The following is a 46469-nucleotide window of genomic DNA, read 5'->3' as shown; positions in this document are numbered from 1 at the left end:
TTTTTATAATACACAGGGACATTGGCTGGACGAACACAAACTTTCCACTGGGGGGTGGGTATACACAATCTTAATGGAGCGGCAATGGTGGTGGTGGGGGGCGACCCCGCCCCGGCCGCGGGGGGGGGGGGGGCTCGCCCTGCTCGGGATTGCTCCGCTCAGTCGTCCAGATGCTTCACCCAGCGGCTCCACTGCGGCTCGGGCGCGTAGCCCGCCGCGCGCCACGCATGCTGCGCCAGTTCATTGCGGTCCAGCACCATCGCGTCGCCGCGCCGGCCGCCCAGCGCCCGGAACCGCTCCTCGGCGGCCGTCAGCAGCGCCCCGCCGATGCCCTGCCTGCGGTGCCCGGGATGTACGGCCAGCCGGTAGAGATGGCAGCGCCAGCCGTCGAAGCCGGCGATCACCGTGCCCACCAGCTCGCCATGCCGCTCGGCCAGCAGCAGCGACTCGGGATCGCGGGCCACCAGCCGCGCCACGCCGTCGGTGTCATCGCTGATGCTGGTGCCTTCAGCGGCACCCTTCCAAAAGGCGAGGACGGCATCGAGATCGGCCGGTGTCGCGGCCCGGACCTGGAAATCACTCATGACCGGATCCCATCACCGGGCCGAACGCCGTGTCGAACCCTTTGCGCGATGCGGACCCCGCGGGCGGGCCATGGCCGCGGCCCGTCGGCTCCTCCGGCACCGGCGCTATCGGCCCGGTCCGCCCTTGCGCCGATCGCCCTGGGGCCGGGCGCGCATGCGCTGCGTCAGATACCCGGCGACGGCGACCACGAGCAGCAGGACGACGGTGCCGAGGGTGAACGTCTCGAAGGTGAGCCGGGAGACGCCCCAGGTCGCCCGGAAGTCGTACGGGATCCCGAAGAGCGGCTCCAGGGTGCCGGGAAACAGCGCCACCCACGACCCGAGCAGGATCCAGGCGTAGACGAGCAGCGTGGCGACGGTGAAGCCGCGGGCGCCGAACGGGACCCGGTAGGGCCGGGGCACCTCGCGGTGGCGCAGCCGCAGCGCCAGCAGTGCGGGGACCACGGCGAGATAGGACAGCAGCAGTGTGGTGATCGCGACGGCCAGCACCACGCCGAAGATGGCCGACGCGTCCCCGTTCGCCAGGTTCATCGCGGCGACCATGAAGACGGTGGCGGCGACACCGGAGAGCAGATTCATCCGCACCGGTGTGCCCAGCCGCGGATGGAAGACGCCCAGGTACGGGCTGAAGAACCCGCCGTCGGCGGCCACCATGGCCTGCATCCGGTCGGCGACGATCATCCAGGCGCTGCCCTGGGTCAGCAGCGCCACCACGAACAACACGGCGACACAGGTCAGCAGCGGCTCGCGCCAGCTCCCGTAGATCCCGAAGACCAGCCGGGCGGCATCCATGAAGCCGCCGACGCCGGTGACCCGGCCGGCCGGTGCCGCGGAGAGAATGGCCAGCACCGGCAGCAGATAGCAGCAGGTGGCGATGGCTCCCGACACCCCGATCGCGACCGGTACATCGCGCTGCGGGTCCAGCATCTCGTCCCCCGCCGCGTTGGGCGCCTCGAACCCGACGAAGGCGAAGAGCAACACCGGCACCAGCGCCAGAAACCCGGCTCCGGTGGGGGAGAGGCCGGCGCCTTCCAGACCGCGGAAGCCGTGCCGGATCCCGTACGCCACCGCCGTCCCGGTGAAGAAGGCCAGCGCCAGGACCTTGGCCCCGGCGCCGGCCGTGGTGATCCATTTGCCGCGGCGCAGCGAGACCACCGCGGTGAGAATGGCCGCCCAGATGAAGACCAGCTTGAACGCGTGGTCCGCCACCGTGCCCGAGCCGAGCGGGAAGACGAAGCCGTCCCATGCCTGCGCGGCCACGAAGACCAGGGAACCGCCCAGCCAGACGGGATTGGTGACCCAATAGAACATGGTGGTCAGCGCGGCAGCCAGCCGGCCGAAGGCCACCTCCACCCAGACATAGGGCCCGCCTTCCTGCGGGAACGCGGCTCCGGTCTCGGCGAAGACCAGGGCGTAGGGCAGCAGAAACGCCACCGCGATCACGGCGATCCAGGTGACGGCCTCACCCCCGCCGGCCGCGATCTGCCCGATCACATCGAACGAGATCACTGCGGCGACGCCCATCGCCATGATGTCGAAGCGCCGCAGACTGCGCTGCAGATGCGGGACGGGGGCTGGGACGGACACTGCGTGGTCCTCCTGAGGGCCGAGCGGTCGTGACCGGTCCGGTCGCTCGCCGATCCCGCCGGTGGGCCCCGGTCTCACGACGGATCACATCGTGCGCCATCCGCTTCGGTGACGGTGGCAGCGGCACGCGGGGTGTCGTGGCCGGCGGTTCGGCTCGGCCGTCAGCTCCCGGCCTGCCGGGAGGACTTCCCGCCGGCCCGCCTCTCCGGCACCCCGCCGCCGACGGCCGCCCGCGAAGTCCCGTCGCATGACCGGAGGTTGCCCCGCGCCGCCTCGGCCGTCGCCGCGCCCGCCCCGCCGCTGACTTCGGCGACAAGTAAAAACCCGGCCCGCGGGGCGCCGCCCGACCGGTGACCGCACTGCGCGGCATCCGGGCGGGCGGCGCCGTGTGCGCGGCCGGGTGGCGATGGCGCCCGCCTCGATGGCGATGGCGATGGCGATGGCCGCCGCCCCGGTGGCCATGGCACCCGCCCGGTGACCACGGCATCCGCCCGGTCCTCTCGTCCCCGACCGCGGATCCTCGGGATCCTCGGGTACGCCGCCGGTCAGCGGCAGCCCCCCGTCGCGGTCCCTGCGTTCCCGGCCGGCGCTTGCCGCTGCTAGCGGATGCGCGCTAGCTTGGAGGGGTGGCGAAGACACAGCTGAACGTCCGCGTGGATGAGGCCACCGCCGAAGCGGCGCGGGAGCGCGCCCTGCAGCGGGGAGTGAGCATGAACCGCTATATCGAGGAGCTCGTCCTCAAGGACGCCGGCGAGGTCGGCCAGACCTTCGTCGAGGCCGCCTCCGACTTCATGAAGCAGTACGAACGTGTTTTCGCCGAGGAATTCGGCCTGGAACCGGGCGGTGCCGAAGGCGCCGCGACCGCCACCCACCACGAAGGACTGCCGGGCACCACGTGACGCTGCGCATCGACCTCGCCTGGCTCCTCCTCATCGCCGAACAGCACACACCCGGAGACCCTGAGGTCACCGACTGGGGTGCCCTGGTGGCCGCCGTCAGCCGCCATGAAGCCGAGATATTCGGCGTGCTGGTCTACACCGACCCCCAGGACCGTGCCGCCTCACTCCTTCAACTGCTGCTCCAGGTACCGGCGTTGGAGTGCTCGAATGCCATGTTCGCGACCGCCGTCGCCTATGGCTATCTCGTCGCCAGCGGACTGAAGATCACCATCTCTCCCGAGCAGGTCCGCGATCTCGCCCGCCTCGTCAAGGAGGGCACGGCCGACGTCCGCACCATCGCGGACGAACTGCGCACCTGGACGGTGTGACGCCGGGCCAGGACGGTGTGACGGCAGCAGGACAGGACAGGTCAGCCGGCCGGCCGCCGTGCCGCGCCCAGCACCACCGGTGATGCCGGCAGCGTCGGCCCGCGCTCCGGCACCTTCAGCCGGCGCACCCGCAGCACCTCGAACCCGGCCGTCCGGATCTCGCCCAGCGGATCCCGGCCGGTGTGACAGCCGCCCATCAGCAACGGCCAGACCGTCCGGTCCAGCGTCCACTGCACCGCCGCCAGCCCCCGCCCCGCGGCCCGTTCGTGCTCAAAGAACCGCAGCTCACCGCCCGGACGCAGCACCCGCCGCAGCTCCACCAGCGCCCGCTGCACCTCGCGCACGGAACACAGCACCAGCGACGCCACCGCCGTGTCGAACGCCTCACTCTTGACCGGCAGGGCCTCCGCCACTCCGGGCACCAGATCCACCGGCACCTCCGCATGCGCCGCCGCCGATCTGGCCGCCTCCCGGAGCGTGGGCTCCGGCTCGATCGCCACCACTTCCGAGACCGTGCCCGGATAGTGCGCAAAATTCAGCCCGGTCCCCGCGCCGACCTCGATCACCCGGCCGCCGGCGCCCGTCAGCAGCTCCTTCCGGAGCGCGCTCACCCCCGCCCGCGCGTCCGCGGCCGGACCGCAGCAGCTGGCGTAGAAGCGGGCGAACACCGGGTGATGGACGCTGCCTTGCGGAACTCTCCTGCGCTGCCACATGACGGACCTTTCGCCGACGGTGCCCGCTCCTGCTGTCAGTCTCCCCACTGGGCGGACCGGGACCCGTAAGGAGCTGCCTCATCCGCCGTTCGGAAATCCGTACGGGCCGACGGCCGCCGCGCGTCAGGAGGGAATACGGAACGCGCCCGACCCGCCGAGTACCGGCGCCAGCCAGTCCGGGGCCGCGGCGCGGAAGGCATGTGGCGGCAGCCCGCCGGAGCCCTCCGGGATCAGGCCGAGGAGCGGCGCACCCGCGGCTTCCGGGAGATCCGTGAGATTGCAGCGGGATGCCAGGTCGGGCTCGGCCGGCCAGCTGCCGACGACGACACCCGGGGAGTCGAGCCCGTACGAACGCAGCGCCAGCGCGGTCAGTGCGGTGGCGTTGAGGGTGCCCAGGCCCGCCTGGGCGACCACCAGGACGGGGGCGTCCGCCAGCCGCGCGGCGTCGGCGAGCGTATGGCCGTCGGCGTCGAAGCGGACCAGCAGCCCGCCCGCGCCCTCGACCAGGACCAGATCGTGCGAGGCGTCCAGTTTGGCGGCGGCCTCGGCGATCTCGTGGGGGAGCACCGGCGGCAGGCCGGCCCGCAGCGCGGCCGTCGACGGCGCCAATGGGTCGGGGAAGCGCGCGAGTTCGGCGGTGGTGACCGGGCCGGCCAGCCGTTCGACCTCCGCCGCATCGCCGGTCTCGTGTGCCGTGACACCGGTCTGGGCCGGCTTGAGTACGGCCACCGAACGCCCCCGGGCGAGCGCCGCAGCGGCGATCGCGGCCGTGGTCACGGTCTTGCCGATCTCCGTGCCCGTGCCCGTCACGAACAGCACCGACATGGTCTGCCTCCGACTCTGCGCGGCCGATCCCGCGCGGGATACGGCGAATGGTTCCTGGCTGTCCGGCTCGTGTATGAGCGGTCTCTGCGGAGGGGCGGCGGCGGCCGGCCGAGACGGACTCGACCGGCCGCCGCCGGTGCGTTCAGCCCTCGCGGGCCGCCGCGCACACGGCGGCGCAGATGCGCGCCACATCGTCGTCACCGGTGATGTACGGCGGCATGGTGTAGATCAGATCCCGGAACGGGCGCAGCCATACACCCTCCCGGACCGCCGCCCGGGTCGCGGCCGCCATGTCCACCTCGTGGTCGAGCTGGACGACACCGATCGCGCCGAGTACACGTACCTCGCGCACCCCGTCGATGCCCGCGGCCGGTGCCAGACCGTCCCGCAGCCCCGCCTCGATCCGCTTGACCTCCTGCCCCCAGTCCTGGGAGAGCAGCAGTGCGATCGAGGCATCGGCGACGGCGGCGGCCAGTGGATTGCCCATGAAGGTGGGGCCGTGCGCCAGCACCGGCAGCGCGCCGCGGGAGATGCCGTCCGCGACGGCCGTCGTGCACAGGGTCGCCGCCAGGGTCAGATAACCACCGGTCAACGCCTTGCCGAGACACATCACATCGGGTGCGACCCCCGCGTGCTCGGCGGCGAAGAGCGTGCCCGTCCGTCCGAAGCCGGTGGCGATCTCGTCGAGGACGAGCAGTACGCCGTGCTCATCGCAGGCCTCGCGCAGCACCCGCAGATACCCGGGGGAGTGGAACGACATCCCGCCCGCCCCCTGCACCACGGGCTCCACGATCACCGCCGCCAGCTCCTCGGCGTGCCGGCCGATGAGCTCACGCAGATGTGCCGCATACGCCTCGTCGGGATCGGCGTCGAAGCCGGCCGGCGGCGCGTCCGCGAAGATCTGCTGTGGCAGCACCCCCTGCCACAGCTCATGCATGCCGCCTTCCGGATCGCACACCGACATCGGCTGCCAGGTGTCGCCGTGATAGCCGCCCCGCCAGGTCAGCAGCCGCTGTTTGCGCGGCTTCCCGAGCGAGCGCCAGTACTGCAGGCACATCTTGACGGCGACCTCGACCGACACCGAACCGGAGTCGGCGAGGAAGACGTGCTGCAGCGGCTCCGGGCTGATGTCGACCAGCCGCTTCGCCAGCCGCACGGCGGGCTCATGGGTGAGCCCGCCGAACATCACATGACTCATCCGCTCCAGCTGGCCCCGCGCGGCGTCATTGAGCACCGGGTGGTTGTAGCCGTGCACCGCCGACCACCAGGAGGACATACCGTCCACCAACTCGTCCTGGCCCTCGACCGGTTCGGCCAGCCGGAGCCGGACGCCGGACGCCGACTCCACCAGCAGCGGTGCGATCCGGCCGGGCATCGGCCCGTACGGATGCCACACATGCTGCCGGTCGAGCGCGAGCAGTGCGTCGGGGGTGAGTGGCTCAGGCATTGGGCGGAAGGTCGGTACCGGCGCCGCGGCGGCGCACCGAGACCAGGTCGCGGCGGGTCTCGTCGGACGGTGCCGGGACGGTGACAGCCTCGGCCTCCGCGTCGTCGGCGACGGCTTCGGCGGCCACCTCGTCGCCGTCCTGCCTGCGGTGCTCGGGCAGTGTCGTGGTGTCCGTGCCCTCGACCTCGAAGCCGGCGTCCTCGATCATTGCGAGGTCGTCCTTGCCGGCCTGTCCCTCGCTGGTCAGATAGTCGCCGAGGAAGATGGAGTTGACCAGGTGCAGCGCGAGCGGCTGCATGCTGCGCAGATGCACCTCACGGCCGCCGGCCAGCCGTACCTCGACGTCCGGGCAGACGAACCGCACCATCGCCAGGATGCGCAGCGCGCGCTGCGGGGTGAGGTTCCATTCCTTGGCGAGCGGGGTGCCCTCGAAGGGGATCAGAAAGTTCACCGGTACGGAGTCCGGGTCCAGCTCGCGCAGCGCGAAGACCACATCGACGAGATCGGCGTCGCTCTCCCCCATACCGGCGATCAGCCCGGAGCAGGCGGACATGCCGGCCGCCTGGGCCTGCTGGACGGTGGAGACCCGGTCCGAGAAGTCGTGTGTGGTGCAGATGTCGCCATATGTGGCTTCCGAGGTGTTGAGGTTGTGGTTGTAGGCGTCGGCGCCCGCCGAGCGCAGCCGCCCGGCCTGGCCGTCGGAGAGCAGACCGAGGCAGGCGCACACCTCCACACCCTCGTTCTGCTCCTTGATGGCGGAGATGGTGTCCGAGACGCGGTCCACGTCCTTGTCCGTCGGGCCGCGGCCACTGGCCACCAGACAGACCCGCTTGGCGCCGCCGGCCACCCCGGCGGCGGCCGCCTTGGAGGCGTCGTCGGGCTTGAGCCAGGTGTACTTGAGGATCTCGGCCTTCGACCCCAGCCGCTGGGAGCAGTACGAGCAGTCCTCGGGGCACAGGCCCGACTTGAGGTTGACGAGATAGTTCAGTTTGACCCGCCGACCGAACCACTGGCGGCGGACCTTTCCGGCCGCGGCCACGACATCGAGCAATGCGTCATCGGAGGTGGCCAGTACGGCCAGCGCCTCTTCACGGGTCGGCAACTCGCGCCGCAGTCCCTTGTCCACCAGTGTGTTCAGCAGGTCCATGGCGTTGATCCTGACGTACGCCACCGTCCCCGGCCAAGGAGGATTCCCACAACGAGCCGCGATCGAGGTGTGTGTATCGCCACACCGTGGGCGCACGGAACGACCGCTAACGTCTATCGACAGCCCACAATCGAGGCCGACAGACGAAGGACGCCGATGCCGCAGGACTCCGCCCCGCCGCTGCTTCGCGACACCTCCCCGGCGAGGCCCGCCGAGCCCACCGCCGAGCCCGCCCGCCCGGCGTACGACGCGGCCTTCGACTGGCTCGATGCGGTCGGCGCGGAGCGCCGTCACGCCGGACTCGTGCGCACCCTGCGCCCCCGCCCGGCCGACTCCCCGCTGCTCGATCTGGCCGGCAACGACTATCTCGGACTCGCCCGGCACCCCGAGGTCACCCGCGGTGGGGGCGCGGGCGCACACCGCTGGGGCGCCGGCGCCACCGGCTCCCGGCTGGTCACCGGCAGCACCGAGCTGCACGCCCGGCTGGAGGCGGAACTCGCCGCATTCTGCGGCTTCGAGGCCGCTTTGGTGCTCTCCTCCGGCTATGCCGCAAATCTCGCCGCGGTCACCTCGCTCACCGCCCCCGGCACCCTGATCGTCTCCGACGCCGGCAACCACGCCTCCCTCATCGACGGCTGCCGGCTCTCCCGGGCCCGCACCGAAGTGACCCCGCACGCCGATCCGGAGGCCGTACGCGCCGCGCTGACCGGCCACGACGGCCAGGCGCTCGCCGTGACCGACTCGGTGTTCTCGGTCGACGGGGACGCCGCGCCGCTCTCCGCGCTGGCCGAGGTCTGCCGGACACGGGGCGCCGGACTTCTCGTCGACGACGCACACGGCCTGGGAGTGCTGGGCGAGGGGGGCCGTGGCGCCCTGTGGGCGGCCGGACTCGCCGGTGACGGTGACGTGGTGACCACCGTGACGCTCTCCAAGTCGCTCGGCTCCCAGGGCGGTGTGGTGCTCGGCCCGGCCCGGGTCATCGAGCATCTGGTCAACACCGCACGGTCGTTCATCTTCGACACCGGTCTCGCCCCGGCGGCGGTCGGCGGCGCCCTCGCCGCGCTACGACTGCTGCGCCGCGAACCGCAGCGCGCCGCCCGAGCCGTTGCGGTCGCACGGGGGCTGCACGACCGGCTCACCGCGGCGGGCCTGGCGGCGGTACGCCCGGACGCGGCGGTGGTCTCCGTCCGTGCCCCCTCGCCGGAAGCCGCGCTGCGCTGGGCCGCCGACTGCCGCGGGGCCGGACTCGCGGTCGGCTGCTTCCGGCCGCCGTCCGTGCCCGACGGGATCTCCCGGCTGCGGCTCACCGCCCGCGCGGACCTGACGGACGCCCAGCTCGACACGGCGGTCGGCACGATCGTGGCCACCGCGCCGGCGGTCTGAAACCCGACGACCGTCCGCACCCCGGTACGGCGGCGGCCCCGGTGGCGGCCCGCCGTCCGCGCAGCTGTCGTCCGCCGTGGCCGTCCGTCGTCACGGCGTGGGGGAGTGGCGGGTGAAGGCCCCGCGCAACAGGGCCCGCAGGGTGTCCGCGGCCGGGGTGCCGCCGCCGGGGCGGTAGGCCACCGAGATCCTGCGGTGCAGCTCTGGTGGGTCCAGCCGACGGACCCCCAGCGGTGTCATCGACCCCTCCGCCACCATCTCCGGGACCACCGCCACCCCGAGCCCCGCGCTCACCAGCGCACACACCACCGCATAGCTCGGCGACTCACAGCGCACCGCCTCACTCGCCCCGGCGGCCGCCAGCGCGGCCTCCACCTCGCGTCGGTTCGGGTTGGCCGGCGCCATGCTGACGAGCGGCTGGCCGGCCAGCTCGGCAAGGGGCAGTCGTCCGGCGCCCGCCGACAGGGCATGACCGGGCGCCGTGACCAGCACCAGCTCCTCGGTCAGCAGCGGCTCCAGCCGCACCCCCTCCGGCGCCGGCATCGCCTCACCCGGCACATACTCGTGCGTCAGCGCCAGATCGACCTCGCCCAGCGCCACCGCCGCGGCGGCCTGCGGCGGTACGTACTCCGTCACGCTCAGCTCGACATCGGGGTGAGCCCGCCGGAACGCGCTGAGTGCAGGCGGCAGCAGATGCGTACCGGCGGTCATGAACGTGCCGACCCGCAGCCGGCCGCCCGACAGCCCTGCCAGCCGGGACAGCTCGTGCCGTGCCTGGTCCAGCTCGTCGAGGACCCGCCGGGCCCGTACGAGCAGCAGCTCACCGGCCGCCGTCAGCCGAGCCCCGCGATGGTGGCGCACCAGCAGGGCCGCCCCGGTCTCCCGCTCCAGTTTGGCGAGCTGCTGGGAGAGCGCGGGAGCGGTGTAGCCCAGCCGGGCGGCGGCCCGGGTGATCGAACCGGCCTCCGCCACCGCTACCAGGGCGGCCAGTCGTGTGGGGTCGTACATAAGAACCTCTTTAGGCTCTCCAAGAACATTGCCAATACCCATTAAAGGCTCTGACCAGCCAAACTGCTCCTATGGACGGACAGCTGATCGCCTTCACCGGAGTCGCCGCGGGCATGGTCGCCATGCCGGGCGCGGACTTCGCGGTCGTGGTGCGCAATGCGCTCGACTCGCGCCGGGCGGGGGTGGCGACCGCCGTCGGAGTCGCGGGCGGGCTGCTGGTGCACACGGCCCTGGCGGTGGCCGGGCTCGCGGCGGTGCTGGTCGCCGTGCCCGCACTCTTCGGTGCCGTCCAACTCCTCGGCGGCGTCTACCTCTTGTACCTCGGTACCCGCGCCCTGACCGCGGCCCTCCGCCGCCCGCCGGGCGCCGCGGACCGCACATCCGGCCCCGCTGTCGGCACACCGGCCGACGGCCGGCCCGCCGCTCTCCTGGGCACTGTGCAGAGTCTGCGCCAGGGCTTTTTGACCAATGCGCTCAACCCCAAAGCCCCCGTCCTCTTCCTCAGCCTGCTGCCGCAGTTCGTCCCGGCAGGACAGCCCGCGCTGCCCCGTACGCTGCTGCTCGCGACGATGGTCGTCGCCATGGCACTGGTGTGGTTCCCCGCCGTCGCGCTGCTCGTCGACCGGCTGGGCGTCTGGTTGCGCCGCCCATCGGTGGCCCGCGCCCTGGAAGCCACCACCGGAGCGCTCCTGACGGCGCTGGGAGGCATCCTGCTCGTCGAGGTGGCGCTGGCCTGAGGCGGGGCATGCCACGGGCGCCATGGCGCGGACACCAGGGCACGGCAGGTGAAGGACACCGCCCCTGCGTCGCGCGGTGCGGGCCGGGGCAGCACCGTGACCGGTCCGTCCGCGGGCGGGAAACTCCCGCGGACGGACGAGAGCCGGCCGCTCCGTTGCGAAGTCACCCGGTCAAATTGCCCAAGCCCACCGACAATTGACCGGGCGTGAGATGACGTCGCAGGTCAGCCCACACGCCCGTACCAGACCGAACGGCTCCAGATCCGTTCCAGCCGCACCACGCTCCCGGCCTTGGGGGCGTGCCACATCCGGCCCCGGCCCGCGTAGATACCGACGTGGTAAATGCCGCTGCGCGAATGGAAGAAGACCAGATCGCCGCGGCGGCGCGAGCTGGCCGCGACATGCCGGGTGCGGCCGTACTGCGCGGCGGCGGTGCGTGGCAGGGCCCGGCCGGCGCGCTTGAACGAGTACAGCATCAGCCCCGAACAGTCGAAGGCGTGCGGCCCCTGGGCGCCGTACCGGTAAGGAGCTCCGCTCTTGGAAGCAGCGACCCGCAGCGCGTGAACGGACACGGATGCGGCTTCGGCATTCCCGGCCGCTCCCGGCGCGACGCTGGTCCCGCCGAGCGTGACCAGCGTCAGAGCGGTGACGGTGCCGGCGCGTGCCAGCAGATTCGGCGTATGCATGCGCACGGTCATGCGCAAACCCTTCGTCAGCCGCCTGCGAAGGAAGACCTGTCGGGTTCGGGCAGGCGAAGATGCCCGGCCGTCTGTACGGCTTCACCCCAAGGAGCCCTCGGCCGTGAAGGCCGGGACCCCGTCCTGCTCGGGTCCTCCGCTCCCGCCGGTCCACATCGTCGACCGGACGTCCGGCACGGCGGCGGGATTAGGCGCCCGTCCGGACCGCCCCGTCGCTGTGGCGGGGTCTTGTCGTCGAAGGGATCGTCACGCACCTGGGACCCGAATTCCGAGCTGAAAATGCCGTATGTGAGATGGGTCACAATTGACCCGAATGGTTAGTTTTGTTCCCTCAGGTGCCACGGCGCGGGGTGTTGCACCCCTCGGACCAGGGGCGAAACATCCGAAGTCCAAGGAATTAGGTCTATTCCGCGCAATTCGTCGCCTCCTCACATCGGGCGCGGACGCTACGCCGTATGCGCAGCCTCGGTGCGTGTGTCGGGTCAGACCTCCTCGGGTGGCGGCACCGTCACGAGCCCGGCCCGCCGCTCGCCGTCCAGCACCCGCAGCGCCCGGGTCAGCGTCGCGCGGTGCAGTTCGCTCTCGCCCCGGCTGTGCATGAGCGTCAGGGCGTCCCGTAGCCGGGTGGCCTTGCCGACCAGCGCCTGGGCGGCGCGCAGCCCGGTGTAGGTGCCTTCGCAGCGGGTCGGGTTGATCCGGCCGAGCAGGTCGATCACCTCCAGATAGCTGTCGATGAGTTCGCCCTCGGCGCGGGTCAGCGCGGGCAGCGGCGGCGGTTCGGGCGGCAGCATCGGGTTCACCGCGCCACGGGCTGGAGCGCCGACTGCTTGCGGTTGCGGGTGATCCCGTCGATCAGGCCGTACTCCTGGGCGGCGCGGGCGTCGAAGATCTTGTCGCGCTCGATATCGGTGGCGATCCGCTCACGGGGCTGTCCGGTGTGCCGCGCCAGCATCTCCTCCAGCAGGTCGCGGGTGCGCAGCATCTCCTTCGCCTGGATCTGCAGGTCGCTGGCCTGCCCCTGAATGGGCTCGCTGAACGACGGCTGATGGATCAGGATCCGGGCCCCGGGCAGCGCCAGCCGCTTTCCGGGCGCGCCGGCGGCCAGCAGTACCGCGGCGGAGGAGGCGGCCTGCCCCAGGCAGACGGTCTCCACGTCGCACGACACGAAGTGCATCGTGTCGTAAATGGCGGTCATCGCGGTGAAGGAGCCGCCGGGGGAGTTGATGTAGAGCGAGATGTCCTGCTCGGGCGCGGCGTGTTCGAGGTGGATGAACTGCGCCATCACGTCGTTGGCGGAGGCGTCGTCGATCGGGGTGCCCAGGAAGATGATGCGCTCGCTGAGCAGCTTGGAATACGGGTCCATGGAGCGCGTCCCCTGCGAGGTGCGCTCGGTGAACTCCGGAAGGACATAGCGGGCCATCGGTCGCAGCATGTCTGCTCCTCTCCTCCGTAAGAAATGTACAGGACGTACATCCCGTTAGAATGGGAGCATGGCCTACGAAATTCCGGTGACGCAAGCTCGTGCGGAGCTGGCAGATCTGATCAACCGTGTCGTCTACGGCGGTGAGCGGGTGGTCGTCACCCGCCACGGCAAGCCGCTGGTGGCGCTGGTGTCCGCCGCTGACCTGCAGCTACTTGAAGAGCTGGGGCGGCGCGAAGAGGGCGCGGAGGACGAGCAGGTGATCCGCACGGTCTCTTCCGTGCGACAGCTCCCGTCCGCTCCGGGCGAACGGCGGCGCTTCGGTATCGCCGCAGAACACCGCGACCCGGCTGCCGGGGACCGGCGGCCGGGTCGCGAGCGCTGACGGTCAGCGGGTGCTGACCGTGCGGTGGGGCGGGTGGTTCAGGAGCTGAGCTCCCACATCGCGTTGGCGATGGCGTCCGTGTTGGTGTCCAGCGACTTGTCGTCGATGTTCTTCGAGGTGTCGCAGGACTGGTGGTAGCAGGCGTCGAACGCCTTGCCCGCCTCACCGCCCCAGTTCTTCGCCTGCTCCTCGGTCTTGATGTAGTCCGCGCCGGAGAAGAGGCCGCCGACGGGGATGCCCGCGTCCTTGAAGGAGGCGTGGTCCGAGCGGCCGTCGCCCTCGGTCTCCTTCTCGGTGGCGATGTTCTTCTTGGCGTACCAGTCCTTGAAGACCTTCTCCAGGCGGGCGTCGTCGTCGTAGACGAAGTAGCCCGGGTTCGGCGAACCGATCATGTCGAAGTTGAGGTACGAGTCGATCTTCGACTTGTCGGCGCCGAGCTTGTCGACATAGGCCTGCGAACCGACCATGCCGTCCTCTTCGTCGCCCCACCAGCCGAAGCGCAGGTGCTTGGTGGGCTTGAGGCCCGACTTGGCGACGGCGAGCGCCACCTCGAGGATGCCGGCCGAGCCGGAGCCGTTGTCGTTGATGCCGGGGCCCGCGCTGACCGAGTCCAGGTGGGCGCCGGCCATCACGGTCTTGCCCTCGTCGCCGCCCGGCCAGTCGGCGACGAGGTTGTAGCCCTTGGCGCCGCTGCCGTCGAACTCCTGGATCTTCGTGGTGAATCCGGCCTTGTCCAGCTTCTCCTTGAGGAAGTCGACGGACGCCTTGTAGCCCGGCTTTCCGTTGGCGCGGTTGCCGCCGTTGGCGTCGGCGATCGACTGGAGCTGGTCGAGGTCGGCCTTGACGGCCTTGACGTCGATGTCCGGGGCGGCCTTCGGCGCGGGATCGGCGTAGGCGCCGGCCGCCGTGAAGAGGGTGGCGGCCAGGGCGGTGACGGCGCCCGAGGCCAGCGCGGCCCGGCGTATTCGAGTGGAACGAGTCACGATGTGGCTCCTGGTGTGGGGGGTTGGTCGGAGCTGATTTGACGCGCACATGAGAATCGCGATCACTTCGGAAACCGTCAAGAGCGCATACCGGACAGTCGCGTTCGCGGAGCGGGATGCGTCTGTTTTGCGTCGATCGCACTGATTGATGGCGCATAGGAGGCCTCTGCTCCCCGGGTTCCGCCGGCCCTCGGGGTGCGGATTTCGCCATCGGATTCCGCGCACTCCCGGGGGATGGGCGGGTGGGGCCGCTTCGGGAACCGGTTGCCGCGCCGTAACGGGCGGATGACACCGCGTTACATCAGGCGTAAGAGGGGACGCCGATGTGTCCCTGGCTGTAACGCCGACGAAATCCCGCCGAACTAGTCTCCGGGTGTGGGGCTCTTGATGGCCAAGTGCTGGAAGTCGGTTTGCTCCTCCTTTAATTACTGCGTGGTACATCTATCGTCACGGGTGTGTCCACGCCTGTGACCTGGGTGAATGCGTCCGGGCGGGAAGACTGTGAGGTGGAACGTATGCAACTGACCCCGCATGAACAAGAACGCTTGATGATTCATGTGGCAGCAGACGTGGCCGAAAAACGCCGTTCCCGGGGGGTGAAGCTGAACCATCCGGAATCGATTGCCCTACTGACCGTGCACATCCTCGAAGGCGCACGGGACGGCCGGACCGTCGCCGAGCTCATGTCCTCCGGCCGCAAGGTGCTCACCCGAGACGAGGTCATGGACGGCATCCCCGAGATGATCCACGACGTACAGGTCGAGGCCACCTTCCCCGACGGCACCAAGCTCGTCACCGTTCACGAACCCATCAACTGACCACGGGGGAGCAGACGATGATCCCGGGACAGATCCTCCACGCCGACGAGCCGGTGCGCCTCAACGAAGGCCTGCCCGTCACGCGCATGACCGTCCTCAACGCCGCCGACCGCCCCGTCCAGGTCGGCTCCCACTATCACTTCGCCGAGGCCAATCCCGGCCTCGACTTCGACCGAGCGGCCGCGCACGGCAAGCGGCTGAACGTCCCGGCAGGCTCCGCCGTGCGCTTCGAGCCCGGCATCCCCACCGAGGTCGCACTCGTCCCCATCGGGGGCAAGCGCATCGTCATGGGCCTGCGGGGCGAGACCGGAGGCACTCTCGATGGCTGAGCTGACGCGCCAGGCGTACGCCGATCTCTTCGGCCCGACCGCCGGCGACCGGATCCGGCTCGCCGACACCGACCTGGTCATCGAGATCTCCGAGGACCGCTCGGGCGGGCCCGGCCGGGCCGGAGACGAGGCGGTCTTCGGCGGCGGCAAGGTGATCCGCGAGTCGATGGGCCAGTCCCGCGCCACCCGCGCCGAGGGCACCCCCGACACCGTGATCACCGGCGCGGTCGTGCTGGACCACTGGGGCATCGTCAAGGCCGACGTCGGCATCCGCGACGGCAGGATCACCGCCCTGGGCAAGGCGGGCAACCCCGACACGATGGACGGTGTCCACCCCGACCTGGTCATCGGCCCCGAGACCGAGATCATCGCCGGCAACGGCAAGATCCTCACGGCCGGCGCCATCGACACCCACGTCCACTTCATCTGCCCCCAGCAGGCGGACGAGGCGCTGGCCTCCGGTGTCACCACGATGATCGGCGGCGGCACCGGACCGGCCGAGGGCAGCAAGGCCACCACCATCACCCCCGGCGCCTGGCACATTGCCCGGATGTTCGAGTCGATGGACTCGCTGCCGGTCAACGTCGGTCTGCTCGGCAAGGGCAACACCACCTCCCTCGCGTCGATGCGCGACCAGCTGAGGGCCGGCATCCTCGGCTTCAAGATCCATGAGGACTGGGGCGCCACGCCCGCCGTCCTCGACGCCTGCCTGACGGTCTGCGAGGAGAGCGGCGCCCAGCTCGCGATCCACACCGACACCCTCAACGAGGCCGGCTTCCTCGGTGACACCCTCGCGGCCATCGCCGGCCGCTCCATCCATGCGTTCCATGTCGAAGGCGCCGGCGGCGGCCACGCCCCCGACATGATCGCGATGGTCTCCGAGCCGAATGTGCTGCCCGCGTCCACCAACCCCACGCGGCCGCACACCGTCAACACCGTCGAGGAGCACCTCGACATGCTGATGGTCTGTCATCACCTCAACCCCGCCGTCCCCGAGGACCTGGCCTTCGCCGAGTCCCGGATCAGGCCCTCCACCATCGCGGCCGAGGACATCCTGCACGACCTCGGCGCCATCTCGATCATGTCCTCCGACGCCCAGGCCATGGGGCGGATCGGAGAGGTCGTGCTGCGGACCTGGCAGACCGCCCATGTCATGAAGCGGCGCCGCGGCACCCTCCCCGGCGACGGCGGCGCGGACAACCACCGGGCCCGCCGCTATGTCGCCAAGTACACCGTCAACGCGGCCATCGCCCAGGGCATCGACCATGTCGTCGGCTCCGTCGAGGACGGCAAGCTCGCCGATCTCGTGCTGTGGGACCCGGCGTTCTTCGGCGTCAAGCCGCAGCTGGTCATCAAGGGCGGCCAGATCGCCTATGCGCAGATGGGCGACGCCAACGCGTCCATCCCCACTCCGCAGCCGGTGCTGCCCCGTCCGATGTTCGGTGCCACCGGCAAGGCTCCGGGCAGCAACTCGGTCAACTTCGTCTCCCGGCAGGCCCTGGAGGACGCGCTTCCCGAGCGGCTCGTGCTGGCCAAGCCCTTCGAGGCGATCCACAGCACCCGCGGCCGCACCAAGGCCGATATGCGCAACAACGATGCCCTGCCCCGTGTCCAGGTCGACCCCGACACCTTCACCGTGACCATCGACGGCGAGGTGGTCGAGCCGCAGCCCGCCGCCGAGCTCCCCATGGCCCAGCGGTACTTCCTCTTCTGAGGACTCGCCGATGAACATCCCGATGAACACCCCGGACCACCGATGAGCCGCGCCGCGCTGCTCGTCCTCGCCGACGGCCGGTTCCCCGCCGGCGGGCACGCCCACTCGGGCGGCGCCGAACCGGCCGTCACCGCGGGCCGCATCAAGGACGCCACCACCCTGGAGAGCTTCTGCCGGGGCCGGCTGCACACCGTGGGCCTGGTCGCCGCGGCGCTCGCCGCCGCGGCCGCGGCCGGCCACGACCCGCTCCTCCTGGACGACGCCGCCGATGCCCGTACGCCCGTACCCGCGCTACGGCAGGTCGCCCGGCGGCTCGGCCGGCAGATGATGCGGGCCGCCCGTGCGACCTGGCCGAGCGAGGCACTCGACGCGCTCGCCGCGGCCCGTCCCCGCGGCGCCCACCAGCCCGTCGTCCTGGGCCTGGCCGCCCGGTCCGCGGGCCTGCCACCGCTCGATGCCGCCTACGCCGTGGCCTACGAGAACATCAGCGGCCCGGCCACCGCGGCCGTCCGGCTGCTGAGCCTGGACCCCTTCGACGCCACCGCCGTGCTCGCCCGTCTCACCGCCGAGCTCGACCAGGTCGCGCAACAGGCCACCGAAGCCGCCCTGCGCATCGCGGCCGAAGGGACCGGCGCACTGCCCGCGGCCTCCGCACCGCTCCTCGACATCACCGCCCAACAGCACGCCGCCTGGCCGGTACGGCTCTTCGCGTCCTGACCCTGCCGACCCGCCGGACGGACCCGCGCCGCCCGCCGCGTCCCCCACCACCGGAGTGACCATGCACCTCGACCACCAGGACACCTTCCCCCAGCGCCACACCTACAGCGCCGCCGACCCGGTACGCCCCGACGGCGCCCGCCGCGCCCTGCGCATCGGCCTCGGCGGCCCGGTCGGCACCGGCAAGACCGCCACCGTCGCCGCACTGTGCCGCGCGCTGCGCGACGAGCTGTCCATCGCCGTGGTCACCAACGACATCTACACCCGCGAGGACGCCGAATTCCTGCTCCGTGAGGCCGTGCTGCCCGCCGAGCGGATCGCCGCAGTCGAGACCGGGGCCTGCCCGCACACCGCCATCCGCGACGACATCTCCGCCAATCTCGAAGCCGTCGAGGACCTGGAGGAGGCGGTCGGCCCGCTCGATCTCGTCCTGGTCGAATCCGGCGGTGACAACCTCACCGCGACCTTCTCCAAGGGCCTGGTCGACGCCCAGATCTTTGTGATCGACGTCGCCGGCGGAGACGACATCCCGCGCAAGGGCGGCCCCGGTGTCACCACCTCCGACCTGCTCGTCATCAACAAGACCGACCTCGCGCCCCACGTCGGCGTCGATCTGGAAGGCATGGCCCGCGACGCCAAGGCACAGCGCGGCGAGCTGCCGGTCGCCTTCACCGCCCTGAAGTCGGAGTACGGCGTCCGCCCGGTGACGGACTGGGTCCGCGGACGGCTGGCCGACTGGACCGCGGGCCCGGCATGACCCTCGCGCCCCCCACACCGGCGACGGCCCGCGCCGCCGCCGGGCTGTGCGCCACCGCCCGCATCGTCGCGCGGGCCGACGCACCGCACGGCACCACCCGGCTGCCCGTCCTCGACGGCGACGGCCCGTTCGCGCTGCGCCGTATCCGCGGGCACGGCAATCAGGCCCGGGTCTGTGTCGTGGGCGCCATGAGTGCCCCGCTCGGCGGCGACCGGCTGGCCATCGAAGCCACCGCCGAGGCGGGCAGCGCGCTGCACCTCACGGCCGCCGCCGCGACCGTCGCGCTGCCCGGCCGTACGGGGGAACACGCCCGCTACGACGTGTGGTTGACGGTGGGCGACGGCGCGCGGCTCGACTGGCTGCCCGAACCGCTGATCTCCGCGGCGGGCAGTGACCTGCGGATGACCACCACCGTCGAACTGGCCCCCACCGCACGCCTGGTACTCCGCGAGGAACAGGTTCTTGGACGCAGCGGTGAGGGGACCGGAGCCCTGCGCAGCCGGCTCACCGTGCGCCGGGCCGGGCGGACCCTGCTCGACCAGGAGACGGCGTACGGGCCCGGCGCCCCCGGCTGGGACACCTCCGCCGTCCTGGACGGGCACCGCGCCCTCGGCCAACTCCTCGTCGTGGGGCCCGAGTTCGACGAGCGGCCGGCCGAGGTGCGGCTGCTCGGCGGTGCGGCGGCCGAGCGGTCCGACGACGGCGCGGGACGGGGCGTCCTGGCACCGCTTGCGGGTCCCGGGGCCCTGGCCACGGCCGTGGCCCCGGACGCGCTCCGGCTGCGGCGCCTCCTGGACGAGGCCGCCCTGAGCGCGGCCGCCGAGTGACGGCGGCCGCGCCGCCTCATACCTCCAGATCGCCCTCCAACCGGGCGAGGCGCAGGCGCGCCAGCGCAAGATTGGCGCGCTTGCGGTCCAGCACCAGATAGAGGAAAAGGCCGCTGCCGTTCTTGCCCGTCACCGGACGGATGATGTGGTATTGCGAGGTCAGGGTGATGAGCATGTCCTCGATGGCGCCCTGGAGTTCCAGCATCTCCATAGTGCGCATCTTCGCGCGTACGACATCGGTATTGCCGGCCGCCGCGACATTGAGGTCCAGAGCCTGCTTGTCGCCCAGGGTGGCCAGGGCCATACCGCTGGTGTAGTCGACCAGGGCGACGCCGACCGCGCCCTCGATGGTCGACATCGCGTCGGCGAGAGCGGTTTCCAGTTGAGCCATGAGGGGTTCAGACCTTTCGATTCCTTGACGGTATTTCCGGGTTTCCGGTTTCGGGCTTCCGGGTTTCCGGCTTTTGGGGTGGTGCGTTCTTGCGGGTGCGTGGGGGGAGTTCCCCTACCGGTGGGGCGGTGTGTCCACGAGGGCGCCGATCCGCGCCGCGGCCCTTCTGGCCTGCAGGTGAAGCCGTCCCACATTGGTGTCCGGGCTTGCCACGGCGGTCAGGACCGCCCGGCGTCCGGCCGAATAGGCCGCGATATAGCCCTCCGCGCCGCGCGTCAGGGATTCCTCGAAGGCACCCTGACCGGTCGCATCGGTGAGTCGTTTGGCGACACCGATCGCCGCGGCGGTGAGGGCGGCCAGCCCGTCCGGCTCGATATCCGGCAGATCATGGGCGATCACCATGCCGTCCACGCTCGCCACCATCCCGCCCTGGAGGTGGCGCACTTGATCGCGCAGCGTATGCAATTCCTCCCGTATCCGGGGTTCGATCGTCATCAGTCTCCTTTTCACGGCGTGCCTTCTGATGACGCGCCTCATGGGATGCACGGTCTTCGTGCGCAGGGGCTCACAGGGTTTCCTCCAACGCCGTACGCAGTCGGACAAGGAGGGCAATATCCGGATCGGCGGTATCGAGGACCTCCGGTACCGGTAGTTGCCAGATCGCGGCGGGGCCTCCTTCGGCGACGGGGGCGGGACCGGTCAGACAGGCGCCGGGCCGCCGCCGGGGGAGGGGTGCCGGCGCCCGGGGGAGGGGTGCCGGCGCCCGGGGGAGATGGACGAGGCCGGCGGCGGCGAGGCGGCGGATGTCGAGCAGCGTGCCGAACGCGGACTGGCCCAGCGCCCGGGCCAGTTCATGAGGCGTGTGCCGGCCGTCGGCGCGGTCGAGCAGCCGCCGTTGGCGGCTCGTGGTGGGAGCCGGGGTGCGCGGGCGGACGGGAACGACGGGGGAGGAGTCGACCGCCGCCCAGGGGCGCAGCCGGTCGAGCTGCAGCCGGCGACGGGCCGTCGCCTGTTGGAGGGCGGTGGCGCTGACGGGGCGTATGACCCCGAGCCAGTGCCCGGTCCCGGGTGTGAAGGACGTGGTCTCGGGTGTCAGCGGCAGGGCGAAGAACGCGGCGTCGAGCAGCGCGGCGAGATGGCATATCTCCAGTTCGCTCTGCGTCAACCACCCCTTGCTGACCAGGAATTGCCCGCCGCTTCTCCCCGGTCCCGCCGTTTCGGCGGCGTACTGCCAGCCCTGCGGTGGCACTTTCCCGGACGCCGTGAGACGCAGGTCGAGCCCGGGGGCGGCGGTGCCCTCGATGCAGTAGACCGCACCGTCGAGAAGGTAGAAGCAGCCGTGCGGTCCGCTGAGGGTGCCGGTGACGCGTTCGGCGGCGCACCGGTCGAGCAGGTCGGCCGGGGCGGGCGGGGGCGGAGATATGGGCAGGCCCATGGCTGGTTCCCTTACCGTTCGTGCGGTGTGGCGGAGGCGGCCGTCAGGACGCGACCAGCTCCGCCGTCAGATCGCGCAGCCGTAGCCGGGCGACGGCGAGATTGGCCTGCGTGCGGTCCAGCCAGAGGTGGAGATAGGTCTGGCTGTCGAAGGCCGTGTGCACAAAACGGATGAGGTGGTAGCTGCCCGCAGCCGTGATGATGAGGTCTTCGAGGTCCGAGCCGGCGGCGCCGGCGGTGTCGAAGGTGGCGTTGCGCGCCACGGCCTGCACCACGTCGGCGGTGTCCGCGGCGGCCGCGTCGTGATCGCCGTGCGGCGCCTGCCCCGCCGTGCCGAGCGTCAGACCACTGGTCCAGTCGATCAGTCCGGCGCACCGAACGCCGGGAATCCCCATCGCTTGGGACAACACCTGATCGATACCCGGCACTTCGGATCTCCTTCGCGACGGCTCGGACGCGGCGTGAAAACGCCGAAGCCCTCCCGTGTGGCGGTGAGTGGGAGAGCCTTCACGGAAGGTTACTGAAGGTGTGCGGCTGGCACATGCCCGATGGGCAGGTCTACGGCAATTGACGTATTCTCGCCCCTGCGCGCCCCTCCGGGAGCCATTGCGCCGCGCCGCACTCCAGCAGGTCACCCGGGGTGGACAACTCCCCGCTGAACGGCCCGACCTGGCAAGAGCAGTTCGGTTGGCCGGCCAACTGTGCTCCATGGGGCCCAAGTTGAGGGTCCCATGGGTGTGGTGGGTGCGACGTGGGATCGCGTACCACTGGCCGATGGCATTGGCCGGAATGGTGAGGTTCCGCTGCGCTCTCCGGCCGTTCGACGGCGGTGCAGCGGTGCAGCGGTGCAGCGGTGCAGCGGCGGTGCGACGGGGCCTGCGTACGCGCCGCCGATCTGCCCGCGAGGCAACCGCCGAACTCCACGGCGAAGCCCCCCGCACTCCACGGCTGAGCGGACTTCCGCACTTCGACGGGCCGAAGCCGGCGCGGCCGGAAACCTACAGGTTGGTAAAGAAGTGTGGGTCAAACCTGTTCAAGCGGCGACGCCACCCGTCAGGATCCCTCCGTAAGCCCGTGATCAACGCCGCCACGAGTGGCACACACCATGCAGGGGGAATCAACCACGTGAGAAAAACAGCAGCGCTCGGCGCCGCAGGCACTCTGGTGACCGGTGCGCTCCTCGCCGGAGCGATATCCGCCACGCCCGCCAGTGCGGGCGAAAAGCATCAGGGCGGATCAGCCGAAGCACGCGGTGTGGCGACCGCCGCCGCGCGTGCGGCCAAGAAGGGCATCGACTGGCAGGACTGTCCCGCCGACTGGGGCTTCAAGTCGCCCATCCAGTGCGGCTATGTCACCGTCCCGGTCAACTACGCCCGGCCCAACGGCCGTACGATCAAGATCGCCGTGGACCGGGCCGTCAGCACCGGCAGCAAGAAGGAGCGCCAGGGCGCCCTCGTCTACAACCCCGGCGGCCCCGGCGGTTCGGGCATGAAGTTCCCGGCCCGCATCACCACCAAGAGCCCCCTGTGGGCCAAGACCGCGAAGGCGTACGACTTCGTCGGTTTTGACCCCCGGGGCGTGGGCCACTCCGCGCCGATCTCCTGCATGAACCCGCAGGAGTTCGTCAAGGCGCCCAAGGCCGACCCGGTGCCGGGCAGCGAGGCCGACAAGCTCGCCCAGCGCAAGCTCGCCAAGGAGTACGCCGACGGCTGCGCCGAGCGCAGCGGCGGCCTCCTGCCGTACATGACGACCAAGAACACCGTGCGCGACCTCGACGTGATCCGTGCCGCGCTCGGTGAGAAGAAGCTCAACTACCTGGGCGTTTCCTACGGCACCTACCTGGGCGCCGTCTACGGGACGCTCTTCCCGAACCACGTCCGCCGGATGCTCGTCGACAGCGTCGTCGACCCGGCCCGGGAGAAGATCTGGTACCAGGCCAACCTCGACCAGGACATCGCCTTCGAGACCCGTTGGGGCGACTGGAAGAAGTGGGTCGCCAAGAACGACGCCACGTACCACATCGGCGCCACCCCCGAGAAGGTGCAGGCGGCGTGGGAGAAGCTGCGGGCGACCGCCAAGAAGAACCCCATCAGCGGCGTCGTCGGCCCCGCTGAGCTCACCGGCTTCTTCCAGAACGCGCCGTACTACGACTCCATGTGGGCCCCGGTCGCCGAGGTCTGGAGTGCGTACCTCTCCGGTAACACCAAACCGCTGGTGGAGAACGCCGGTCCGAACCTCCTGGACCTGGCCGGCAACATCTCCGCGGAGAACGGCAACGCCGTCTACACGGCCGTCGAGTGCACCGACGCCAAGTGGCCCACCAGCTGGAAGAAGTGGGACCGCGACAACACCCGCATCCACCAGCAGGCACCGTTCATGACCTGGTCCAACGCCTGGATGAACCTGCCCTGCGCCACCTGGCCGGTCAAGCAGCAGCGACCGGTCGACGTCAAGACCGGCAAGGGTCTGCCGAACGTCCTGATCGTGCAGAGCACCCGGGACGCGGCCACGCCGTACGGCGGCGCGGTCGAGCTGCACCACCGCTTCAAGGGCTCGCGTCTGATCACCGAGCGGGACGCCGGATCGCACGGCGTCACCGGTCTGGTCAACCCCTGCATCAACGACCGGGTCGACGCGTACTTCCTGGAAGGGAAGACCGACGCCAAGGACGTGACCTGCGCTCCGCACGCCACGCCCCAGCCGAGCAAGTCGACGGCGAAGGCCGCCGCCAAGGGTGCCTCCGACCTTCCGGGCGCCCCCTAGTGACGGCAGGAAAAGCGCCGGCATGACATGACGGCACGCAGGGGCGGCCGGGAATCCTCCCGGCCGCCCCTGTCGTCGTCAGCCCGCGATCGCCTCGACCCGCGGCTCCGCGATCGCCACATAATCCGCCGTGACCAGCGCCAGCGAGCGATCCAGCCGGGCCGCATTGAAGAAGATCTCCGGCTGCTCCAGCAGCGCCGGATCGACGACCAAGGCCAGCTCCTCGTCGAAGGAGAACGGCAGGATCGTCCCGCTGACACTGCCCGCCAGCCGTTCCGCGACCTCTGGCGTGGCGAACCCGGCGTACGAGCCGCCCAGCAGGGCCTTCACCGCCCCCAGATCCACCCGCCGGTCACCCGGCACGACCGCCAGCACATAGCGCTTGGTCTTCTTGCCCAGCTTGACCATCACCACGATGCACTTGGCGGCCTGCTCGACGGCGTTCCCGCGCAGCGCGCTGACCGCCTCCGTCGCCCCCTCCTCGGCATGCTCATGGATCCGGTAGCGCGCCCCGCGCTCGTCCAGCAGGCCGATCAGCTTGGTGTATGTCTCGTGTTCGGTCATCGTGATCCGCACTCCCGCTCTTGCTGCTCAGGCCGGAAACGCCTCGGAGAAAGCGGCCCTGGTGGGGGAGTCCGCCCGACGGTCCAGCACGGCGAACACAATACGGTCGAACCAGCCGGTGAAACGGCCGCCGTCCCGCAGCGCGGACGCGAACGCCCCTGCCACCTGGGCCGGTTCATTACGGAACACCCCGCAGCCCCATGCGCCGAGCACCAGCTGACGGTGCCCGCCGGCCGCCGCGACCTCCAGCACCCGTTCCGCACGCACCACCAGTGCCGCCGCCACCCGGCCCGTCTCGGCCGGCCGCTGCCGCGCGATCACCCCCGCATTCGGCGCGGCGGCCGTCAGAAAGCCCGCCTCGTACGGCATGTCGAGCAAAGTGCCACGGTCGTCGCGGAACACCGGCACACCGGGGGAGAGGATGACCCGGTCGCTGTAGAACGGGCTCGGCTCGGCCCGGTGTGTGGCATAGAAGTCCGGGGCCTCGCGCACACAGGTGTAGAGCGCCGACCCCCGGCACAGCGCCTCCTCCTGGGCCTGCGCACCGTTGAGATACCCGCCGCCGGGGTTGCGCGCGGAGGCGAAATTCAGCACGGCGAGCGGCCCCCCGCCCGCCTCGGCCAGTCGCCGCCCCGCCGTGAGGCTGCCTTCCCCCGTCACTTCGAACGCCGTGCGCACCCCCGGCGACGGTGCCTCCACGGGAACCGGCTCCGGTCCGTACAGCCGGGTCCCGGACCGGGCCCGTCCGACCGCCGCCGCGATCTCCACCAGCCGTCCGCTCGGTGCGCGGTATGCGCCCGCCACGACGATCCGTTCGGTTTCCTGTGCCATGCCACGCAGCCGGGCGCTCATCGTCGGCACCCCCGTATCCGATCCTTCATAGCGATCAAGTTACGGGCCGACGGCGCGCCCCGCGATCGCATTTCGATACCCGCCGCCTGCCCGCCGCCGTCCTCAGCCCTGCCGACCCCGCCCCGCCAGCCACTGGTCCTCGGCCGCATACCCGAACAGCTTCTCGTCCGGGTAGATGCCGGCCATCGTCGGGAACACCTCCCACCAGTCCCGCCCCTTGACCCGGTCGGTCAGCCATTGCACCGTCTCCGGCAGCGACTCCTCGTACGTCGTCACCGCGTGATAGCCCAACTCGCGCTCCGCCGCCGCCATGTCGTAGACGATGGGGTGCGCGGTCGACCACGGCGTCTCGCCGACACCGGACGACGGCGCGGCGCCGTCCATCCTCACGATCTCGCTCTCCGGCGCGCCCATCGCGGCGTCCACCGCCGCCGAGATGCCGGCGACCGTCGGCGCCTGCGGATCCCCCGCGTTCAGCACCCGCGAGCCCGGTCGGAGGGCCGCCAGCCGGATCAGCTCGGCGAGGTTGGCCACATGCACCGGATGGAATCGGCTGCTTCCGCCGTACGCAAGCACCCGCACCCGGCGCCCGTCCAGCACCCGCTTGACGAAGTACAGCTCACGGGGCAGCGGACTGTACGGCCCGTGAATGGCGCCGGCCCGCAGCAGGGTCACCGGCAGCCGGTCGCCCTGCGCCAGCAGCGCCCGCTCCAGGGCGATCTTCCGGGTGCTGTAGTTCTCGTCGCCGGGCGGGACGGTCGGCTGGGACTCCGGGAGGGGCAACGGATAGGCCGGGAAGCCGTCCGGTTCGCCCTGGGTGGCGAAACTGCGCCCGCGGTCGTCCTCGTACACCGCGCCGCTGGAGATCACCACCGCCGAACCGATCCGGTCCGCCAGCGCGGTCAACTGCTGTGCGTGCGCGGCCCCGTACGCCACACAGTCCAGCAGCACGTCACAGCCCTCGCCGATCAGCCCGGCCAACGCAGCGTCGTCCTCCCGGTCCACCGCCACCGGGCGGACCTGCTCGGGCCAGGAGTCATCGCGCCCGCCGCGCCGGGACGCGGCCCGCACCTCCCAGCCGTCCCGCGCCAGGGCCCGCACCGCCGCTCGCCCGATCTGTCCGCTCGCCCCGATCACCACTGCGCTGCCTGAGGTCATGACCGGACCCTACGGACCGTCAGCGGGCCGCGGCAGACGGTTCGCCCACGGCGCAAGGAGAGCGCCGGGAGAGAGATCCGGCCGACCGTCAGCCCGCGGGCCCCTTCCCGTGCCCACGCCGTCCGTGCGCCCGCGCCTGTGCCTGCGCCGCGGCCTTGGCCTCGCCGGCATAGGTGTCGACGTACTCCTGGCCGGACAGGGTGAGGATGGCGTACATGATCTCGTCGGTGACGGCGCGCAGGGCGGCGCGTTCGTCCTCCAGCCCCGCATACCGCGAGAAGTCCAGCGGCGTGCCGAAGCGGATGGTGATCCGCATGATGCGCGGCAGCCGCCGGCCCGTCGGCTGTGCCTCGAACGTGCCGATCATCGCGCACGGCACCACCGGCACCCCCGCTTTGATGGCCATCGAGGCGACGCCGGTACGCCCCTTGTAGAGCCGGCCGTCGTGCGAGCGGGTGCCCTCCGGATAGATGCCCAGCAGCCGGCCCTTGCGCAGGACGGAGAGCCCCGAGGAGATCGCCGCCTGCGAGGCATGGCCTCCGGACCGGTCCACCGGAATCTGCCCGACCCCCCGGAAGAAGGCCGCGGTCAGCCGACCCTTCAGACCGGGCCCGGTGAAGTATTCGGCCTTGGCCAGGAACGTCACCCGGCGCGGCACGATCGCCGGCATCACAAAGTGATCGGAGAACGACAGATGATTGCCCGCGATGATCGCCGCGCCCTCTTCCGGCACATGATCGAGCCCCTCGATCCGCGGCCGGAACACCAGCCGCAACAACGGCCCGAGAAGCAGGTACTTCAGCACCTGGTAGAGCACAGGACAGCTCCCCATTCCGTCGGCTCGCCTGGGCGGCTCCATCGTTCCAGGTCACAAGGGGCTCCCGGAGACGGCCAGTGAGTCTATGGGCAAGTGCCGTCGCGGGTAACCACCTTCGGCCGGATCGAGGCTGACTCTTTTCCGGTGCCCAGCGGCCACACGGTGAGACGGGTCAGATGAGCGCCGCCGCCCTCGGCGAACACCTCCAGCCCGGTGTCGGCCGGGCCGGGGAATATCTGGTCGGTCAGGCACCTCGCCCCGCCGTCGGCGAACACCTCCACCGACGAGGCATCCACGAGCAGCCGCAGCCGCAGTCCGCCGCCGGTGAGGCCGACGGGCGCGCGGTGCACGGCGGGGAACTCCGCTGCGAAGTCCCCCTCGCCCGCGGCGGTCCGGTCGAGGAACAGCTCCCCGCTGCGGGTGTCATAACCGATCCGGGTACGGTGGCCGGCCCCGGCGCGCACGTCCAGACCGAAGCGCCGGGCCCCGTCCGGCCTCAGCTCGGCCTCGATCTCGTACGACTGTCCGGTGTCCCGCAGCAGCCGCGTCGCGCCCGGCTCGACCGGCCGGTTCGCGATCTGTGCGAGTGGACGGCCGCGCAGACCGCGTACTTCGCCGACCGGACGCTGTACGAGAACCGTACCGCCGTCCGCGGTAGCGCGCAGGCCCAGTTCGCGCGGGAAGGTCATGGCGCTGCGCCACGGGCTGGTGGGGATCTTCTCCCCGTACAGCCAGTTGTTCATCCAGGCAATCATGATCCGGCGGCCGTCGGGGGCGTCGTTGTAGGTGGCGGCCGCATAGGCGTCGGCGCCGTGGTCCAGCCAGCGCGCCGGCTGCCGGGGATCGGCGGTGAAGCGGTGACCGTCGAAGTCACCGATGAAGTACTGCGCGCCCGAACCGCCCGCCGGGCCACCGGGGTTGAGGTTGACGACCAGGACCCACCTGGTGTGCAGCGGATCGCCGTCGACCGCCAGCGGGAACAGATCGGGACACTCCCACACCCCGCCGGTCGCCCCGCTCGGGCCGAAATCGCTCAGGTGCGTCCAGCGCCGCAGGTCCGGGGAGCCGTAGAAGCGGATCCGGTGCTCGGCGGCCAGCGCCACGGCCATCACCCATTGTCCGGTGGGGGCGTGCCAGAAGACCTTGGGGTCGCGGAAGTTGTCCGAGCCGATGTCGAGGACGGGGTTGCCGGAGTACTTCGTCCAGGTCGTGCCGTCGTCGGTGCTGAAGGCGAGCGACTGCCGCTGGCCGCCGGTGTCCTTGACCATGCTCGTGTAGACGGCGACGAGCGGCGGCGCCGCCGTCGTCCCCAGCCCGCTGGTGTTGTGGCGGTCGCACACCACGCTGCCGGAGAACACCATCTCCTGCTCGTCCTGGGGGAGGGCGACCGGGAGCTCCTCCCAGTGGACGAGATCGCTGCTGACGGCGTGGCCCCAGGACATGTTGCCCCAGGTGTTGCCGGACGGGTTGTACTGGAAGAACAGGTGGTACCTGCCGCGGTGGTGGATCAGGCCGTTGGGGTCGTTCATCCAGTTGCGGGCCGGCGTGAAGTGGACCCGAGGGCGGTAGGGCTCGCACTGCCCCGCGGAGTACGGAGCGGCCGGGAGCGCGGCTGCCGGAGCGGTGGACCACGTTCCCAGGGCCCCGGCACCGGCCAGGCCCAGGCCGGTCGTCAGGATGCCGCGTCGGCTGAAGTACGGGGTGTCGGGCATGGGATGCCTCCAGTAGGGCGGCACGGCCAACTCGGGCCGGGTGCCTGCCGGTTGAGGCCCGCCCGCGTCAACGGCTCCCGACGAACCGGATGGCTGGGACAGGCGGTGAGACAGCGGCCGCTGCCGACGATCACGGCCGGATGGCGGACGTTCCCGTTTCCCGGAAACGTCCGGGGGTGACTGTAGGAGTGCAGGCTCGCCGATGTCCAGACGTAGCTCAGTCGGCGCGTGGCCCTCCCGGCGGACAGCCGCAGGACGTCCGGTGCACCAGCGTGGGTTCGAGCAGGACGGTCCGCTTCGCCCCGTCCGGGTCGGCGAGCCGGTCGATGAGCATCCGCACGGACCGGGCGCCGATCTCCTCGACCGGCTGGGCGATCGCGGTGAGCTGGGGCTGCAGCAGATCGGCCCACTCGAAGTCGTCGAAGACGCACAGGGCGAGGTCCTGCGGCACCTTGACGCTCTTCCGGGACAGGGCGCGCAGCACACCGAGCGTCATGTGGTTGTTGCCGACCACCAGCGCGCTCGGCGGGCGCTCGCCGGACAGCAGCCGCTCGGTGGCCTGCTGGGCGGTGTACGCGTGCGAGTGCCCGGAGACGACCAACTCCTGTGCCACGTCGAGACCTTGGCGGGCCATGCCGCGCTGCCAGCCGCGGACCCGCTCGGAGCTGGTGCGTACGCCACGGCGGCCGGCGATCATGCCGATACGGGTGTGCCCCAGGTCGGCGAGGTGGTCCACCAGACGGGCGGTGGACTCGACGTTGGCGGTGCCGATCTGGTCGAACGAGGTCGAGGCGCAGCGGTCGATGAGGACGGTCGGCAGTCCGGTGTCCTTGAGATAGCGCAGCGCCGCACCCCGGGCGCCGGCCGCGGTCGCCAGCAGCAGCCCGTCGACGCGGCGCTGGTGCAGGTTCTGCACCACCCGCAGCTCCTCCGCGGGATCGTCGTGGGTATCGGCTATCAGCAGGGTGTAGCCGGCGGCGCGCGCGGTGGCGTCGATGGCCGAGACCATGTCGGCGAAGTGGAAATTGGTGACCGCCGAGACCGCGAGACCGATGGTCCGGGTGCTCGCCGTCACCAGCGAGCGGGCGATGGTGTTCGGGATGTAGCCCGAGCTGCGCATGGCCTCCAGCACCTGCTCGCGGGTCTCGTCCTTCACGAACCGCGTTCCGTTGATGACATGGGACACGGTCGAGACCGACACCCCGGCCTGACGTGCCACGTCGGCCATGGTCGCCATGCGCGCCTCCTCTTCGGCCTACCCGTACCCGGGATCGTACGTTACTGATCCGTTAGGACAAGCGCTTGCGCAAACGCTTGCGCGAAATCTCCCGAGGGACCACGATGCCCAACCGTGTGCGGTCGTTTCCCGACCGGATGCCCGGCACCCGACGTCGTGTGCCGACCGCGTCCGTGACCGCCGCCTCCCGCCGCGGCCCGACGCGGCGCCGGCACCGCCGCCCCGTTCCGGCCGACGCACGAACGGGGCGGCGGGGCACCGCCACGACCGCACCCGCCCGACCACGTCAGCCCCTTCGAAGGAGCCCTCGTTGTCCCGCACCGACACCGTCTCGTCGCCCGATCCCGACGCACCGCCCCGCGGCAACGCCCGCACCGCCGTCCTCGGCGCCTCCGCCGTCGCCGCACTCGGCGGCTTCCTGTTCGGCTACGACACCGGGATCATCTCCTCGGCCCTGCTCTACCTCGCCCCCGAGTTCGGTCTGAGCTCCGGTATGCAGCAGGTGACCGTGGCGGCGCTGCTGCTCGGCGCCATCGTCGGGGTCCTCGTCAGCGGCGCGGTCACCGACGCCGTGGGCCGCCGCCGCACCCTGCTCGCCGCCGCCGCGGTCTTCACCGTGGGCGCGCTCGGCTCGGCCGCCGCCCCCGACGACACCGTGCTGATCGCCGCCCGCTTCGTCCTGGGCCTGGCCATCGGTACGGCGTCCCTCACCGTGCCCGCGTATATCGCCGAGATCGCCCCGAAGGAGAGCCGCGGGCGCCTGGTCTCGCTCAACCAGCTGATGATCACCGTCGGTATCTTCGTCTCCTACCTGGTCGGTTACGGCTTCGACGACCAGCACGGATGGCGATGGATGCTCGGCCTGGGCTGCGTACCCTCGCTCGCCATGTTCGCCGGAGTGCTGCGGCTGTCCGAGAGCCCGCGCTGGCTGCTCACCCACGGCCGGGCGGAGGAGGCGCGCCAGGTGCTGCGCCGGACCCGCACCGCCGAGGAGGCGGACGGCGAGATCCGCGAGATCCAGTCCCTTGCCGCCCGGGAGGCGACCTTCGGCTACCGCGATCTGCTGCGCCCGGCGATGCGGCCCGCGGTGCTGCTCGGCGTGGTCGTCGCGGCCACCAACCAGCTCGTCGGGGTCAACGCGGTCATCTATTACGCACCCACCATGCTCAAGCAGGCCGGTTTCGCCAGCTCCGCGGCGATCCTGTCCTCGCTGGGCATCGGCCTGGTCAACATGGTCCTCACCGCCGTCGCCCTCCTCCTCGTCGACCGCGTGGGCCGTCGCCCCCTGCTGCTCGGTGGCACCGGTGTCGTCGTGCTGGCGCTGGTCCTGCTCGGCGCGCTCTACCTCGGCAACGGCGGGCAACCCGCCTCCAGCGGGCTCCTGGTGGCCGCCCTCTGCCTGTACATCGGTGCGTTCGCGCCCAGCCTGGGTCTGGCGATCTGGCTCATCAACAGCGAAATCTTCCCCACCGCGATCCGCGGCAAGGCCGCCTCGTTCGGCAATATGACGCACTGGGGGCTGGACTTCGTCATCTCCCTCACCGTCCTCACCACCATCAACGCCCTGACCCCGACCGGTCTGTTCTGGCTCTACGCGGCCTTCGGCCTCCTCGGTGTGCTCTACCTCCACCGCCGGCTGCCGGAGACCAAGGGCCGGAGCCTGGAGGACATCACCGCCTCACTGCGTGGACGGACCCAGGACGGCGGATGACGGCGGAACGCTGACCTTCCCGCCGTACGGCCCCGGTAGACACGCCAGGGGCCCGGCGGGAAGCTGAAAAGGATGCGGACCGATGTGCACGCCCACGTGTGGAGCGAGGCCTACCTCCAGCTCCTGGAGTCCTACGGACGCCGGGACGCCGCCGCGCACCGCGGCCTGGGGGCCGGGGACAGCACTCAGGAGCTGGACGCCCGGTTCGCGATGAACGACGCGGCCGGAATCGACCACCAGATCTTGTCCGTGTCGCCCCAGGGCCCGTACTTCGCGGACGCCGGCCAGGCGGTCACGGCCGCCCGGCACGCCAATGACCACCTCGCCGGCCTGGTCCGCGACTGGCCCGCCCGTTTCTCCGCGTTCGCCGCGCTCCCGCTACCCCACCTGGACCCGTCCCTGGAGGAACTGGCCCGCGCGCTCGGCGCACTCGGCATGGTGGGCGTCGGCGTCACCACCGACGTCCTCGGCCGCAGCCTCGGCGACCCCGCCTTCACCGCGCTCTTCGAGGAACTCGACCGGCGTGGCGGCGTGCTGTCCCTGCACCCCTCCGGCCATGACGCCGGATCACCCCTGATCGCCGCCCACCGGATGCGCTGGATGGTCGGCGCGCCGACGGAGGACACCATCTGCGCGATGCACCTCATCCTGGAAGGGATCCCCCGCCGCTTTCCCCGCCTGCGGATCATCCACTCCCATCTCGGCGGCGCCCTGCCGATGCTGCTGCCCCGCGCCGACGACCACCTCCCCTGGGAGGCCCCGGACGTCGTCGAGAAGCCCACCGAGGCGGCCCGCCGCATGTGGTACGACTCGGTCGCCCACGGCCATGTACCCGCCGTGCGTGCCGCCGCCGAGTCCTACGGCGCCGACCGGCTGCTGCTCGGCACCGACTTCCCCTACCAGAGCGGTCAACAGCTGTGCCGGGCCGTCTCGTTCCTCCAGGAAGCCCTTCCGCCGGAGCGGGCCGAGGAGGTGCTGACAGCGGGGGGCCGGCTGATCCGGCGGGGCGATACGTAGGGCCGGCCCGAGGGATCATGGCCGGGGCGCCACTGTCCCGTCAGCGCTACGCGGCTTCCAGGAGGGCACGGAACCGGCGTCCGAAGAGATAGGCATCGCCCGGCCAGCGCGCCGAGAGATAGCGGCCGTCCTGCACGACGAACGCGGCGGAGTCGTCGGTCGCGGTGCCCCGCGCGGCCAGGACCCTCGGCCCCCGCTCGAAGCGGGCGTCCGGGCCGCCCAACGCGGCCCTGACCTCGTCCTCCACATACGCCGGATACGTACGGTAGTAGCGGCCGAGCCGCCATGCGGTGGCCAGATAGGCCGAGCGCTCCATGTACTTGGGCAGACAGGTCGTCCGCCGGTCCGCCAGCAGGCTGCGGCCGGTGGACGCCTCCCGTGCCCGCGCCGCCACCAGCACGCCGTGGCAGATCGCCCCGACCGGCCGGTCCAGCGCCCAGAACCTGCTGATCTGCTGCTGCAGCACCTCCGAGCCCAGGTACTGCCGCATCCCCGGGGCATGCCCGCCCGGGAGAATCAGCCCGTCGTACTCCTCCGGGGCCAGCTCCGCCCAGCCGACGGTCGCGCTGAACTCCTCGCTCCGGGCGAGTGCTTCGTAGAAACGCCGGGGTTCTTCCGCGGCGCCGAGCTGTCCGAACAGGACACCGGTCAGCAGCCGCGGATCGCATGCGGGCCGGGTGCCGGCCCGTTCGGTGGCGAAGACGACCTGATGGCCGGCGTCGGTGAGCAGCCGCCAGGGCACAGCCACTTCGGTGACATCGAAATCGCGGTCGGGGACCGGCATCAGCACGCGCACCGGGACATCATCGCAGGCCAGTGTTTCCGTCCGGTATCCACTTTGGCATCCCCGGACAACTTTCAACTCGCCTTGAGCACAGGCCGGTTGACTCGCCGTATTGCCCGACGAACGAGCCTGGACCCAGGGTCCGGGCCGAGGACAGGAGTCAGAGATGTCCCGGAAGAAGAGAGTCGGCCGGCGTCAGAAGATCCTCATCTGCGTGAGCGCCGCCGCGATGGTCGGCGGCATCGCCATCGCCACCACGGGCACCAGCCAGGCATCCGTGGCGTGCGACGGACTGGCCACCGCCCTGAGCAACAACGAGAAGTTCATCGCCGACCAGCAGGCGAAGCCGGACGCCCAGTCAGCGGCGCGGATCGCCAACCGCCAAGCCGTGATCAAGGAGATCCAGGTCAAGCAGAAAGCCGCCGGCTGCTCGGGTGGGGAAGGCGGGGGCGACGCCGCGGGCGCTCCGCCGACGGGCAGTGAGCCGCCCGCCTCCAGTGCCCCGCCCGCCTCGGAGGCTCCGCCCGGGTCGGCGGATCCTTCCGCCTCCGATGACGCCTCCGCCTCCGCGGCCCCGCCGGCCGCCGGCGGCGATGTGGTCTGCGCCGGATCGACGGTGACCCTCTCCGGCGAGGGCGGCGCCCCGGCGGCATCCAGCAACCAGTTCCCCACCGGGACCAAACTGAAGGTGACCAACCTGGACAACAACAAGTCGACGACCGTCTCCGTGACGTCGACGTCGGGCAGTTGTGCCCTGCTCAACAACGCGGCATTCGAGCAGGTACGTGAGGAGGGGAAGTTCCTGATCCGCCGCGCCCGCATCGAGCGCGTGGGCTGATCCCGGTCCGGTGGCCGGCAGCGGAGTCGCCTCCTCCGCTGCCGGCCACCCTTGTCTCCGATGTCTCCAGGGCGGCAATCGAAGGTCCGTACGGGCGACCTCACGGCGTGGCCGCTTGTCCGCCGGGGTCCGGCGAGGTGGCCTGGGGCCGCCGGGCGCCACGCGTCGCTGTCAGGCTCCCGCAGGCGATCCCACCGAGCTTTCCCAGGAGACATCGATGCCCGTGAGCCGTCGACGCCGATCCATTCCTGCCACCCTGACCGTGTCCGTGTCCGCGCTCGCCGCCCTGTCCGCGGCCTTGCTCGGCACGCTCTCCACCGGCTCGGCGCACGCCGACGAGCCGCCGGTCGCCGATCAGGGCCTGCTGCTGACCGTGTCCGGATCCGGCAACACCTGGAGCCGGGGGGTGCGGCTCAGCTGCCCGGACATCCACGGCAGACATCCGCACGCGGCCGCCGCCTGCGAGGCGCTGACCTGGGCGCGCGGGAACCTGGACGCACTGCCCGGCGAGCCGCAGGCCTGCACCAGGGAGTTCGACCCGGTCACCGCCACCGCGACCGGCACCTGGCACGGCGTCGTGGTGAACTGGCACAAGGAGTACCCCAATGCCTGCACGATGGACTCCGCGACCGGGCCCTTGTTCCGCTTCTGAGGCGGCGCACCCGCACCGGCGGGCTCAGACCGGCCGCGCCGCGAACACGCCGATCGTCACCAGTGCCAGCACCACCCAGGAGAACCAGAGCCAGCCATTGGCGCCCATCGCCACGGTGTAGGCGGTCGCCACCACCAGTCCGCCCACCGTGCACACGGCCATCGTCCTAGCAGATCCGGGCATACCCGCAACCTCCTCACGGCGGCCCGGGACACCAATGCCACGGGCCGCGGCCATGGGACCATCGTCCCCGGCCGCGGCCCGTACCGCCAGAGTGGCGACCCGCCGTCACTGCCCCCGTGCGTTGAGCGAGGCGAGATAGGCGTTGTAGTCGGCCAGTTCCTTGTCGCCGTCGCGATCGGCGGCCCGGTCCGCGCGCTGCGACTGACGCTCCTCGGACTTGTACCACTGGAAGACCAGGGCGATCAGCACCACCACGGACGGGATCTCACTGAAGGCCCAGGCGATGCCGCCGGCGGCCGACTGGTCGGACAGCGCCTCGATCCCGAGCGAGGACGGCGGGTGCAGGAAGGTGTCCACCATCGGTTCCGTGGCCATCATCAGCGCGATACCGAAGAAGGCGTGGAACGGCATGCCCGCGAACAGCTCCAGCATCCGCATCACATAGCCCGGCCGGTGCGGGCCCGGGTCGACGCCCATGATCGGCCAGAAGAACACCAGGCCGACCGCGAGGAAGTGCACCATCATCCCGATGTGCCCGGCCCGGGACTCCATCAGGAAGTCGAACAGCGGCGAGAAGTAGAGCGCGTAGAGACTCGCGATGAACAGCGGGATGGTGAACGCCGGATGCGTGATGATCCGCATGTAGCGGCTGTGCAGCAGCGCCACCAGCAGTTCGCGCGGTCCCTTGCGGCCGCGCCCGGCGGTCGGCAGCGCGCGCAGTGCCAGCGTCACCGGCGCCCCGAGCAGCAGCAGGATCGGCGAGAGCATGCTGATGACCATGTGCTGGACCATGTGCACGCTGAACATCGCCATGCCGTAGTCGTTGATCCGGGTGCACATCACCAGTGCCACCGTCAGTACGCCCACGGCCCAGGCCACGGTCCGGCCCACCGGCCAGGCATCACCGCGCCGCCGCAGCCGGATCACCGCCCAGCCGTACAGCCCGAGTCCCAGCAGGCAGCCGACGAGAAAGAACGGATCACCACCGAACTCCAGGCCCCGCGCCAGCGTGAACGGCGGCAGATCCATGTTCATGCCGTCCATGCCGTGCCCGCTGTGATCCATCCGCTCGCTCCTGATTCGTACCAATGCTCCGGCGACAAGACTAGAACCGCCCCCGGCACGCGGATCGGCCGGGGGCGGTTCGTACCGCACGAGCTAAAGCACTGAGGCCACCCAGGTCACAGCACGCACTCGGCCTCGTCGTAGCGCTCCGCCGGCACCGTCTTGAGCGTCTCCACGGCCTCGGCCAGCGACACCAGCGTGATGTCGGTGCCGCGCAGTGCCGTCATCATCCCGAAGTCGCCGCGGTGCGCGGCCTCGACGGCGTGCCAGCCGAAGCGGGTGGCGAGCACCCGGTCGTACGCGGTCGGGGTGCCGCCGCGCTGGACGTGCCCGAGTATCACTGGCCGGGCCTCCTTGCCGAGGCGGTCCTCCAGCTCCACGGAGAGCTGCCGGGCGACGCCGGCGAACCGCTCATGGCCGTACATGTCCTTGCTGCCGATGTCGAACGACATGGTGCCCTCGCGCGGCCTGGCGCCCTCGGCGACGACCACGATCGCGAACTTCTTGCCGGCCTCGAACCGCTCGGCGACCCGCGCGGTCAGCTCCTCGATGTCGAAGGGCCGCTCCGGCACCACGATCGCGTGCGCACCGGCCGCCATCCCCGAGTGCAGCGCGATCCAGCCGGTGTGCCGCCCCATCACCTCGACGATCATCACCCGCTGATGGGACTCGGCGGTGGTCTTGAGCCGGTCCAGTGCCTCGGTGGCCACACCCACCGCGGTGTCGAAGCCGAACGTCACGTCCGTGACCGCGATGTCGTTGTCGATGGTCTTCGGTACGCCGACGATCGGCAGCCCGGCGTCCGACAGCAGCCGCGCCGCCTTCAGCGTGCCCTCGCCGCCGATCGGGATGATCGCGTCCAGGCCCAGCTCGGCGACATGGCCACGGGCCCGCTCCACGCCGTCCCGCAGATGCGCGGGCTGCACCCGCGAGGACCCGAGGATGGTGCCGCCGCGCGCCAGGATGCCGCCGACGGCGTCGAGGTCGAGCTTGCGGTAGTCGCACTCCAGCAGGCCCTTCCAGCCGTCGCGGAAGCCGATCACCTCATCGCCGTGATCGGCGGTGGCGCGATGGACGACGGAGCGGATGACGGCGTTCAAGCCGGGGCAGTCGCCGCCGGAGGTGAGTACACCAATACGCATTGCTCGAAAAACCCTCTGCAACTCAACCGGGGGCCCGGACCCCGTCGTCCGGTTGGATCCCGCTCACCCTACAAGCGCAGGGCCGCCGGGAACACGTACGCCCGCAGTGCGGACTGCGGGCGTACGAAAACGGTGGAATTCGGGCGGACGTCGCCGACGGCGAACCGCTCGAAACCGGGACGAAGTGGTATTAAGCAGGCTGAGTCGCCGCGGCGATCCGCTCCTGACGCAACGCCTCGTACCAGCGGTCCTCCACCGGAGGCAGCGCATTGACATCCAGCGCCAGCTTGATCAGCAGATCGGCGATATGCGGATTGCGCGCCATCACCGGCCCGTGCATGTACGTACCGAAGACGGTGTCGTTCCATGCGCCCTCGTAGCCGTCGCCGACGCCGTTGCCCTTGCCGAACCGCACCTTGGCGAACGGCCGGGCGGTCTTGCCCAGGTGCGTCACGCCCTGGTGGTTCTCGAAGCCGGTCAGCGGCGGCAGCCCCAACTGCGGGTCGATATCGGCGAGTACGTCGCCGACACAGCGCTCGGCCTCGCCGCGGGTGCTGACCACGTCGAGCAGCCCCAGGCCCTCCTGCCGCTCCCCGAGGTCATTGATGAACTCGTGCCCCAGGATCTGGTAGCCGGCGCACACCGAGAAGACGATCGCGCCGTTGGAGACCGCGCGGCTCAGCCCGCCGTCGCGGATCAGCCGCTCGGACGCCAGCCGCTGCGGCCGGTCCTCGCCGCCGCCGATCAGATAGATATCGCCGGAGGTGGGAATCTGCTGGTCGGACCGTACGTCCAGGCGCTGGACGTCCAGACCGCGCTGGCGCGCCCGCCGCTCCACCACCAGGGCGTTCCCCTGGTCGCCGTACGTGCTCAGCAGGTCCGGGTAGATCCACACCAGGCGCAGGCTGTTGTCACTCATGCTCGCTCGTCCTTGTCCCTCACGTCGGTGGACCGCACTCAGTTGCCCACGCGCCGGCGCAGGTCCTGGAAGGCCGTGTAGTTGGCGATGACCTCGATGCGGCCGGGCGGTGCCAGCTGCACCGCCTCTTCGAGGTTCTCGCACACCTGGAAGTCCAGGCCCGCGACCTCCAGGCGCACCGCCAGGTCCAGCTTGCGGTCGCCGAGTACGAAGATCGGGTGCCCGGCGAGCCGGGTGTAGTCGACGTCCCACAGCCAGGAGGTGTCCGTGCCGTCCGCGCCGCGGGCGTTCACCGACATGATCACGGGGGTGGGCGGCGGGTCGATCAGCGAGAACGTCTCCAGCCAGCCGGCCGGGTTCTTCGCCAGCAGCAGCCGCAGCTCCCGCTCCATGAAGGTGACCACGTCGTAGCGGCCGGCCACCGCCTGCACCGAGAACATCCGCTCCAGGGCCACCTGCGGCGGCACCCCGAAGGCGGCGGCGACCGCGGCGGACGTGGTGGCGTTCGCCTTGTTGGCACGCCCCGGCAATTGCAGCTTGATCGGCCAGGCGCTGCCGTGCGGGTCGAGAACATGATCGCCGGACAGTGCCCAGCTGGGCGTGGGACGGCGGAATCCGCACTCGGCGCAGAACCAGTCCTCGCCCGGCCGCTGCATCACACCACCGCACGAGGGGCAGGACCAGGCGTCGTCCTTCCACTCCTGCCCGGCCGCGACCCACACCACATTCGCGGACGACGAGGCCGCCCAGACGATCAGCGGGTCGTCCGCGTTGGCGATGATCAGGGCCTTGGAACCGGCCAGGCCCTCGCGCCAGTGCTCGGCCAGCATCCGGGTCTCCGCGGCGCGGTCGAGCTGGTCGCGCGAGAGGTTCAGCAGCGCTATGGCCTTCGGCGTCACATCGCGTGCCACGCCGGCGAGGTACTTCTCGTCCACCTCGATGACGCCGTAACGGGCGTCCGAGCCACCGGCCAGCGCGGAGGTGATGCCCGCCGGCATGTTGGCGCCGAGCGCGTTGGAGACCACCGGGCCACTGGCCCGCAGCGCCTCAGCGATCAGTCGCGTCGTCGTCGTCTTGCCGTTGGTCGCCGACACCAGGATGACGTCCAAGTGCCGGGCCAGCCGCGCCAGCAGGTCGGGGTCGAGCTTGAGCGCCACCCGGCCACCGATCACCGATCCGCTGCCGCGGCCCGCCGCGCGCGATACCGCCGCCGCGGCCTTGCCCGCCGTCACGGCCAGCTTGGCCCGCGGCGACAGCGGGTCCGTGTTGCCTGCCATCGTCCTTGATCCTCCTTGCATCCGGCGCCCGCCTGCCCTGAGGCTGCCGGTGGAACGCTTCCTCCGCAGCCGATGACCGGCCGAGGCTTCGGTCGGGGATCAGCCTATCGAGATCCGGCCCCGGGCCCGAACCCCGCCACCCGTCCGGCGACATCCCGGGCGCGCCGGACCGTACGCTTACCCCCATGCCTCCCCGCACCATCCCCGGCAGTTCCGGCCGGGTCCGCCCGCTGCGCCTGCTCGGCGATCCGGCCCTGACCGAGCCCTGCCGGGAGGTCACCGCCTTCGACGGCGAGCTGGCCCGGCTGGTCGAGGACATGTACGCGACGATGTACGCCGCGCACGGTGTGGGCCTTGCCGCCAATCAGATCGGCGTCCCGCTCCGGGTGTTCGTCTACGACTGCCCCGACGACGAGGAACGCCGCCACCTCGGGCATCTGGTGAACCCCCGGCTCGTCGAGGCCGACGGCCCGGTCGTCCGCGGGCCCGAGGGCTGTCTCTCGCTCCCCGGCATCGAGGCCGGCACTCCGCGCCACGACCACACCGTCGTGACCGGGTTCAGCGTCACCGGCGAGCCCAGGACGGTGACCGGCACCGGCTTCTTCGCCCGCTGCCTCCAGCACGAGTGCGACCACCTCGACGGCGGGCTGTACGTCGACCGCCTCACCGGGCTGCGCCGCCGCCGCGCGCTGCGCGCGGCGGCCAGGGCCCCGTGGGCGGCGACGCAGGCGTCCGGCCGCTGAGCGACCAGCGCCTCCTGCCGTTTCACGGTCCGGTGCTCAGAAGCCCGGACCGTCCGCGCGGTCCTCGACCGCGGCCAGCTGACCCCAGAGCAGATCGGCCAGCTGCGTGACCAACTGCTCGCGCGAACAAGGACGTTCCCGCAGCCACCAGTCACCCGCGCCGTGCATCATGCCGACGATGCCGTGTCCCCATACGCGTGCCGACAGCTCGCCGCCCGGCCCCAGGTCGAGCCGGTCGGTGATCACCTTGGCCAGCTCCTCGCCGAGCCGGCGCAGCAGCGGTGCGGAGTGCCGCCCGACGTCGAAGCCGGACTCCGACGCGGTGTCCTCATCCGACGGATGCATCAGGAAGCGGTACACCTGAGGCCGGGCCTCGATCGCGAGCAGGTACGCGTCGAGGGTGGCCTCGACGCGGTCCCGGCGCAGTACGGGCGCGTCCAGCGCGGTCGCCAGATTGGCCAGCAAGGCATCGGTGTGCCGTACGGCGAGTGCGCGGTACAGCCCGCCCTTGTCGCCGAAGTGCCGGTAGAGGATCGGCTTGGTGATGCCGGCCTCGGCGGCGATGGCGTTCATCGATGCGTCCGGGCCGTCGCGCAGCACAATGCGCTCGGCGGCCTCCAACAGCTCCCGCCGTCTGCGCTCGGTCGCCGTCTGCTGGCGGCCGCTGTGCTTTGTACTTTCCATGGTCGTGCTCCCCACCCTTGTGAATCTGTGGCGCTCGCGCAACGTAACACCCGAACTCCACGGTGAATTCGTCCTCAGGGGAGTTGACATCCCCTACTGGTGAGTAACACACTGCGGGTTACCGCTAGTAACAACGATAGTGCCTGGTAGCAGTGGAGGGGAACATGGCCGAGTTCACCATGGAGCTCAACGACGAGCAGAAGGAAGTCCGTGACTGGGTTCACGGCTTCGCCGCGGACGTCATGCGCCCCGCCGCCGCCGAATGGGACGAGCGCGAGGAGACCCCCTGGCCCGTCATCCAGGAGGCCGCCAAGATCGGCCTGTACTCGCTGGACTTCTACGCCCAGCAATTCTTCGACCCCACCGGCCTCGGCATCCCCATGTCCATGGAGGAGCTGTTCTGGGGCGACGCCGGCATCGGCCTGTCGATCGTGGGCACCGGGCTCGCCGCCGTCGGTGTGCTCGCGAACGGCACCGAGGAGCAGATCGGCACCTGGGTCCCGCAGATGTACGGCGACGCCGGCGATGTCAAGGTCGCCGCCTTCTGCTCGTCGGAACTGGACGCCGGCTCGGATGTCGCCGCGATGCGTACCCGCGCGGTCTACGACGGGGCCAAGGACGAGTGGGTGCTCAACGGCACCAAGACCTGGGCCACCAACGGCGGGATCGCCAACGTCCATGTCGTCGTCGCGGCCGTCGACCCCGAGCTCGGCTCCAAGGGCCATGCCTCGTTCATCGTCCCCCCGAACACCCCCGGCCTCTCCCAGGGGCAGAAGTTCAAGAAGCACGGCATCCGCGCCTCGCACACCGCCGAGGTCGTCCTGGAGGACGTCCGGGTCCCCGGCCACTGCCTGCTCGGCGGCAAGGAGAAGCTCGACGAGCGCCTCGCCCGTGCCCGTGAGAAGGCCAAGAGCGGTGGCGAGCGCGTGAAGAACGCCGCCATGGCCACCTTCGAGGCCTCCCGCCCGGCCGTCGGCGCGATGGCGGTCGGCACCGCCCGCGCGGCCTACGAAGAGGCCCTGGAGTACGCCAAAACCCGCTCCCAGTTCGGCCGCCCGATCATCGACAACCAGGGTGTGGCCTTCCAGCTCGCCGATATGCGCACCCAGATCGATGCCGCCCGCCTGCTGGTCTGGCGCGCCTCGTGGATGGCGGTGGCGGGCAAGCCGTTCACCTCCGCCGAAGGCTCCATGTCCAAGCTCTTCGCCAGCGAGGTCGCCAAAAAGGTCACCGCCCAGGCCGTACAGATCCTCGGCGGCAACGGCTTCACCCGTGAATACCCGGTGGAGCGGATGCACCGTGATGCCGCTATTTACACGATCTTCGAGGGCACCAGCGAAATCCAGCGACTGGTGATTGCCCGCACGGTTTCCGGGATGCCGATCCGCTGATCCGTACGTGCAGTAAAGCGCGCGGAGTTATCAATTGCGTGGGCCCCGCCCGGTCACCGGGCGGGGCCCACGCATGTGCTGGTCGAGCGCCGGAAAATGGATTCCGGAATTCGGCTGTGGGAGATGTCGGGGAGCTCAACTCGACGGTCGGGGCAGGCGACGGGGTGGGGGCGAATTCGCGGTACGGATATGGCCGTGACGCTCGACGGGCCGGTGGGCCGGGCGTGCGCGGCGGCGCCGGCGTGACCGCCCCGGCCTCCGGCGGGCGCACGGGTGCAGACCGCGAACGGTGAAAACCCCGGCGGGTTCGGAGCTTCTGCGCGATGGCCGTCGGGCCCGGCCAACGGCAAGGGCACGACTTATCGGAAATAGCTCATACAACCTTCAACCAGTGGATAGTATTCGGCTTGCCGTGGCCGTGCGATCGTCAGCGCAGGTGACCGCTTCGACGAAGTCGCGGCACATTGCTCGCCACCGCCTTCGTCGAATGGCGACGCTCGAAGAGCGGGTTGGTCACCGTGTGCGGGGCGGGGGAGGGGAATCCCCCGGCGACAACCGCTGACCTCTGTAAGGGAGCCCCACCGCAAGGGAGTTGTGGTGGGGCTCAGCTGTGTTCGCGTGGTGTCGGTCGGGTCAACGCCGGTCACCGGTAGCTGGACGCGTCGCCGCTCGGCCCGCTCGGCCCGCTCGGCCCGCTCGGCCCGCTCGGCCCGCTCGGCCCCTCGCCCCCTTCGTGCCCTGCGCGTCACGCGGGCGTCCACCTCGCCCCTCCTCGTTGCGGGCACCCAGGCATCGGAGGCCCGGCCTCCCCTTGACGGGTGGGTCGCTGCGTTCTACGTTCCTTCCATAAAGCAAAACATTAATTCCATGATGCGGAATTGATCCCCTCCGGCCGTTCGTCGGAGCTTGCCCGTGACAGGTCGACGCAGGAGTACTCGATGCCTCGAATGACAGCCGCTCGCGCCGCGGTGGAGATCCTCAAGCGTGAGGGCGTGACCAACGCCTTCGGAGTGCCGGGTGCCGCGATCAACCCCTTCTACGCAGCGCTCAAGGGCGCGGGCGGGATCGACCACACGCTGGCCCGCCATGTCGAGGGCGCCTCGCACATGGCGGAGGGGTACACCCGGACCCACCCGGGCAACATCGGCGTCTGCATCGGCACCTCCGGCCCGGCCGGCACGGACATGATCACCGGCCTCTACTCCGCGATCGGTGACTCGATCCCGATCCTGTGCATCACCGGCCAGGCCCCGACCGCGGTGATCCAGAAGGAGGACTTCCAGGCCGTCGACATCGCCTCGATCGCCAAGCCGGTCACCAAGGCCGCCACCACGGTCATGGAGGCCGCGCAGGTCCCCGGGGTCTTCCAGCAGGCCTTCCACCTGATGCGCTCCGGGCGGCCCGGCCCGGTCCTGATCGACCTGCCGATCGACGTCCAGCTGACGGAGATCGACTTCGACCCCGAGACCTATGAGCCGCTGCCGGCGTTCAAGCCGACCGCGACCCGTGCCCAGGTCGAGAAGGCCCTCACGCTCCTCAACGAGTCCCGGCGCCCCCTGATCGTCGCCGGTGGCGGCATCATCAACGCCGATGCCTCCGAGCTGCTGGTCGAGTTCGCCGAGCTGACCGGCACCCCGGTCGTCCCCACCCTGATGGGCTGGGGAATCCTGGCCGACGACCATGAGCTCAACGCCGGCATGGTCGGCCTGCAGACCTCGCACCGCTACGGCAACGCGAACTTCCTGGAGTCCGACTTCGTCCTGGGCATCGGCAACCGCTGGGCCAACCGCCACACCGGCAAGCTCGACGTCTACACCCAGGGCCGGAAGTTCGTCCATGTCGACATCGAGCCGACCCAGATCGGCAAGATCTTCGCTCCGGACTACGGGATCGCCTCGGACGCCAAGGCCGCGCTGGAGCTGTTCGTCGAGGTGGCCAAGGAGCTCAAGGCCGCCGGTAAGCTCCCCGACCGCAGTGACTGGGCCGCCTCCACCCAGGTGCGCAAGGCCCAACTCCAGCGCCGTACGCACTTCGACGACATCCCGATGAAGCCGCAGCGTGTCTACGAGGAGATGAACAAGGCCTTCGGTCCGGAGACCCGCTATGTGACCACCATCGGTCTCTCCCAGATCGCCGGCGCGCAGATGCTGCACGTCTACAAGCCGCGCCACTGGATCAACTGCGGACAGGCCGGCCCGCTCGGCTGGACCATCCCGGCCGCGCTGGGTGTGGCCACCGCAGACCCGGAGACGCCGGTCGTCGCCCTCTCCGGTGACTACGACTTCCAGTTCATGCTCGAAGAGCTGGCCGTCGGCGCCCAGCACAAGATCCCCTACGTGCATGTCCTGGTGAACAACGCGTACCTGGGCCTGATCCGTCAGGCACAGCGCAACCTCGACATCAACTTCCAGGTCAACCTGGAGTTCGAGAACATCAACGCGCCGGAACTGGGCGTCTACGGCGTGGACCACGTCAAGGTCGCCGAGGGCCTGGGCTGCAAGGCCATCCGCGTCACCGACCCGAGCGAGCTGGGCGCCGCCTTCGAGGAGGCCAAGAAGCTGGCCGCCGAACACCGCGTCCCGGTCGTGGTCGAGGCGATCCTCGAGCGGATCACCAACATCTCGATGAGCGGTACCGACATCGCCAGTGTCAACGAGTGGGAGGACATCGCGACCGAGCCGGGCCATGCGCCCACCGCGATCAAGCCGCTCAAGGTCTGACGGCGACTCCGGTTTCGCGTGGTGAGCCGGGCGTCCGCGCTCCTCTCGCCCGACTCACCGCCATCCCGTAGATCAGTTCCCACATCCGTTATCCGGAAGGAGTGTCGGCCCTGATGGGTTTCTCGGACACGCGCTTCAACGTCAATCTGTCGATTTTGTTCACCGAGCTTCCGTTGCTGGAGCGGCCGGGGGCCGCGCGGGCGGTGGGTTTCACGGCGGTGGAGCTGTGGTGGCCGTGGGTGGATGCTCCGGTTCCGGAGCGGGCGGAGCTGGAGGCGCTGCGGGCGGCGTTGACGGCGGCGGGTGTGCAGTTGGTGGGGCTGAATTTCTATGCCGGGCAGTTGCCGGGGCCCGACCGTGGTGCGCTGTCGGTGCCGGGTGCGGAGTCGGAGAAGTTCCGGGCGAATGTGCCGGTGGCGGTGGAGTTCGGGCGGTCGCTGGGCTGCACCGCCTTCAACGCCCTCTACGGCAACCGGGTGGAGGGAGTGTCGCCGGCGGAGCAGGACGAGCTGGCGCTGGAGAATCTGGCGTTCGCCGCGCGGGCGGTGGCCGAGGTGGACGGGACGCTGCTGATCGAGGCGCTCAACGCCCCGGAGTCGCCGCACTGCCCCATCGTCTGTGCGCCGAAGGCCGTTGAGGTCGTCGATGCGGTCAACGCGGCGACCGGCCTGGACAATGCCCGCTTCCTGATGGATCTCTACCACCTGTCCAGGAACGGCGAGGACCTGGAGGAGGTCATCGACCGCTACACCGCCAAGACCGCCCACGTGCAGATCGCCGACAGCCCCGGCCGCGGCGCCCCCGGCACCGGCGGCCTCGACCTCGCCGGTCTGCTCGAGCGCCTCCGCAAGGCCGGCTACGACGGCTGGACGGGCCTGGAGTACAAGCCCGGCGACGGCCCCAGCGCCGGCGCCTTCGCCTGGCTGCCCGCCCCCCTGCGCCCCGCCCACTGACCACCACCCTGCCGCCCCCTGTTTTGTTGTGACTGTGAAAGAGGCACCCTGATGAGCAACCTCCCCAAGATCGCGTGGATCGGGCTCGGCATCATGGGCTCCCCCATGGCCGAGAA

48 protein-coding genes and 1 riboswitch are annotated in these 46469 nt (G+C 70.8%); of the genes, 20 read left to right on the top strand and 28 right to left on the bottom strand.

Annotation, left to right across the window (positions count from 1 at the left end):
- Nucleotides 1-158: 158 nt before the first annotated feature.
- Both ACWGI6_RS14775 and ACWGI6_RS14770 read right to left on the bottom strand, forming a co-directional pair.
- Nucleotides 159-584, bottom strand: coding sequence for a GNAT family N-acetyltransferase (locus ACWGI6_RS14775; RefSeq protein ID WP_453267851.1), 426 nt, complete (start codon nt 582-584; stop codon nt 159-161).
- A gap of 105 nt (nt 585-689) precedes the next feature.
- Nucleotides 690-2171: an APC family permease gene (locus ACWGI6_RS14770; RefSeq protein ID WP_453267850.1), complete on the bottom strand. Its 1482-nt coding sequence runs from the start codon at nt 2169-2171 to the stop codon at nt 690-692.
- Nucleotides 2172-2797: 626 nt separating this feature from the next.
- On the opposite strand from ACWGI6_RS14770, the gene ACWGI6_RS14765 reads away from it, so the two are divergent.
- Complete coding sequence (locus ACWGI6_RS14765; protein WP_453267849.1) at nt 2798-3070, top strand: toxin-antitoxin system HicB family antitoxin; 273 nt, start codon at nt 2798-2800, stop codon at nt 3068-3070.
- Complete coding sequence (locus tag ACWGI6_RS14760) at nt 3067-3438, top strand: fic family toxin-antitoxin system, toxin component (RefSeq protein ID WP_453267848.1); 372 nt, start codon at nt 3067-3069, stop codon at nt 3436-3438. The genes ACWGI6_RS14765 and ACWGI6_RS14760 overlap by 4 nt, the downstream gene beginning before the upstream one ends.
- 41 nt (nt 3439-3479) lie before the next feature.
- Here the strand turns inward: ACWGI6_RS14760 and ACWGI6_RS14755 are convergent, their stop codons facing one another.
- The 4 genes from ACWGI6_RS14755 to bioB form a co-directional block, all read right to left on the bottom strand.
- Nucleotides 3480-4151: a class I SAM-dependent methyltransferase gene (locus ACWGI6_RS14755; RefSeq protein ID WP_453267847.1), complete on the bottom strand. Its 672-nt coding sequence runs from the start codon at nt 4149-4151 to the stop codon at nt 3480-3482.
- 123 nt (nt 4152-4274) lie between these two features.
- Entirely contained in the window at nt 4275-4976 is a 702-nt protein-coding gene (gene bioD / locus ACWGI6_RS14750) for a dethiobiotin synthase (protein ID WP_453267846.1), read from the bottom strand.
- 142 nt (nt 4977-5118) lie between these two features.
- The gene (locus ACWGI6_RS14745) at nt 5119-6423 is read right to left on the bottom strand and encodes an adenosylmethionine--8-amino-7-oxononanoate transaminase (protein WP_453267845.1); all 1305 of its coding nucleotides are present in this window, start codon (nt 6421-6423) and stop codon (nt 5119-5121) included.
- Nucleotides 6416-7570: a biotin synthase BioB gene (gene bioB, locus ACWGI6_RS14740; protein WP_453267844.1), complete on the bottom strand. Its 1155-nt coding sequence runs from the start codon at nt 7568-7570 to the stop codon at nt 6416-6418. Before bioB ends, ACWGI6_RS14745 begins: the two co-directional genes overlap by 8 nt.
- Nucleotides 7571-7726: 156 nt before the next feature.
- Between bioB and ACWGI6_RS14735 the strand changes: the two genes are divergently transcribed.
- Entirely contained in the window at nt 7727-8953 is a 1227-nt protein-coding gene (locus tag ACWGI6_RS14735) for an 8-amino-7-oxononanoate synthase (RefSeq protein ID WP_453267843.1), read from the top strand.
- 90 nt (nt 8954-9043) lie between these two features.
- Here ACWGI6_RS14735 and ACWGI6_RS14730 read toward each other — a convergent pair whose 3' ends face one another.
- Nucleotides 9044-9961 (bottom strand): LysR family transcriptional regulator, encoded by a 918-nt coding sequence (locus tag ACWGI6_RS14730; RefSeq protein ID WP_453267842.1) that lies wholly within the window; start codon nt 9959-9961, stop codon nt 9044-9046.
- A gap of 71 nt (nt 9962-10032) precedes the next feature.
- Here ACWGI6_RS14730 and ACWGI6_RS14725 point away from each other — a divergent pair, with 71 nt between their 5' ends.
- A complete protein-coding gene (locus tag ACWGI6_RS14725) occupies nt 10033-10698 on the top strand; it encodes a LysE family translocator (RefSeq protein WP_453267841.1) in 666 nt (221 codons plus the stop codon).
- Nucleotides 10699-10922: 224 nt separating this feature from the next.
- On the opposite strand, the gene ACWGI6_RS14720 is transcribed toward ACWGI6_RS14725, so the two are convergent.
- The 3 genes from ACWGI6_RS14720 to ACWGI6_RS14710 form a co-directional block, all read right to left on the bottom strand.
- On the bottom strand, nt 10923-11396 hold the full coding sequence (locus ACWGI6_RS14720) for a C40 family peptidase (RefSeq protein WP_453267840.1): 474 nt from the start codon (nt 11394-11396) through the stop codon (nt 10923-10925).
- 4 nt (nt 11397-11400) lie between these two features.
- Nucleotides 11401-11587: riboswitch (cyclic di-AMP (ydaO/yuaA leader) on the bottom strand.
- A gap of 291 nt (nt 11588-11878) precedes the next feature.
- Nucleotides 11879-12187, bottom strand: coding sequence for a hypothetical protein (locus ACWGI6_RS14715; RefSeq protein ID WP_453267839.1), 309 nt, complete (start codon nt 12185-12187; stop codon nt 11879-11881).
- 5 nt (nt 12188-12192) lie between these two features.
- Entirely contained in the window at nt 12193-12828 is a 636-nt protein-coding gene (locus ACWGI6_RS14710; protein WP_453267838.1) for an ATP-dependent Clp protease proteolytic subunit, read from the bottom strand.
- A 58-nt stretch (nt 12829-12886) separates the two neighbouring features.
- Between ACWGI6_RS14710 and ACWGI6_RS14705 the strand changes: the two genes are divergently transcribed.
- The gene (locus ACWGI6_RS14705) at nt 12887-13201 is read left to right on the top strand and encodes a type II toxin-antitoxin system Phd/YefM family antitoxin (RefSeq protein WP_453267837.1); all 315 of its coding nucleotides are present in this window, start codon (nt 12887-12889) and stop codon (nt 13199-13201) included.
- Between the two features lie 38 nt (nt 13202-13239).
- On the opposite strand, the gene ACWGI6_RS14700 is transcribed toward ACWGI6_RS14705, so the two are convergent.
- The gene (locus tag ACWGI6_RS14700) at nt 13240-14184 is read right to left on the bottom strand and encodes a M28 family metallopeptidase (protein ID WP_453267836.1); all 945 of its coding nucleotides are present in this window, start codon (nt 14182-14184) and stop codon (nt 13240-13242) included.
- 515 nt (nt 14185-14699) lie between these two features.
- Between ACWGI6_RS14700 and ACWGI6_RS14695 the strand changes: the two genes are divergently transcribed.
- The 6 genes from ACWGI6_RS14695 (at nt 14700) to ACWGI6_RS14670 (ending at nt 19346) form a co-directional block, all read left to right on the top strand.
- On the top strand, nt 14700-15002 hold the full coding sequence (locus ACWGI6_RS14695; RefSeq protein WP_085922122.1) for an urease subunit gamma: 303 nt from the start codon (nt 14700-14702) through the stop codon (nt 15000-15002).
- 17 nt (nt 15003-15019) lie between these two features.
- Entirely contained in the window at nt 15020-15331 is a 312-nt protein-coding gene (locus tag ACWGI6_RS14690) for an urease subunit beta (RefSeq protein WP_393910392.1), read from the top strand.
- Nucleotides 15324-17045 carry an urease subunit alpha gene (locus ACWGI6_RS14685; protein ID WP_453267835.1) on the top strand — a complete coding sequence of 574 codons (1722 nt, stop codon included), beginning with the start codon at nt 15324-15326 and terminating at the stop codon, nt 17043-17045. Before ACWGI6_RS14690 ends, ACWGI6_RS14685 begins: the two co-directional genes overlap by 8 nt.
- A gap of 42 nt (nt 17046-17087) precedes the next feature.
- Nucleotides 17088-17762: an urease accessory protein UreF gene (locus tag ACWGI6_RS14680; protein ID WP_453267834.1), complete on the top strand. Its 675-nt coding sequence runs from the start codon at nt 17088-17090 to the stop codon at nt 17760-17762.
- A gap of 61 nt (nt 17763-17823) precedes the next feature.
- Complete coding sequence (ureG, locus tag ACWGI6_RS14675; RefSeq protein WP_453267833.1) at nt 17824-18519, top strand: urease accessory protein UreG; 696 nt, start codon at nt 17824-17826, stop codon at nt 18517-18519.
- Nucleotides 18516-19346, top strand: a complete 831-nt coding sequence (locus ACWGI6_RS14670; protein ID WP_453267832.1) for an urease accessory protein UreD — start codon at nt 18516-18518, stop codon at nt 19344-19346. Before ureG ends, ACWGI6_RS14670 begins: the two co-directional genes overlap by 4 nt.
- A 16-nt stretch (nt 19347-19362) precedes the next feature.
- Here the strand turns inward: ACWGI6_RS14670 and ACWGI6_RS14665 are convergent, their stop codons facing one another.
- The 4 genes from ACWGI6_RS14665 to ACWGI6_RS14650 form a co-directional block, all read right to left on the bottom strand.
- Nucleotides 19363-19737, bottom strand: coding sequence for a hypothetical protein (locus ACWGI6_RS14665; protein WP_453267831.1), 375 nt, complete (start codon nt 19735-19737; stop codon nt 19363-19365).
- Between the two features lie 114 nt (nt 19738-19851).
- Nucleotides 19852-20232, bottom strand: a complete 381-nt coding sequence (locus tag ACWGI6_RS14660; protein WP_453267830.1) for a roadblock/LC7 domain-containing protein — start codon at nt 20230-20232, stop codon at nt 19852-19854.
- A gap of 70 nt (nt 20233-20302) precedes the next feature.
- Nucleotides 20303-21172 carry a hypothetical protein gene (locus tag ACWGI6_RS14655; protein ID WP_453267829.1) on the bottom strand — a complete coding sequence of 290 codons (870 nt, stop codon included), beginning with the start codon at nt 21170-21172 and terminating at the stop codon, nt 20303-20305.
- Nucleotides 21173-21215: 43 nt separating this feature from the next.
- Nucleotides 21216-21599 (bottom strand): hypothetical protein, encoded by a 384-nt coding sequence (locus ACWGI6_RS14650; RefSeq protein WP_453267828.1) that lies wholly within the window; start codon nt 21597-21599, stop codon nt 21216-21218.
- 697 nt (nt 21600-22296) lie between these two features.
- Between ACWGI6_RS14650 and ACWGI6_RS14645 the strand changes: the two genes are divergently transcribed.
- Nucleotides 22297-23934, top strand: a complete 1638-nt coding sequence (locus ACWGI6_RS14645) for an alpha/beta hydrolase (RefSeq protein ID WP_453267827.1) — start codon at nt 22297-22299, stop codon at nt 23932-23934.
- Nucleotides 23935-24012: 78 nt separating this feature from the next.
- Here ACWGI6_RS14645 and ACWGI6_RS14640 read toward each other — a convergent pair whose 3' ends face one another.
- The 6 genes from ACWGI6_RS14640 to ACWGI6_RS14615 form a co-directional block, all read right to left on the bottom strand.
- Entirely contained in the window at nt 24013-24498 is a 486-nt protein-coding gene (locus ACWGI6_RS14640; RefSeq protein ID WP_453267826.1) for a YbaK/EbsC family protein, read from the bottom strand.
- Between the two features lie 27 nt (nt 24499-24525).
- Nucleotides 24526-25350, bottom strand: a complete 825-nt coding sequence (locus ACWGI6_RS14635) for a TIGR02452 family protein (protein WP_453267953.1) — start codon at nt 25348-25350, stop codon at nt 24526-24528.
- A 102-nt stretch (nt 25351-25452) separates the two neighbouring features.
- Entirely contained in the window at nt 25453-26508 is a 1056-nt protein-coding gene (locus ACWGI6_RS14630) for an NAD-dependent epimerase/dehydratase family protein (RefSeq protein ID WP_453267825.1), read from the bottom strand.
- Nucleotides 26509-26596: 88 nt separating this feature from the next.
- Nucleotides 26597-27325: a lysophospholipid acyltransferase family protein gene (locus tag ACWGI6_RS14625; protein ID WP_453267824.1), complete on the bottom strand. Its 729-nt coding sequence runs from the start codon at nt 27323-27325 to the stop codon at nt 26597-26599.
- An 83-nt stretch (nt 27326-27408) separates the two neighbouring features.
- Nucleotides 27409-29037 carry a glycoside hydrolase family 32 protein gene (locus tag ACWGI6_RS14620; RefSeq protein ID WP_453267823.1) on the bottom strand — a complete coding sequence of 543 codons (1629 nt, stop codon included), beginning with the start codon at nt 29035-29037 and terminating at the stop codon, nt 27409-27411.
- Between the two features lie 217 nt (nt 29038-29254).
- Entirely contained in the window at nt 29255-30274 is a 1020-nt protein-coding gene (locus ACWGI6_RS14615; RefSeq protein ID WP_453267822.1) for a LacI family DNA-binding transcriptional regulator, read from the bottom strand.
- Nucleotides 30275-30584: 310 nt separating this feature from the next.
- Between ACWGI6_RS14615 and ACWGI6_RS14610 the strand changes: the two genes are divergently transcribed.
- Together ACWGI6_RS14610 and ACWGI6_RS14605 are read left to right on the top strand one after the other, a co-directional pair.
- Entirely contained in the window at nt 30585-31985 is a 1401-nt protein-coding gene (locus ACWGI6_RS14610) for a sugar porter family MFS transporter (protein ID WP_453267821.1), read from the top strand.
- 72 nt (nt 31986-32057) lie between these two features.
- Entirely contained in the window at nt 32058-33002 is a 945-nt protein-coding gene (locus ACWGI6_RS14605; RefSeq protein ID WP_453267820.1) for an amidohydrolase family protein, read from the top strand.
- A gap of 46 nt (nt 33003-33048) precedes the next feature.
- Here ACWGI6_RS14605 and ACWGI6_RS14600 read toward each other — a convergent pair whose 3' ends face one another.
- Nucleotides 33049-33798 (bottom strand): type 1 glutamine amidotransferase domain-containing protein, encoded by a 750-nt coding sequence (locus tag ACWGI6_RS14600; protein ID WP_453267819.1) that lies wholly within the window; start codon nt 33796-33798, stop codon nt 33049-33051.
- Nucleotides 33799-33952: 154 nt separating this feature from the next.
- Here ACWGI6_RS14600 and ACWGI6_RS14595 point away from each other — a divergent pair, with 154 nt between their 5' ends.
- Nucleotides 33953-34624, top strand: coding sequence for a hypothetical protein (locus ACWGI6_RS14595; RefSeq protein ID WP_453267818.1), 672 nt, complete (start codon nt 33953-33955; stop codon nt 34622-34624).
- Between the two features lie 217 nt (nt 34625-34841).
- Nucleotides 34842-35276, top strand: a complete 435-nt coding sequence (locus ACWGI6_RS14590) for an SSI family serine proteinase inhibitor (RefSeq protein ID WP_453267817.1) — start codon at nt 34842-34844, stop codon at nt 35274-35276.
- A 24-nt stretch (nt 35277-35300) separates the two neighbouring features.
- Here ACWGI6_RS14590 and ACWGI6_RS14585 read toward each other — a convergent pair whose 3' ends face one another.
- The 5 genes from ACWGI6_RS14585 to ACWGI6_RS14565 form a co-directional block, all read right to left on the bottom strand.
- The gene (locus tag ACWGI6_RS14585; protein ID WP_453267816.1) at nt 35301-35459 is read right to left on the bottom strand and encodes a hypothetical protein; all 159 of its coding nucleotides are present in this window, start codon (nt 35457-35459) and stop codon (nt 35301-35303) included.
- Between the two features lie 105 nt (nt 35460-35564).
- Complete coding sequence (locus tag ACWGI6_RS14580; protein ID WP_453267815.1) at nt 35565-36524, bottom strand: cytochrome c oxidase assembly protein; 960 nt, start codon at nt 36522-36524, stop codon at nt 35565-35567.
- A 116-nt stretch (nt 36525-36640) separates the two neighbouring features.
- Nucleotides 36641-37666 carry a 6-phosphofructokinase gene (locus ACWGI6_RS14575; RefSeq protein WP_453267814.1) on the bottom strand — a complete coding sequence of 342 codons (1026 nt, stop codon included), beginning with the start codon at nt 37664-37666 and terminating at the stop codon, nt 36641-36643.
- A gap of 190 nt (nt 37667-37856) precedes the next feature.
- The gene (locus ACWGI6_RS14570) at nt 37857-38585 is read right to left on the bottom strand and encodes a type 1 glutamine amidotransferase (RefSeq protein ID WP_086716724.1); all 729 of its coding nucleotides are present in this window, start codon (nt 38583-38585) and stop codon (nt 37857-37859) included.
- A gap of 38 nt (nt 38586-38623) precedes the next feature.
- Complete coding sequence (locus ACWGI6_RS14565; protein WP_453267813.1) at nt 38624-39862, bottom strand: MurT ligase domain-containing protein; 1239 nt, start codon at nt 39860-39862, stop codon at nt 38624-38626.
- Between the two features lie 185 nt (nt 39863-40047).
- Between ACWGI6_RS14565 and def the strand changes: the two genes are divergently transcribed.
- Nucleotides 40048-40605, top strand: coding sequence for a peptide deformylase (gene def / locus ACWGI6_RS14560; RefSeq protein ID WP_453267812.1), 558 nt, complete (start codon nt 40048-40050; stop codon nt 40603-40605).
- Between the two features lie 36 nt (nt 40606-40641).
- On the opposite strand, the gene ACWGI6_RS14555 is transcribed toward def, so the two are convergent.
- On the bottom strand, nt 40642-41289 hold the full coding sequence (locus ACWGI6_RS14555; protein ID WP_393910369.1) for a TetR family transcriptional regulator: 648 nt from the start codon (nt 41287-41289) through the stop codon (nt 40642-40644).
- A gap of 164 nt (nt 41290-41453) precedes the next feature.
- Here ACWGI6_RS14555 and ACWGI6_RS14550 point away from each other — a divergent pair, with 164 nt between their 5' ends.
- From ACWGI6_RS14550 to ACWGI6_RS14540, 3 genes are all read left to right on the top strand, one after another.
- On the top strand, nt 41454-42680 hold the full coding sequence (locus ACWGI6_RS14550; RefSeq protein ID WP_453267811.1) for an acyl-CoA dehydrogenase family protein: 1227 nt from the start codon (nt 41454-41456) through the stop codon (nt 42678-42680).
- Between the two features lie 938 nt (nt 42681-43618).
- Complete coding sequence (gcl, locus tag ACWGI6_RS14545) at nt 43619-45400, top strand: glyoxylate carboligase (protein ID WP_453267810.1); 1782 nt, start codon at nt 43619-43621, stop codon at nt 45398-45400.
- A gap of 113 nt (nt 45401-45513) precedes the next feature.
- Nucleotides 45514-46353, top strand: coding sequence for a TIM barrel protein (locus ACWGI6_RS14540; protein ID WP_453267809.1), 840 nt, complete (start codon nt 45514-45516; stop codon nt 46351-46353).
- The last annotated feature ends 116 nt before the right edge of the window (nt 46354-46469 follow it).

It is taken from the genome of Streptomyces sp. NPDC054786 (assembly GCF_053611685.1).
Note: the sequence above shows the minus strand (reverse complement) of the source record. Positions and strands in the feature narration are given on the sequence as shown.

Excerpts from the sequence above, each read along its gene's own strand:
- ACWGI6_RS14550 (WP_453267811.1), top strand. The coding sequence starts at position 41,454 with ATGGCCGAGTTCACCATGGAGCTCAACGACGAGCAGAAGGAAGTCCGT.
- ACWGI6_RS14755 (WP_453267847.1), bottom strand. The coding sequence starts at position 4,151 with ATGTGGCAGCGCAGGAGAGTTCCGCAAGGCAGCGTCCATCACCCGGTG.
- ACWGI6_RS14710 (WP_453267838.1), bottom strand. The coding sequence starts at position 12,828 with ATGCTGCGACCGATGGCCCGCTATGTCCTTCCGGAGTTCACCGAGCGC.
- ACWGI6_RS14725 (WP_453267841.1), top strand. The coding sequence starts at position 10,033 with ATGGACGGACAGCTGATCGCCTTCACCGGAGTCGCCGCGGGCATGGTC.
- ACWGI6_RS14635 (WP_453267953.1), bottom strand. The coding sequence starts at position 25,350 with ATGAGCGCCCGGCTGCGTGGCATGGCACAGGAAACCGAACGGATCGTC.
- ACWGI6_RS14730 (WP_453267842.1), bottom strand. The coding sequence starts at position 9,961 with ATGTACGACCCCACACGACTGGCCGCCCTGGTAGCGGTGGCGGAGGCC.
- ACWGI6_RS14595 (WP_453267818.1), top strand. The coding sequence starts at position 33,953 with ATGTCCCGGAAGAAGAGAGTCGGCCGGCGTCAGAAGATCCTCATCTGC.
- ACWGI6_RS14565 (WP_453267813.1), bottom strand. The coding sequence starts at position 39,862 with ATGGCAGGCAACACGGACCCGCTGTCGCCGCGGGCCAAGCTGGCCGTG.
- ACWGI6_RS14690 (WP_393910392.1), top strand. The coding sequence starts at position 15,020 with ATGATCCCGGGACAGATCCTCCACGCCGACGAGCCGGTGCGCCTCAAC.
- ACWGI6_RS14715 (WP_453267839.1), bottom strand. The coding sequence starts at position 12,187 with ATGCTGCCGCCCGAACCGCCGCCGCTGCCCGCGCTGACCCGCGCCGAG.
- ACWGI6_RS14670 (WP_453267832.1), top strand. The coding sequence starts at position 18,516 with ATGACCCTCGCGCCCCCCACACCGGCGACGGCCCGCGCCGCCGCCGGG.
- ureG (WP_453267833.1), top strand. The coding sequence starts at position 17,824 with ATGCACCTCGACCACCAGGACACCTTCCCCCAGCGCCACACCTACAGC.
- ACWGI6_RS14585 (WP_453267816.1), bottom strand. The coding sequence starts at position 35,459 with ATGCCCGGATCTGCTAGGACGATGGCCGTGTGCACGGTGGGCGGACTG.
- ACWGI6_RS14695 (WP_085922122.1), top strand. The coding sequence starts at position 14,700 with ATGCAACTGACCCCGCATGAACAAGAACGCTTGATGATTCATGTGGCA.
- ACWGI6_RS14590 (WP_453267817.1), top strand. The coding sequence starts at position 34,842 with ATGCCCGTGAGCCGTCGACGCCGATCCATTCCTGCCACCCTGACCGTG.
- def (WP_453267812.1), top strand. The coding sequence starts at position 40,048 with ATGCCTCCCCGCACCATCCCCGGCAGTTCCGGCCGGGTCCGCCCGCTG.
- ACWGI6_RS14775 (WP_453267851.1), bottom strand. The coding sequence starts at position 584 with ATGAGTGATTTCCAGGTCCGGGCCGCGACACCGGCCGATCTCGATGCC.
- ACWGI6_RS14660 (WP_453267830.1), bottom strand. The coding sequence starts at position 20,232 with ATGACGATCGAACCCCGGATACGGGAGGAATTGCATACGCTGCGCGAT.
- ACWGI6_RS14685 (WP_453267835.1), top strand. The coding sequence starts at position 15,324 with ATGGCTGAGCTGACGCGCCAGGCGTACGCCGATCTCTTCGGCCCGACC.
- ACWGI6_RS14655 (WP_453267829.1), bottom strand. The coding sequence starts at position 21,172 with ATGGGCCTGCCCATATCTCCGCCCCCGCCCGCCCCGGCCGACCTGCTC.
- ACWGI6_RS14665 (WP_453267831.1), bottom strand. The coding sequence starts at position 19,737 with ATGGCTCAACTGGAAACCGCTCTCGCCGACGCGATGTCGACCATCGAG.
- ACWGI6_RS14630 (WP_453267825.1), bottom strand. The coding sequence starts at position 26,508 with ATGACCTCAGGCAGCGCAGTGGTGATCGGGGCGAGCGGACAGATCGGG.
- ACWGI6_RS14720 (WP_453267840.1), bottom strand. The coding sequence starts at position 11,396 with ATGACCGTGCGCATGCATACGCCGAATCTGCTGGCACGCGCCGGCACC.
- ACWGI6_RS14745 (WP_453267845.1), bottom strand. The coding sequence starts at position 6,423 with ATGCCTGAGCCACTCACCCCCGACGCACTGCTCGCGCTCGACCGGCAG.
- bioB (WP_453267844.1), bottom strand. The coding sequence starts at position 7,570 with ATGGACCTGCTGAACACACTGGTGGACAAGGGACTGCGGCGCGAGTTG.
- ACWGI6_RS14620 (WP_453267823.1), bottom strand. The coding sequence starts at position 29,037 with ATGCCCGACACCCCGTACTTCAGCCGACGCGGCATCCTGACGACCGGC.
- ACWGI6_RS14540 (WP_453267809.1), top strand. The coding sequence starts at position 45,514 with ATGGGTTTCTCGGACACGCGCTTCAACGTCAATCTGTCGATTTTGTTC.
- ACWGI6_RS14640 (WP_453267826.1), bottom strand. The coding sequence starts at position 24,498 with ATGACCGAACACGAGACATACACCAAGCTGATCGGCCTGCTGGACGAG.
- bioD (WP_453267846.1), bottom strand. The coding sequence starts at position 4,976 with ATGTCGGTGCTGTTCGTGACGGGCACGGGCACGGAGATCGGCAAGACC.
- ACWGI6_RS14735 (WP_453267843.1), top strand. The coding sequence starts at position 7,727 with ATGCCGCAGGACTCCGCCCCGCCGCTGCTTCGCGACACCTCCCCGGCG.
- ACWGI6_RS14580 (WP_453267815.1), bottom strand. The coding sequence starts at position 36,524 with ATGGATCACAGCGGGCACGGCATGGACGGCATGAACATGGATCTGCCG.
- ACWGI6_RS14605 (WP_453267820.1), top strand. The coding sequence starts at position 32,058 with ATGCGGACCGATGTGCACGCCCACGTGTGGAGCGAGGCCTACCTCCAG.
- ACWGI6_RS14570 (WP_086716724.1), bottom strand. The coding sequence starts at position 38,585 with ATGAGTGACAACAGCCTGCGCCTGGTGTGGATCTACCCGGACCTGCTG.
- ACWGI6_RS14575 (WP_453267814.1), bottom strand. The coding sequence starts at position 37,666 with ATGCGTATTGGTGTACTCACCTCCGGCGGCGACTGCCCCGGCTTGAAC.
- ACWGI6_RS14555 (WP_393910369.1), bottom strand. The coding sequence starts at position 41,289 with ATGGAAAGTACAAAGCACAGCGGCCGCCAGCAGACGGCGACCGAGCGC.
- ACWGI6_RS14680 (WP_453267834.1), top strand. The coding sequence starts at position 17,088 with ATGAGCCGCGCCGCGCTGCTCGTCCTCGCCGACGGCCGGTTCCCCGCC.
- ACWGI6_RS14615 (WP_453267822.1), bottom strand. The coding sequence starts at position 30,274 with ATGGCGACCATGGCCGACGTGGCACGTCAGGCCGGGGTGTCGGTCTCG.
- ACWGI6_RS14705 (WP_453267837.1), top strand. The coding sequence starts at position 12,887 with ATGGCCTACGAAATTCCGGTGACGCAAGCTCGTGCGGAGCTGGCAGAT.
- gcl (WP_453267810.1), top strand. The coding sequence starts at position 43,619 with ATGCCTCGAATGACAGCCGCTCGCGCCGCGGTGGAGATCCTCAAGCGT.